At 74.2% G+C, this 56539-nt stretch carries 48 protein-coding genes and 3 pseudogenes (1 of these 51 cut by a window edge); 19 read left to right on the top strand and 32 right to left on the bottom strand.

The features are described 5' to 3' along the window. On the top strand, positions 1–155 hold the 3' end of the coding sequence (locus ACSLTV_RS30010; RefSeq protein ID WP_432158163.1) for an MMPL family transporter. Its footprint begins 2242 nt before the window's first position; the window shows 155 of its 2397 coding nt (coding positions 2243–2397); the start codon falls outside the window, past its left edge; the stop codon is at positions 153–155. A 492-nt stretch (positions 156–647) separates the two neighbouring features. On the opposite strand, the gene ACSLTV_RS30005 is transcribed toward ACSLTV_RS30010, so the two are convergent. After that, entirely contained in the window at positions 648–1625 is a 978-nt protein-coding gene (locus tag ACSLTV_RS30005; protein ID WP_435613224.1) for a LysR family transcriptional regulator, read from the bottom strand. A 70-nt stretch (positions 1626–1695) separates the two neighbouring features. On the opposite strand from ACSLTV_RS30005, the gene ACSLTV_RS30000 reads away from it, so the two are divergent. After that, the gene (locus ACSLTV_RS30000) at positions 1696–2619 is read left to right on the top strand and encodes a dihydrodipicolinate synthase family protein (RefSeq protein ID WP_432158161.1); all 924 of its coding nucleotides are present in this window, start codon (positions 1696–1698) and stop codon (positions 2617–2619) included. Between the two features lie 288 nt (positions 2620–2907). On the opposite strand, the gene ACSLTV_RS29995 is transcribed toward ACSLTV_RS30000, so the two are convergent. Further along, entirely contained in the window at positions 2908–3390 is a 483-nt protein-coding gene (locus ACSLTV_RS29995; protein ID WP_435613223.1) for an ATP-binding protein, read from the bottom strand. Positions 3391–3536: 146 nt separating this feature from the next. Here ACSLTV_RS29995 and ACSLTV_RS29990 point away from each other — a divergent pair, with 146 nt between their 5' ends. Together ACSLTV_RS29990 and glpK are read left to right on the top strand one after the other, a co-directional pair. Next, positions 3537–4304 (top strand): IclR family transcriptional regulator, encoded by a 768-nt coding sequence (locus tag ACSLTV_RS29990; RefSeq protein WP_432135245.1) that lies wholly within the window; start codon positions 3537–3539, stop codon positions 4302–4304. A 41-nt stretch (positions 4305–4345) separates the two neighbouring features. After that, complete coding sequence (gene glpK, locus ACSLTV_RS29985; RefSeq protein ID WP_432135246.1) at positions 4346–5860, top strand: glycerol kinase GlpK; 1515 nt, start codon at positions 4346–4348, stop codon at positions 5858–5860. Between the two features lie 256 nt (positions 5861–6116). Here glpK and ACSLTV_RS29980 read toward each other — a convergent pair whose 3' ends face one another. The 7 genes from ACSLTV_RS29980 to ACSLTV_RS29950 form a co-directional block, all read right to left on the bottom strand. Then, positions 6117–6566, bottom strand: coding sequence for a hypothetical protein (locus ACSLTV_RS29980; protein ID WP_435613222.1), 450 nt, complete (start codon positions 6564–6566; stop codon positions 6117–6119). 258 nt (positions 6567–6824) lie between these two features. Further along, positions 6825–7727 (bottom strand): NAD-dependent epimerase/dehydratase family protein, encoded by a 903-nt coding sequence (locus ACSLTV_RS29975; RefSeq protein WP_435613221.1) that lies wholly within the window; start codon positions 7725–7727, stop codon positions 6825–6827. Then, a complete protein-coding gene (locus ACSLTV_RS29970; RefSeq protein WP_432135249.1) occupies positions 7724–8869 on the bottom strand; it encodes a cytochrome P450 in 1146 nt (381 codons plus the stop codon). The genes ACSLTV_RS29975 and ACSLTV_RS29970 overlap by 4 nt, the downstream gene beginning before the upstream one ends. Beyond that, on the bottom strand, positions 8866–9642 hold the full coding sequence (locus tag ACSLTV_RS29965) for a glycosyltransferase family 2 protein (RefSeq protein ID WP_432135250.1): 777 nt from the start codon (positions 9640–9642) through the stop codon (positions 8866–8868). The genes ACSLTV_RS29970 and ACSLTV_RS29965 overlap by 4 nt, the downstream gene beginning before the upstream one ends. Further along, positions 9639–11117 carry a class I adenylate-forming enzyme family protein gene (locus ACSLTV_RS29960; protein ID WP_432158158.1) on the bottom strand — a complete coding sequence of 493 codons (1479 nt, stop codon included), beginning with the start codon at positions 11115–11117 and terminating at the stop codon, positions 9639–9641. The genes ACSLTV_RS29965 and ACSLTV_RS29960 overlap by 4 nt, the downstream gene beginning before the upstream one ends. Further along, the gene (locus ACSLTV_RS29955) at positions 11117–11857 is read right to left on the bottom strand and encodes a glycosyltransferase family 2 protein (RefSeq protein WP_432135252.1); all 741 of its coding nucleotides are present in this window, start codon (positions 11855–11857) and stop codon (positions 11117–11119) included. The genes ACSLTV_RS29960 and ACSLTV_RS29955 overlap by 1 nt, the downstream gene beginning before the upstream one ends. Beyond that, positions 11854–12885, bottom strand: a complete 1032-nt coding sequence (locus tag ACSLTV_RS29950) for a 3-oxoacyl-ACP synthase III family protein (RefSeq protein WP_432135253.1) — start codon at positions 12883–12885, stop codon at positions 11854–11856. Before ACSLTV_RS29950 ends, ACSLTV_RS29955 begins: the two co-directional genes overlap by 4 nt. Before the next feature lie 508 nt (positions 12886–13393). Here ACSLTV_RS29950 and ACSLTV_RS29945 point away from each other — a divergent pair. Next, positions 13394–16837: a phosphocholine-specific phospholipase C gene (locus ACSLTV_RS29945; protein WP_432135254.1), complete on the top strand. Its 3444-nt coding sequence runs from the start codon at positions 13394–13396 to the stop codon at positions 16835–16837. 156 nt (positions 16838–16993) lie between these two features. On the opposite strand, the gene ACSLTV_RS29940 is transcribed toward ACSLTV_RS29945, so the two are convergent. Further along, complete coding sequence (locus ACSLTV_RS29940) at positions 16994–17617, bottom strand: TetR/AcrR family transcriptional regulator (protein WP_432135255.1); 624 nt, start codon at positions 17615–17617, stop codon at positions 16994–16996. Between the two features lie 359 nt (positions 17618–17976). Here ACSLTV_RS29940 and ACSLTV_RS29935 point away from each other — a divergent pair, with 359 nt between their 5' ends. Then, the gene (locus ACSLTV_RS29935) at positions 17977–18813 is read left to right on the top strand and encodes an oxidoreductase (protein WP_432158154.1); all 837 of its coding nucleotides are present in this window, start codon (positions 17977–17979) and stop codon (positions 18811–18813) included. 70 nt (positions 18814–18883) lie between these two features. Here the strand turns inward: ACSLTV_RS29935 and ACSLTV_RS29930 are convergent, their stop codons facing one another. The 4 genes and pseudogenes from ACSLTV_RS29930 to ACSLTV_RS29915 all read right to left on the bottom strand — a co-directional run. Continuing rightward, complete coding sequence (locus ACSLTV_RS29930) at positions 18884–19492, bottom strand: hypothetical protein (protein WP_432158153.1); 609 nt, start codon at positions 19490–19492, stop codon at positions 18884–18886. Between the two features lie 369 nt (positions 19493–19861). After that, positions 19862–20908: a hypothetical protein gene (locus ACSLTV_RS29925; protein ID WP_435613227.1), complete on the bottom strand. Its 1047-nt coding sequence runs from the start codon at positions 20906–20908 to the stop codon at positions 19862–19864. 32 nt (positions 20909–20940) lie between these two features. Continuing rightward, the gene (locus ACSLTV_RS29920) at positions 20941–22470 is read right to left on the bottom strand and encodes a DNA/RNA non-specific endonuclease (RefSeq protein WP_435613220.1); all 1530 of its coding nucleotides are present in this window, start codon (positions 22468–22470) and stop codon (positions 20941–20943) included. A 106-nt stretch (positions 22471–22576) separates the two neighbouring features. Further along, positions 22577–22702 (bottom strand): annotated as a pseudogene (locus ACSLTV_RS29915) (3-oxoacyl-ACP synthase); the annotation flags it as partial. 817 nt (positions 22703–23519) lie between these two features. Here ACSLTV_RS29915 and ACSLTV_RS29910 point away from each other — a divergent pair. After that, positions 23520–23729: pseudogene (locus tag ACSLTV_RS29910) on the top strand (IS5/IS1182 family transposase); the annotation flags it as partial. A gap of 23 nt (positions 23730–23752) precedes the next feature. Here ACSLTV_RS29910 and ACSLTV_RS29905 read toward each other — a convergent pair. From ACSLTV_RS29905 to ACSLTV_RS29890, 4 genes are all read right to left on the bottom strand, one after another. Further along, on the bottom strand, positions 23753–24154 hold the full coding sequence (locus tag ACSLTV_RS29905; protein WP_432158149.1) for a DUF6896 domain-containing protein: 402 nt from the start codon (positions 24152–24154) through the stop codon (positions 23753–23755). A 65-nt stretch (positions 24155–24219) separates the two neighbouring features. Further along, positions 24220–24780, bottom strand: a complete 561-nt coding sequence (locus ACSLTV_RS29900) for a YrhB domain-containing protein (RefSeq protein ID WP_435613219.1) — start codon at positions 24778–24780, stop codon at positions 24220–24222. A gap of 195 nt (positions 24781–24975) precedes the next feature. Then, complete coding sequence (locus tag ACSLTV_RS29895; RefSeq protein ID WP_435613218.1) at positions 24976–26895, bottom strand: SMI1/KNR4 family protein; 1920 nt, start codon at positions 26893–26895, stop codon at positions 24976–24978. Between the two features lie 133 nt (positions 26896–27028). After that, entirely contained in the window at positions 27029–27823 is a 795-nt protein-coding gene (locus ACSLTV_RS29890) for a DUF2249 domain-containing protein (protein WP_435613217.1), read from the bottom strand. A 70-nt stretch (positions 27824–27893) separates the two neighbouring features. Between ACSLTV_RS29890 and ACSLTV_RS29885 the strand changes: the two genes are divergently transcribed. The 5 genes from ACSLTV_RS29885 (at position 27894) to ACSLTV_RS29865 (ending at position 34733) form a co-directional block, all read left to right on the top strand. Continuing rightward, the gene (locus ACSLTV_RS29885; RefSeq protein ID WP_432135264.1) at positions 27894–28634 is read left to right on the top strand and encodes a helix-turn-helix transcriptional regulator; all 741 of its coding nucleotides are present in this window, start codon (positions 27894–27896) and stop codon (positions 28632–28634) included. Continuing rightward, positions 28631–29941 (top strand): hypothetical protein, encoded by a 1311-nt coding sequence (locus ACSLTV_RS29880; protein WP_432135265.1) that lies wholly within the window; start codon positions 28631–28633, stop codon positions 29939–29941. The genes ACSLTV_RS29885 and ACSLTV_RS29880 overlap by 4 nt, the downstream gene beginning before the upstream one ends. Then, a complete protein-coding gene (locus ACSLTV_RS29875; protein ID WP_432158145.1) occupies positions 29938–32712 on the top strand; it encodes a multicopper oxidase domain-containing protein in 2775 nt (924 codons plus the stop codon). Before ACSLTV_RS29880 ends, ACSLTV_RS29875 begins: the two co-directional genes overlap by 4 nt. Positions 32713–32928: 216 nt before the next feature. Beyond that, positions 32929–34080, top strand: coding sequence for a sensor histidine kinase (locus ACSLTV_RS29870; RefSeq protein ID WP_432158144.1), 1152 nt, complete (start codon positions 32929–32931; stop codon positions 34078–34080). Next, the gene (locus tag ACSLTV_RS29865; RefSeq protein ID WP_432135268.1) at positions 34077–34733 is read left to right on the top strand and encodes a response regulator; all 657 of its coding nucleotides are present in this window, start codon (positions 34077–34079) and stop codon (positions 34731–34733) included. Before ACSLTV_RS29870 ends, ACSLTV_RS29865 begins: the two co-directional genes overlap by 4 nt. 51 nt (positions 34734–34784) lie before the next feature. Here the strand turns inward: ACSLTV_RS29865 and ACSLTV_RS29860 are convergent, their stop codons facing one another. Continuing rightward, positions 34785–35048 (bottom strand): hypothetical protein, encoded by a 264-nt coding sequence (locus ACSLTV_RS29860; RefSeq protein ID WP_432135269.1) that lies wholly within the window; start codon positions 35046–35048, stop codon positions 34785–34787. Here ACSLTV_RS29860 and ACSLTV_RS29855 point away from each other — a divergent pair. Further along, positions 35004–35684, top strand: a complete 681-nt coding sequence (locus ACSLTV_RS29855; RefSeq protein ID WP_432135270.1) for a helix-turn-helix domain-containing protein — start codon at positions 35004–35006, stop codon at positions 35682–35684. The two genes, ACSLTV_RS29860 and ACSLTV_RS29855, sit on opposite strands and share 45 nt — an antisense overlap. Before the next feature lie 374 nt (positions 35685–36058). After that, positions 36059–36757: pseudogene (locus ACSLTV_RS29850) on the top strand (LuxR C-terminal-related transcriptional regulator); the annotation flags it as partial. Here the strand turns inward: ACSLTV_RS29850 and ACSLTV_RS29845 are convergent. The 4 genes from ACSLTV_RS29845 to lanKC all read right to left on the bottom strand — a co-directional run bounded on the left by ACSLTV_RS29845 (position 36683) and on the right by lanKC (position 43606). Further along, on the bottom strand, positions 36683–38794 hold the full coding sequence (locus ACSLTV_RS29845) for an ATP-binding cassette domain-containing protein (protein ID WP_435613226.1): 2112 nt from the start codon (positions 38792–38794) through the stop codon (positions 36683–36685). The pseudogene ACSLTV_RS29850 and the gene ACSLTV_RS29845 sit on opposite strands and share 75 nt — an antisense overlap. A 44-nt stretch (positions 38795–38838) precedes the next feature. Then, on the bottom strand, positions 38839–40617 hold the full coding sequence (locus tag ACSLTV_RS29840; protein ID WP_432158143.1) for an ATP-binding cassette domain-containing protein: 1779 nt from the start codon (positions 40615–40617) through the stop codon (positions 38839–38841). Positions 40618–40802: 185 nt separating this feature from the next. Further along, a complete protein-coding gene (locus ACSLTV_RS29835; protein ID WP_432158142.1) occupies positions 40803–40919 on the bottom strand; it encodes a SapB/AmfS family lanthipeptide in 117 nt (38 codons plus the stop codon). Between the two features lie 62 nt (positions 40920–40981). After that, positions 40982–43606 carry a class III lanthionine synthetase LanKC gene (lanKC, locus tag ACSLTV_RS29830; RefSeq protein ID WP_435613216.1) on the bottom strand — a complete coding sequence of 875 codons (2625 nt, stop codon included), beginning with the start codon at positions 43604–43606 and terminating at the stop codon, positions 40982–40984. Positions 43607–43870: 264 nt separating this feature from the next. Between lanKC and ACSLTV_RS29825 the strand changes: the two genes are divergently transcribed. Continuing rightward, positions 43871–44350, top strand: a complete 480-nt coding sequence (locus ACSLTV_RS29825; protein ID WP_432135274.1) for a MarR family winged helix-turn-helix transcriptional regulator — start codon at positions 43871–43873, stop codon at positions 44348–44350. Positions 44351–44433: 83 nt separating this feature from the next. Here the strand turns inward: ACSLTV_RS29825 and ACSLTV_RS29820 are convergent, their stop codons facing one another. From ACSLTV_RS29820 to ACSLTV_RS29795, 6 genes are all read right to left on the bottom strand, one after another. Further along, positions 44434–46164 (bottom strand): PP2C family protein-serine/threonine phosphatase, encoded by a 1731-nt coding sequence (locus ACSLTV_RS29820; RefSeq protein WP_435613215.1) that lies wholly within the window; start codon positions 46162–46164, stop codon positions 44434–44436. Further along, the gene (locus tag ACSLTV_RS29815; RefSeq protein ID WP_432135276.1) at positions 46161–47234 is read right to left on the bottom strand and encodes a SpoIIE family protein phosphatase; all 1074 of its coding nucleotides are present in this window, start codon (positions 47232–47234) and stop codon (positions 46161–46163) included. Before ACSLTV_RS29815 ends, ACSLTV_RS29820 begins: the two co-directional genes overlap by 4 nt. Beyond that, the gene (locus ACSLTV_RS29810; RefSeq protein ID WP_432135277.1) at positions 47231–47677 is read right to left on the bottom strand and encodes an ATP-binding protein; all 447 of its coding nucleotides are present in this window, start codon (positions 47675–47677) and stop codon (positions 47231–47233) included. Before ACSLTV_RS29810 ends, ACSLTV_RS29815 begins: the two co-directional genes overlap by 4 nt. Continuing rightward, on the bottom strand, positions 47677–48087 hold the full coding sequence (locus ACSLTV_RS29805; protein ID WP_432135278.1) for an STAS domain-containing protein: 411 nt from the start codon (positions 48085–48087) through the stop codon (positions 47677–47679). Before ACSLTV_RS29805 ends, ACSLTV_RS29810 begins: the two co-directional genes overlap by 1 nt. Beyond that, positions 48084–48977, bottom strand: coding sequence for an STAS domain-containing protein (locus tag ACSLTV_RS29800; RefSeq protein ID WP_435613214.1), 894 nt, complete (start codon positions 48975–48977; stop codon positions 48084–48086). The genes ACSLTV_RS29805 and ACSLTV_RS29800 overlap by 4 nt, the downstream gene beginning before the upstream one ends. 140 nt (positions 48978–49117) lie before the next feature. Next, positions 49118–50287 (bottom strand): PP2C family protein-serine/threonine phosphatase, encoded by a 1170-nt coding sequence (locus tag ACSLTV_RS29795; protein ID WP_432135280.1) that lies wholly within the window; start codon positions 50285–50287, stop codon positions 49118–49120. Positions 50288–50479: 192 nt separating this feature from the next. Between ACSLTV_RS29795 and ACSLTV_RS29790 the strand changes: the two genes are divergently transcribed. Then, complete coding sequence (locus ACSLTV_RS29790) at positions 50480–50914, top strand: MarR family winged helix-turn-helix transcriptional regulator (RefSeq protein ID WP_432135281.1); 435 nt, start codon at positions 50480–50482, stop codon at positions 50912–50914. Positions 50915–51041: 127 nt separating this feature from the next. On the opposite strand, the gene ACSLTV_RS29785 is transcribed toward ACSLTV_RS29790, so the two are convergent. Continuing rightward, a complete protein-coding gene (locus ACSLTV_RS29785; RefSeq protein WP_432135282.1) occupies positions 51042–51269 on the bottom strand; it encodes a DUF5133 domain-containing protein in 228 nt (75 codons plus the stop codon). Between the two features lie 265 nt (positions 51270–51534). Between ACSLTV_RS29785 and ACSLTV_RS29780 the strand changes: the two genes are divergently transcribed. Further along, positions 51535–53271 (top strand): SpoIIE family protein phosphatase, encoded by a 1737-nt coding sequence (locus ACSLTV_RS29780; protein ID WP_432135283.1) that lies wholly within the window; start codon positions 51535–51537, stop codon positions 53269–53271. Between the two features lie 449 nt (positions 53272–53720). Here the strand turns inward: ACSLTV_RS29780 and ACSLTV_RS29775 are convergent, their stop codons facing one another. Beyond that, the gene (locus ACSLTV_RS29775; protein ID WP_432135284.1) at positions 53721–54983 is read right to left on the bottom strand and encodes a cation:proton antiporter; all 1263 of its coding nucleotides are present in this window, start codon (positions 54981–54983) and stop codon (positions 53721–53723) included. A gap of 7 nt (positions 54984–54990) precedes the next feature. After that, entirely contained in the window at positions 54991–55461 is a 471-nt protein-coding gene (locus ACSLTV_RS29770; protein ID WP_432135285.1) for a cation:proton antiporter regulatory subunit, read from the bottom strand. 266 nt (positions 55462–55727) lie between these two features. Here ACSLTV_RS29770 and trxA point away from each other — a divergent pair, with 266 nt between their 5' ends. Further along, positions 55728–56102, top strand: coding sequence for a thioredoxin (gene trxA / locus ACSLTV_RS29765; RefSeq protein WP_432135286.1), 375 nt, complete (start codon positions 55728–55730; stop codon positions 56100–56102). Between the two features lie 156 nt (positions 56103–56258). Next, positions 56259–56539, top strand: a 281-nt coding sequence (locus tag ACSLTV_RS29760; protein ID WP_435613213.1) for a metal-sensitive transcriptional regulator, incomplete at its 3' end; no start/stop codon positions are given.

Here is a 56539-nt window from a genome sequence, read left to right as displayed (position 1 = left end):
CCGGCGTCGAGGGCGGGGCCGGCACCGGGGCCTTCGACGACACCGAGACCGGGACCAAGGCCGGGACCGAGGCCGTGGGCGTGGCGGGTGCGCCCGGGTTCCGGCTCCGATCCGCCGGAGTGCCCTCGAACGGGAGATCCGCCGATCACGCCTGACCATGCGGAGGTGACGTGGTGACACCGCCGGCCGGTCCGACCCCTCGCCTGACTGACGTCCATCGCACGGCCCTCGCACGTCCCCACCCGGCTGTCGCTCGGCCGTCGTCGCCCGGCTGTCGCTCGGCTGCCGCAGGGCCCTCGCAGGGCGGAGCGTCCCGGCGGGAGAGCGTTCGCCGGGCACGTTCCTCGGCCTGGCGTCGTGGTCGCGGCGGCGGCGCACTCCCGACGCGTTCCGCTCCGCGGGCGCCTGGTCGGCGGGCCTCGCCGCCCGGCGGCGATCGGGCGGCCCCGGCTGCGCACGGGCTGCGCCGGGCACCGGTGTCCGGACGGGAGCCCGGTCCGGGACGCGTCGGCGGCGCCCGGGCCCGGCTGACGAACACCGACGCCGGCGGCCGCAAACGGCACCGCCGCGTCTGCCGGACACCGCGGCGGACGCCCACGGTCATCGGGTGCCGCACGGGTCCCGACGGAGCCTTGCCCTGGAGGCGGCTACTGCCGCGACCGCATGGGTTGCTCGGCTTGCGCCCTCCCCCGCCGGGAGGCGTCCTCGGCGGCGCCCACCGCTGTTCGTGCCGCGTCCACGAAAGCCGCGATCGCCGGGTGCGTGCCGCCGCCCGCGCGGAAGGCGACCTTCGAGCGGCGGAAGAGGGGCAACCGGGTCAGGACGACGTCCTGCGGGGCGTGCACGGTGGCCATCTCCGGTACGAATCCGGCTCCTTGCCCGATGGCGGCCAGTGCCAGGACCGTACGGAAGTCGTTGACCTGGTGGCGGATGCGCGGCTGGAAGCCGGCCGCCTGACAGGCGCGTACGGCCATCGCGTGACCGGTCGTGCCGTCCCGGGCCGTGATCCATGCGGACCCTGCCCACGGTCCGAGCAGTTCCGCCAGCGTCTCGCCGCGTGCGGCGGGACCGGGTGGCGAGGCGCTGTCGGCGGGGCCGGCGGTGGCCAGGTACATCGGCTCCTCCAGCAGGGGCACCTGGTCGACCGTGGTGTCCGGTGTCGCGGGCACGAAGTCGTAGTCGTGGACGAGCGCCACGTCGAGTTCGCCGGCGCGCAGGCCGTCGGAGACCCGCGCCGAGTCGATCTCCCGCACCATCGGTTCCAGAGCGGGATGCCGCTGGGCCAGCGCGGCCAGCGTGGTTGGCACGATCGCGGGCCCACCGGAGGGGAACGTCCCGATCCGCAGCGGCCCGCCGATGCCCTCGCGGACCCCGGCCAGCTCGGAGACCGCCAGTTCGAGTCGTTCGAGAACGGCGTCGGCGTGGGCGACGAGAGTGCGGCCCGCGGGTGTGAGGACCACCCGTCTGCCGCTCCTCTCCAGCAGGGGCACGCCCGCCTCGCGCTCAAGCACGCTCAGTTGCTGGGAGACGGCCGAGGCGGTGAAGGTCAGTGCCTCCGCCACCGCCGCGATGGTGCCGCGTCGGTCCAGTTCGCGCAGCAGGTGGAGACGTCGCACATCGAGCATAAGGTGAGCTTACGCATAAGCGAAGAAGCATGAACTGGATCTACTGGTTCGGGTCCGCCAGGCTGGGCTCATGAAGCCTGAAGCGACCCTGACCGGCCTGTTCGTCCCCTTGGTGACCCCCTTCACCGACGACCTGCGCCTCGCCCCGGACACGCTCGCCCGCCTCGCCGACGAGGCCCTGTCGGCCGGTGCTCGCGGACTCGTCGCCCTGGGCACCACCGCGGAGGCGGCCACGCTGACCGCCGAGGAGCGGCAGGCCGTGGTCCGCATCTGCTCGGCCGCCTGCCGGGCCCACGGAGCACCGCTGATCGTCGGCGTCGGCACCAACGACACCGCCGCCGCCGTCACGGCCCTGCGAGAGCTCGCTCGGAGCGGCGACGTCGCCGCCGCGCTGGTTCCCTCGCCGCCCTACACGCGGCCCGGTGAGGCGGGAACACTGGCGCACTTCACGGCACTTGCCGAACACGGGGGCCTGCCCCTGGTCGTCTACGACATCCCGTACCGCACCGGCCAGCCCCTCGGCACCGGCACGCTGAAAGCGCTCGCAGACCTTCCTCAGGTCATCGGGGTCAAGTACGCGACCGGTGCGATCGACGCCGCCGCGATGGAGCTGCTCGGCTCGTCGACGCCCGGCTTCGCGGTGCTCGGCGGCGACGACGCCGTCATCTCGCCGCTGCTCGCAGCGGGCGCCCGCGGCGGCATCCTGGCGTCGGCCAACGTCCGCACCGCTGACTTCGTCCAGCTGATCGACCTCTGGCGTGGCGGCGCAGCCGAACCGGCCCGCAGGCTGGGAGCCGAGCTGGCCCGGCTGTCCGCCGCGCTCTTCGCCGAGCCGAACCCGACGGTGATCAAGGGGGTGTTGCACGCCCAGGGCCGCATTCCCAGCCCGGCCGTCCGACTGCCGTTGCTGGCTGCCTCGGCCTCTTCGGTCCGACGGGCGGCGGACCTGGTCGTCGCCCGTCCCCACCGGCCCCTCCAGGAGAGTGCGGCCTGACACTCGCCCGAGGCCCGCGGAGAGGAGTCCGATGGACGACGGCACCTTCTCGTGCGCGACGCGTCGAGCTCGCTCACGGCTTCGGCGGCGGCGCAGGAGGGCCAGGACTCAGGCAGGGAGCCGATAGCTGGAGCAGGACCCGGTCGTCAGGATCGGCAGGACCGGAAGGACCGGAAGGATTCGTCCGCGAGTCGCCTCCTGAGTCGAGGAGGGCCGCTGAGCGGGGCGACGCACCGCGCGCTGCCGCCGGTCGCGGGAGCGCTCCGAGCGCCGTGCAGACACCCCGGGTCAGCTCACGACCACTTCCGCCCACCGGCTGGTGCCACCGAAGTGCTCCCGGACGCCGCACCGGTCCGACAGCGCCATGACGATGTCGATGCCGCGGCCCTGCTCGTCCGGGGCTCGCTCGGCTGCCGACTGTCCGGCCGCGGGCGCGGGCCCCCTGTCGGTCACCTCGACCCGCAGTACGGTGGCCCGTCCGTGCCCCATGAGCCGCGAGAGCCGAAGCGTGGCCGGGGGCTGCGCGTGGACGACCGCGTTGGTGAGGAGCTCCGAGGCAAGCAGGAGCACGTCGTCGACGACGTCCGCGCGCAGGTGCCAGCCGGTGAGGACCGCGCGTACGCGTCGCCGGACGGCCGGGACGGCCACGTGAACGTGGGGCAGCGGAAACACGTGTACGGCCTGCCGCTCGCCCACCTCGCACGGCGCCGCTTCTCCGCGAGGAGCCGCTTCCTCGTCGGGAAACACAGTGCCGACCTGCGTCACTGTCATGTGCCCTCCTCCGGGTCGCGCTGCCGGCCAGCAGAAGGCCGGGCGTGAGGGAACGCTACGGAGCACGCCGCGACCGGTCAACGAACAGGGGTCGGCATTACCGAACGACGGTCCCCGCACCGGCTCGCCGGTCGTACGATCGAGTCATGGTCGGCCCTGTGCAGTCCATAGAACGGGCAGCGGCGATCCTGCGTCTGCTCGCCGCCGGCCCGCGCCGACTGGCACTGGGCGAGGTGGCGTCGTCGCTCGGGCTGGCCAAGGGCACCGCTCACGGCATCCTGCGCACCCTGCAGCACGTGGACTTCGTCGAGCAGGACACGACGACCGGGAAGTACCAGCTCGGGGCCGCTCTGCTCCACCTGGGCACCAGTTACCTGGACGTCAACGAACTACGGTCGCGCTCCCTCAACTGGGCCGACGCCCTGGCCGCCCGCAGCGGGGAGGCCGTCCGCCTGGGCACGCCCCTGGAAGGCAAGGTGCTCATCGTGCACCACGTCTTCCGGCCGGACGACACCCTCCAGACGTTGGACGTGGGCGCGCTGCTGCCGTTGCACGCCTCCTCGCTCGGCAAGGTCCTGCTGGCCTTCGGGGCCGCGCCGATCGAGCCCCTGCTGACGGCCGGACTCCAGGCGTACACCCGGCACACCCTGGTCCTCCCGGAAGACCTGACCAGGGCACTCGGCGAGATCCGTGAGCTCGGATGGGGAGCCGAGACGCAGGAAATGAGCATGGGTGACGCAGGAGTAGCCGCGCCGATCCGCGCCCACGGCGGCCTCGTGGTGGGCGCGATCGGCGTGTCCGGGCCCGTCGAACGGATCTGTGACACCAAAGGCCGGCCCCAACCGGCCCTGATCACCCTGCTCCGGGAGGCCGCACGGGCGATCTCCAGAGACCTGGGCGCGGCCCGCTGGTAGGCCCCGGCGGCTTCGCCACGCATCGGAAGGCAGGTCCGATCATGGTTGCACGGTATGTGATGTCCATCGACCAGGGCACCACCTCCACCCGATGCATCCTGTTCGACCACCGCGGGCAGCTGGTGTCGGTCGCCCAGCGCGAGCACCGCCAGTACTTCCCCCGTCCGGGCTGGGTCGAGCACGACGCCGTCGAGATCTGGCGCAACCTTCAGCGCGTGGTGCCCGAGGCGCTGTCCGGTGTCGGCGTGGACGCCCGGCAGATCGCCGCCGTCGGGATCGCCAACCAGCGAGAGACGACCGTGCTCTGGGACCGGCGCACCGGCACTCCGCTGGGCAGGGCGATCGTCTGGCAGGACACCCGCACCGGCGCGCTGGTCGACGACCTCAGAAACCGGCCGGGAGACGACTTCTTCCTCGAACGCTGCTGCCTTCCGCCCTCGACCTACTTCTCCGCCCCTCGGATCCGCTGGCTGTTCGACCACGTCGACGGGCTGGAGCAGCGCGCCCGGGCGGGCGAGGTGCTGTTCGGCACGATGGAGAGCTGGCTGATCTGGAACCTCACCGGGGGAACCGACGGCGGCCTGCACATCACCGACGCGACCAACGCCAGCCGCACCATGCTGATCGACATGCGGACGCTGGCCTGGGACACCGAGCTGATGGAGTTCTTCGGGGTCCCGCGCCGGATGCTGCCGGAGATCCGGCCCTCCGCCGAGGACTACGGCGAGGCCCGCGCCCTGCTGCCCGGCGTGAGGATCACGGCCGCCCTCGGCGATCAGCAGGCAGCGCTGTTCGGCCAGACCTGCTTCTCGCCCGGCGCGGCGAAGTGCACCTACGGGACCGGCAGCTTCCTGCTGATGAACACCGGTACCGACGTCGTCCGGTCCCGGCACGGACTGCTCACCACCGTCGCCTACAAGATCGGGGATCAACCAGCCGTCTACGCCCTGGAGGGCCCGATCGCCGTCACCGGCTCACTGGTCCAGTGGTTCCGGGACCGTCTGGGCCTGATCAACAGTGCCCCCGAGATCGAGACCCTGGCGCGCACGGTGGAGGACAACGGCGGCTGCTACATCGTCCCGGCGTTCTCCGGTCTGTTCGCACCCCACTGGCGCAGTGACGCCCGCGGTGTCATCGTCGGCCTCACCTCGTACATCACCGCGGGCCACCTGGCCCGAGCGGTACTGGAGGCCACCGGCTGGCAGACGCGGGAAGTCGTCGACGCCATGAACGCCGATTCCGCTCTGGCCCTGAGCCAGCTCAAGGTCGATGGAGGCATGACATCCGACAACCTGCTCATGCAGTTCCTGGCCGACGTGCTCGACGTTCCCGTGGTGCGGCCCCTGGTGGCCGAGACGGTCTCGCTGGGCGCGGCCTACGCCGCCGGTCTGGCGGCCGCCTACTGGCCGGATCTGGAGGTCCTGCGCCGCAACTGGCACCGGGCCGCCCAGTGGCTGCCGGCCATGGACCCGCAACGGCGGGAACAGGAATACGACAACTGGAAGCGAGCCGTCGAGCGGTCCCTCGGGTGGATCCGGTCCCCCGGACCCTCGTGAAACCCTCCTGGCGCGCGTCGCCCGCGCTGTAGGCATCCTCTCAGAAGCCGTCGAGGAATGTGGGCGCGTGCCGTTTCCGCGAAGTCCTCCTGATGCCCCGTCAGCGGCGTTCCGAGTCGATCGGCAAGAGACTCCGCGTCCACGCTCAGCCGTGCCTCAGGGGGTGCCGCGAAGTCGACGTCGTCCGCTCGGCAGTCGGACCAGATCGTGCCCCGGTGCCTGCCACTGGTGGTCAGCCACCATCTCCGGGCGCCGGTCAGAGGTCTCGGCAGATCTGGCGAGCCTTGGCCAGGTCCTTCTTCACCGCCGGGTCGAAGTCGAAGACCCGCGCGTGGCGCTCCTGTGAACGGCGGACGGCCCGGGCGAGCTCCTCGTACTTCGGGTCGCCCGCCGCGGCTGACGCGGACAGTGTCCCGGCTGCCGCATAGCGGTTGAGGGCGATCTCGCCGGCTGGGCCCTTCTCGGCGTACTTCTCCGGGTCGAACCCGTCGAGTGCCGCACAAGCGGCACGCGCGTCCGCTGCCGGGGTCCCGTCGGCGGCGGTGGAGGCAGGGTCGGCGCTCAGTACCCACACGGCGCCCGTCCCCGCGGCTCCGAGAACCACCCCGGCCAGGAGGGACAGCATCACGGTCCTGGCGCGTCCGACGGGCCGTTGGGAGGCCGACGAGACGGGAGCGGGGGTGGTGTGAGACTGCTGTGGCTGCATCCGGCCAAAGGTATCGTGACCTGATCTCCGCTCAGCGGGCGGTCCGACGTACCACTCCAGCCGGCCACCGGCGGGCGCTCCCTGCGCCCGTCCGGCGAACCTGCCCTCGCCTGAGATTCGTTGGGTGGACATCCGGTCGGCCCGGCATGGTCCGCGGCGCCCGCCGCTCCGGTCGGTGAAGTCCCCGTGTGCCGCCGACGCGACGGCCTCGCTCACCCGGAGACACACAAGCAGGAGGGCATGCCGGCGTTCACCCGCTCAGAGGGCGGTTTCGTAGTCCTTGAGAGAGCGAGCAGCCGCCCAGCCTCGGGACAGGGCCTTGGACACGTCCAGGACCACGGAGTGTGCCAGCTGGTCCACGGCGTAGCGGGTGAGCGGCGGCTCCGCGTGCGGGCTCAGCCGGGCCAGCTTCTGAGTGGCTTCCGCCAGGGTGCGGGCCAGGCCCAGCGGGATGTGGCGGAGGCGGGCCCGTACGCCGTGGGCGCGTAGCACCGTGCGGATCGCCTCGTCGCGGTCGTAGGGCGCCGGGTCGGCGATGTTGTAAGCGCCCGGCGGCCAGTCGGCGGCCAGCAGGCAGGCGTCGGCGAGGTTCTCGACGGCGGTCAGGCTGAGGCGGACGCTGGGGCCGGGCAGCACGAGCAGTCCTCGTCGGACGCGGAACAGCAGCCGGGGCACCAGGTGGGGGTCCCCGGCCCCGTAGACCGCCCGCGGCCGCAGCACCACGGCGTCCGCGGCGAGCGCCAGCGCCTCACCGGCGGCCTTGGTGCGGCCGTAGGCGTTGAGGTGCCCGCGTACCGGATGGTCCTCGGTGATGCGGGAGCGCCGGGTGCCGGGTGCGTAGACGCTGGCGCTGCTCACCCACACCACGGGCCGGCCGGCGGCCGCTTCCAGGAGCCGCGCCGTCCCGTGGACGTTGACGGCGTGCATGGCGTCCTCGGCCGGTGAGCCGGGCACGGGGTCGCCGACGGACGCCGCGCAGTGCACGACGAGGTCGGCGCCGGACAGGTCGGGCACCTCGCGTGCCGCGTCCCAGGGAATGTGTCGGCCGACCGGGCCTGGTCGGCGTCCGACGCACAGGACGTCGGCGCCGCGGGCGGCGGCCGTGGTGGCGACGTGGGAGCCGCAGAAGCCGCTCGCGCCGGTGACGGCGATCGTGGTCATCGGTTCTCCGTGGTGGGACGGGCGCCGGCCGCCCGGACGGTGAGGGAGTGCCAGCCGGGCAGGGCCGCGTCCCGGTCCACGCGGGCGCCCCGGACCGTGGGCCGGTGGGGGGCGAGCGCGGCGAGGGTGTCGTCGAGCTGGGTGCGGGCCAGGCGCGCGCCGGGACAGGCGTGGGGGCCGGCGCCGAAGACGAGCTGGGCGACGGTGCGCGGTGCCGGGTGACGGGCGTCCGGCGGCCGGTCGTGCGAGCGGGCGGCGTGCCGTGCGACGAGGACGAGGCGGTCCCCGGCGCGTATCGGGCGGCCGGCCAGTTCCGCGTCGGCGGCCGCCACGCGGGGCAGCAGCGGGGAGGGGGCCGTCACCCGCAGCAGTTCGTCGACCAGGGTGGGGCGCAGCCGGTCGTCGGCCGCCTGCTCCCAGAGTCCCGCGTCGGCGCACCAGGCGGCGGCGCGTGGGAGGGCGGCGACGGTGGTGTTGACGGCGGCGACCGCGAGCATGGCCCGCAGGGCCGGCTCCGTGGCGTCGCCGGGCGCCGGGGTGAGCAGTGCCTCCAGCCGTGCGGTGGCCGCGGTGGCCGCGCGTGCGGTGCCTCGTGGCCGGGGGCCCGGCAGGTGGTCGCGTACGGCGGTGGATGCCGCCGCGGCGGCGGCAGCGGCGATGTCCTCCGGGTCGCCGGTCGTGCCGAGCAGCGCGCGGACGGTGGCTCCGGCCAGTTCGCGGGCCAGCGGTACGAGGTCGACGTCGCGGCCTTCGGCGAGCGGGGCGAGGCGGCGGTGCAGAACGTCCTGCCACACCGGTCGCAGCCGCTCCACCCCGGCCACGCCGAGATCGTCGGCGACGGCGCGTCGGGTGGCCCGGTGGCCGGTGCCCTCCTGGTCGAACAGTGTGCCGCCCGTGGACAGTTCGCGGGCCGCGCCGCCGGTGGTGCCGGTGGCGGTGCGGTCGAGCGGGATCCGGGTGAGGGCCTGGCGGTAGGGATCGGTGCCGTGCACCACTACCGTGCCGCCGATGCGGGCGACCGCGCGGCGGCGGACGGCGGCGAGGAGGGCGAACAGCACGGGGTGCGATCGAGTGTAGACGCGCCGGTCGCGGCGCCGGGCGGCGCGGGTGGCGCGGGTGGTGGTGTGGGGCGGCCGGGTCATCTGATGTGTACCTGTTTCGGGTCGGAGGGTCGGTAGCGGCGGTCCCAGCTCCACAGCAGGGTCCGGCGGGCGCCCCAGGCCCGTAGGCGGCGCAGGCTGGCGTGGACCACCATGCGCTCGGCCCGTGCGATCCGGTCGCTGTGCTCGCGGGCCCGGTTGAGGAGGACGACGTCCTCGGGCGGGCCTTCCAGCGGGGTGCGGGGCGTGCCGCCGCAGCGCAGGTAGAGCGCGGCCGTGATGGCGAGGTTGTGACCGTGGCACAGTACGTAGGGCGTGCGGTAGCGCGGGTGTCGGTGCTCCGCGCGGTAGCGCCCGTACAGCGCGGTGGCCCGGACGACCGCCGGGAGCAGGTACCGCTCGGCGAGCGTGGGCCGCTCGTCGCGGCGCGGGAGGCTGCGGCCGCAGGCCATCTCGGTGCCCTGTGCGAACTCCCGGCGCGCCGCGGCGATCCAGTCGGCGGCGGGCAGGCAGTCGGCGTCCGTGCGTACGAGCGTCGTGGCGCCGTGTGCGACGGCGTACCGGAATCCCGTGTCGGCGGCGGCCCCGGTGCCGCGTTCCTCCTCGTGGACGAGGCGCACCGGGAAGGGCGCGCCGACGGCGAAGCGGCGTACGACGCGGGAGGTCGCGTCGGTGGAGGCGTTGTCCACGACCACCAGGGTGAAGTCCGTGTCGGTCTGGGCGGCGAGTGCGGCGAGGGTGGCCCCGATGCCGGCTTCCTCGTTGTAGGCGGGAACCACGGCCCACAGTGACGGTGTGCCGCCGGGCGCGGTCATCCCCGGCCCCGTTCGGCCAGTCGCCGGGCGGCGAGGCGCGCGGTCGCGGCGCGGTCGGGCTTGAGGGAGCGGCCGGCCAACGGGATGTCGGTGAGCAGTACGGCGTCGGGCCGGGCGGAGCCCATGCGTCGCAGCGGCCCGGCCAAGGCCGCGCGTAGCGCGGCGCGGTCCGCTCCGGGCTCCGGCTGGACGACGGCGACCAGCCGTTCGTCCCCGTCGTCGGCCGGCACTCCGACGAGCAGGGCCAGTTCGACGCCGGGGACGTGCAACGCCGGCTCGTACAGCCCGGGGTAGATGTTCTCGGCGTGCCGCAGGACCATGTCCTTGCGGCGGCCCTCCAGCACGATGCGACCGCTGTCGAGGCGTGCCCGGTCGCCTGTGGCGACCCACGGGTCGGGCTCCTCGCCCAGGTAGCGATCGCGCGCGGCGGGACCGGACAGCAGCAGCTCCCCGGAGGCGTCGGTCTTGGCCGCCACTCCGGGCAAGGGGATGCCGACCAGGTCGCCCTCCGCGGTGAAGGCGGCCTTGTCGGCCTGTTCGACCGCCGCGGCGGGGAACAGCTCGGTCAGCGCGTAGACGCCCCACGCCTCGTCGGCGCCCGCGTGCTTGACGCGGCTGAGCAGCTCGGCGCTCGCGGGGGCCGAGCCGGTCCACACCCGCCCGCTGAACCGGCCGCCCACGGCGAGCAGCCGGCGCAGCTGCGGCGGGGTCAGATAGGTGGCCTGGGGTGCCAGGCGGCGCAGTTGGCGGGACAGGACCTGCGGGGAACGGGCGGGCAGTGCCACCGGTGCGCCGCCGGCGAGGGAGGGCACGAGGACGAAGAAGGTGCCGCCGAGTACGGGACGCCCGGCCCGGGGCCGTACCAGCCCGGCCACCGCGGCCATGCCGGCCGCGAGCGAGGAGCGGGTGTGCACCACCGCCCGGGGCCGGGAGGTGGTGCCCGAGGTGAACACGATGACCGCGTCGCCGTCCTCGTCCACCGGGCGCGGCAGCGGTGCGGCCCGCGGGCCGGTGTCCAGGGCGGGGGCGCAGCCGGGAAGCCGCGGCCCCACCGTGGTCACCGGTCCCAGCTCGGCGAGGTCCGGCAGGGCCAGGCGGGCGCGGCGGGCGAGCGGCCGGGCCCATCCGGCGGCCGCCTGAGCGGTGGCGTCGGCGAGGACGACGTCGGGCCGGGCCAGGGCGAGCCGGGTGCGCAGCACGTCCGGCCCCGCTCCCGGGTCGAGCACCGCGGCCCGCGCGCCGAGTCGGTGCACGGCCAGCATCACCGCCAGGGCCCGGGGCCCGGGGCGCACGGCGACGCCGACGGTGCCGCCGCGTGCGATGCCTCGCGTGTGGAGGGAGGCGGTGTAGCGGTCCGCGAGGTCGGCCAGCTCCCCGTTGGTGGCCCGGGTGCGAACGGCCCCGGTCCGGGTGGTGCCGAGGACGGCGGGCCGGCCGGGGTGGCGCCGCAGGGTGTGGGCGAGGGTGTCGAGCATCAGCGTGGGTCCTCCCCGTGACGGCCGGGCCCCTTGTCGAGGTACCAGCGGGCGGTGCCGACCAGGCCGTAGGCGCGCAGCCGGCGGGTGGAGTTCTCCACGACCATGTCGCGGGCGTGGACGACGGCGGTGGTGTGGCGGCGCACCCGGTTCAGGAAGAGCCGGTCGGTGGGCGAGGGCCGGCGGGGCATCCCGCCGACCGCCTCGTAGAGGGCCGCGGTGACGGCCATGTTGTTGCCGGCGTGCATCCGGTAGGGGGCGAGGTAGCCGTGACGGCGGTGGTGGGCCGGGCGTACCCGGCCGAAGAGGGCGGCGACGCGGACCAGCGTGCGGAAGGCCGCGCGCCCGACCGGCCCGTGCTCGTCACGGCGTGCCTCGATCCGTCCGCACGCCAGGCCCGCGCCGTGCCGCAGAGCGCTGCGGGCACCCGCCGTCCATCCGGGGTGGGGCAGGCAGTCGGCGTCGGTGCGGGCCAGCAGCGTCGCGCCGTGCTCGATCGCATACCGGAAGCCGGTGTCCACGGCGCAGCCCACGCCCTTCTCCGGCTCGCTGAGGACGTGGACGGGGAAGGGCGCCCAGCGGGCGAAGTCGTGGGCGACGGCCGCGGTGCCGTCGCTGGAGGCGTTGTCCACGACGACGAGGGTGAAGTCGCGGTCGCGCTGGGCCGCGAGCGCGTCCAGCGTGGCGCCGATCCGGGTCGCCTCCTGGTGTGCGGGCACCACCACCCACAGGGACCTCATGCCTTCTCCCACACCATCGTCATGATGCTCACGCCGCCGCCCAGGCCCACGAACAGGATCCGGTCGCCGGGACGGAGCCGGCCGTGGACGCGGTCGAGCTGCACGCCGAGCGTGGCGCTGGCCATGTTTCCGAGTTCTGGGACCGTGACGACGAGCCGGTCCCGGGGGACACCGGTGAGTTCCACGAACCGCTCCAGGTACGGCACGGTGACCTGGTGCACCAGGATGTGCCGGAAGTCGCTCCACGCCAGTCCGGTGCGCTGCCGCATCCGGTCGAGCACCGAGGTGCCGACCTTCTCGAACACCTCGCGCAGTTCGCCGCCGTCACCGTGGAAGTACGTGTGCTCGTCCCCTCGGGGATGGCGCGAACCGCCGCCGAGGATGCCGCCGACCGGCCAGTGCTCGGAGTGGGTCTCGGTGTCCACGTCGAGGATGCCGCCCCGGTCCACCGCTTCCAGGACGACCGCGGCCCCGGCGTCGCCGAAGGTGTAGCCCGCGAACCCGTCCCGGAGCTGGTCGGGGCCGCGCGGATCGTGCCGGACCGCGCGGCTGGGGGTCTCCCCGGTGACGACCAGGGCGTGCCGGGCGCGGCCGGCGAGGATCATCGCCCGTGCCGTGTCGATGCCGTTGACGAAGCTGTTGCACGCGTTGGTCACGTCCAGCGCGTGCGCACGGGACCCGAGTTCGGCCTGGACGATGTGCGCGGTCGCCGGTTCGGCCACGTCCCGCGTGGCGGAGGCGAACACCAGCAGGTCCACGTCGTAGGGGGCGAGCCCGGCCCGCGCCAGCGCCGTACGCGCCGCCCTCACCGCGAGTGTCGAGGCGTACTCGGACTCCGCGGCCGTGCGGCGCGAGGTGATGCCGGTGACCCGTTCGAGCATGCGCGCCGGCAGGGACAGCCCGGAAGCCGCGGCGAGCCGTTCCTGCATCTGCCGGGACGTCACTTCGTGCTCCGGCAGGCTGGACGCCACTGCGGTGATGCCCACCCGGTGGCGCGCCGGCTCGTGGGCAGCGTGATCTATGTGCATGGGCTGGACGCTACGAGCGCATCAGGGCCACCGCCTGAGCGCTGGTACTCAACTGCCCTAGGTGATCGGCTCGGCCACCGGCTCTCTGCTCGCCCCCGTCGCACAGGCGGCCACCGGGAGATCGGCCGGCGCTGCCACCGGTCAACGCCTCGGCCACGGCGGGTGCGGAGAGCACGCGGCCGTCCGCCGGGCAGGCTGTCTGGTTCTGCGGCGGGAGTTTCCGGGCGAGTCCGGCGGTGGCTTCGGCGAACACCTCGCTTCCCTTGGCCGTGACCCTCATCCGGACGATCCGGCCCGCGCCGCGCCACCCGACGCCGGCGCCCGGTGGCTGGGCCGTGGAACCACCGGAAGCCCTATACCCGTGGCCAACCAGGTCAAGTCCGGCCGCGCAGGGACGCGACGGGCCCGCACCGGGACTTGAAACGACCGATGCCGCAGGGTGAAGGGTCGGCGAACACCGTCCGCACGGGGTTCTGTCATGCGGTTGCCCCGCCGTAGCGTCGCCGGTATGTCTGACGTTTCCCGTCGTGGGGTTCTCGGCGCTCTCGCCGGTGGAACCGCTCTGTCCTTCCTGCCGGCGTCCTTGCACCGGGCGATGGCTCTGCCGATGCCGCGCGGCGGCCTGCGTGCCGTCGAGCACGTGATCGTCCTCATGCAGGAGAACCGCTCCTTCGACCACTACTTCGGGACACTGCGAGGGGTCCGCGGATTCGGCGACCGTACGCCGTTGAGGCTGCCCTCCGGGGCGGGTGTCTTCGAGCAACCGCGTCCCGGAGGCGGAAGGGTCCTGCCGTTCTCGGCCCGCCGGGCAGCGGTCGAAGCGGGTCGCCCGGAGAGTGACATCCAGTTTCTGGGCGCGCTCGCGCACGGCTTCCGCGACGCCAACCAGGCCCGGGGCGAGGGCTGGTGGAACGACTGGGTCGCTGCCAAGACACAGAGCACCATGGCCTTCTACGACCGGCGGGACATCCCCCTCCAGTACGAACTGGCCGACCGCTTCACCGTCTGCGACTCCTACTTCTGCTCGGTCTACGGCTCGACCAACCCCAACCGCAACTACCTGTGGACCGGCACGACCGGCCACGAGCCCGACAGCGCCGCACGCGCCGTCACCAACGCCGCCTACGATCACGACCACGCGGGCTACACCTGGACCACCTACCCCGAGCGGCTGGAAGCCGCCGGGATCTCCTGGCAGATCTACCAGGAGTGGGACAACTTCACCGACAACGCGGTGGAGTACTTCCGCACCTGGAAGGAGATCGGCCGCAAGATCCTCTCCAAGGTCAGCGGCCGCTACGCCACCACCGAGCACTTCTACGAGAGCCTGCTGACCAGGAGCCCCGAGCAGCGCCAGGCCGAGCTGGCCGAGTTCCAGCAGGGTGTCGACACGCTGACCGAGGCGGAGCGCCGGCTGTTCCTGCGCGGCGCCTACCGCTCCGAGCCGGACACGCTCGTCCAGCGGATCAGGTCCGACATCCACCAGGGCACCCTGCCGAAGGTCAGCTGGATCGTGCCGACGGCAGCCCTGTCCGAGCACCCCAGCAGCTCCACCCCGGTCGGCAGCGCCAACCTCGTCCACGACCTCCTCGACGCCATCGCGAGCGACCCGAAGACCTGGTCCAGGACGGTTCTCTTCCTCAACTTCGACGAGAACGACGGCTACTTCGACCACGTGCCGGCCCCGGTCGCGCCCCGGCCGCCCTCGGGCGACGACGCCGACTGGTTCGACGGCAGCCCGGTGGGCCCCGGCCCGCGGGTGCCGATGACGATCGTGTCGCCCTGGACCGTGGGCGGATTCGTCAGTTCCCAGGCGTTCGACCACACCTCGGTGATCCGGTTCCTGGAACGCTGGACCGGGGTGCACGAGCCCAACATCAGCGCCTGGCGCCGCAGCGTGTTCGGCGATCTGACGTCGGCGTTCGACTTCCACAGCGGCCAACGCCCGCCCGAGGTCGAGCAGCCCGGCCCCGTGCCGGCACCGGTCGGCCGCTGGCATGCCGTTCCGCCCGCGGACCAGTCGCTGCCCGAGCAGGAGCCCGGTACCAGGCGGACCCGCCCGTTGCCCTACCGGTTGTCCCTGCGGACCGAGGTCACCGGCGACCGTGTCCGCCTCAGGCTCGGCAACGACGGCTCCACCGGCGCCTGGTTCAGCGCCCACCCCGGTGACGGCACCGCGCCGCGGACGTGGACCGTGCCCGCGACCGGAACAGCCGACCACGAACTCCCGTACGGCGACGACGGCTACGACCTCCAGGTGCACGGTCCCGGCTGGTCCGTCTGGGAGGTGCGCGGCACCGGTGTGGGCGCCGAGGCGTACCTCGCCCCGCATCCGGTCGACGGCCACCTGAGGATCGTGTGCTCCAACCCGTCCTCCACCACCCGCACCCTTCTCGTCGGTGAATCGGTCCACCCCCACGGGCACCGCGACCGCGTGCACACCGTCACCCTGAGGCCGGGCGCGTCCCGAACGGTGCGGCTGCGCCCTGCCGGCCACGGCTGGTACGACGTCGTGGCCGTCGACCGCGACGACCCGTCCTTCCTGCGCCGCATGACCGGCCGCCTGGCCCACGACGGGCCGGGGGTCACCGATCCGGCGACCGGCACCCCCCACGCGCTGACGGCGGTCATCGGCCTGCCCGAGCCCCCGCCGTCGCTGGACACACCGTTCACGCAGGGCAGTCCCACCGATGTCGTCGTCACCCTGCGCAATCAGAGCCGCCAGCGGCTCGACGGCCTCTCCACCGCGCTGGTCGTTCCGTCCGGCTGGACGGTCGAACGAACCGCCACGGCTCCGAGAACTCTCGCGGCCGGTGGCTTCGCGGACGTACGCTTCACGGTCACCCCCCGCAGCGACGCCTCCGCGGGCCGACTGGCCGTCGCCGCGCACGCCCAGGGTGGCGGACTGCTCCGGCTCGCCGACACCCGGGTGCGCACCGGAGTCGCCCCCGCTCTCACCGTCGCGCTCAGCGGCCCGGCGCACTCCCCCGGCACCGACGGCGCCGTTCTGTCCCCGGGCAGACCCGCCACCGTGCGGGCCGTCGTCACCAACGCGGGCAGCACGCCGCTCACGGCCCTGGCCGCCACGCCCGCCCTTCCGGAGGGCTGGAAGGCCACCGCCCGTGGCACCGTGCCGGCATCCGTCCCGGCACGGTCGAACGTGACCCTGTCCTGGGACGTCGTCCCACCGGTCTCGGCGGCACGCGTCCGCGTCACCCTCAGGACCACCGTCACGGCTGAGCGGAGCGACGGCGGGAGCGCCCTGGAAGCGTCCGCGGCCCTGCCCGTCGTGACCGGTCCGGTCATGACCGGCCACCTCCTCGCGGAGGACTTCGAGTCCGCCGCCCCCGCACTCGCCCCGGCCGCCGATCTCCCCCGCCCCGGCCTGCTCGGCTGGACCCGGACCACCCCCGTCGGCTGGACGGTCACCAACGCGCCGGACATGCCGCAAGGCAGCCGGGAACTACAGGGCTGGACGCTCATGTCCAAGCAGTTCTGGTTCCCCGCCGGGCAGAATCGCCCCCACTTCACCCGCGGGCTCGGCGTCGTGGCCGTGGCCGACCCCGACGACTGGGACGACACGGGCGGCCCGTCGGGCCGGGGCCGCTTCGACTCGACGCTGAGCAGCCCGTCGGTGGACATCCCGCCCGGCACGTCCACCCTGCACCTGTCCTTCGACTCCCACTACCGGCAGGAGAGCCCGCAGGAGGCCGAGGTCACGGTGGACTTCGACTCCGGCGACACGGTGCGGTTGCTGCATTACTCCAGCGCCGCGTCCGGCAACAGCAACCACGGCCGGGACCAGGAGAACCTGCTGGTCCGGCTCTCCTGCCCGGTCCCGGCCGGGGCCACCTCGGCCAGGGTGAACTTCCGCCTCTTCAACGCGGGCAACAACTGGTACTGGGCCATCGACCACATCCGTCTGGGCACCGCACCCATCGCCGACTCCTGATCGGAATGCCGAGCGGCCGGCGTGACGGGTGGTGCGAGTCGGCAGCACCGCCCGTCGCGCAGGAGGCCGGGGCCGGGGGACGCCCGGCTGCCGCGGTCGTACGTACCCGTCTCCTCGGACGCGTCGCACGCGGGCCCGGGGCGGCGGGTGCCGCTCCTACAATCGGACCTGCGGAGCCACGGCGGCCATGGCCCGGTCGAGGGCGTCGGCGAAGGTGCCGCCGGAGCCGCTCTCCAGCCATGCCCGCTGGGCTGCGACGAGGCAGCCGAAGGCGGCCGCGGTGATCGCCCGCAGGGTCGGGTCGGCCGCGGGACAGGGCGTGCCGGCCTCGGCGGCACGCCGGCTCAGCTCGTCGACGACGACCTCCTGCATCTGCTGCTGCTTCTCCAGGTAGCTGCCGAGCAGGTTCGGCGTGCTGAAAATGACCCGCTGGATCGGTGCGGCGACGGAGTCCTTGTCGAGGTCGTCGACGTGCGGCACCAGTAGATCGAACAGCGCCCGCAGCGACTCCCAGACCGGCTCGCCGGCCGGGCGGGCGCGCAGTCCCTGGAGCATTTCGTCGGCGAGGTAGTCGACCTTGCCGATGACCAGGTCTTCTTTGGTGGGGAAGTAGCGAAAGACACTCCGCTTCGACATGCCGACCGCGGCGGCGATGTCGTCGATGGTCGTCGCCTCGTAGCCGCGCTCGATGAAGAGGGCGTTGGCGGCCTCCGTGATCTCGCGCCGCACCGCCTGTCGCGTGCGCTCCCGCAGCCCGGACCTCGTCTTCTCCGTCGTCACCGGCCCAGGGTATCACTCACGGCCAAGATTGACACTCGATGACATGTTTGTCATTGTGTGCTGGGCGCTGTGTATCACCCCTGCCACGGAGAAGGGCGGACCGGCATGACTACGACCCGGCTCACGTCGGCGCCGCGATCCTCCCGGTCGCGGACGCCGCCGAGCCGCCGCTGCGGGTCTTCTCCGGCACCGCGCCTCGCGATCTCCGGCCCGGGCCGCGCCGCGCACCCTCAGGTCCGGCGCGCCCACGCGGCCGTCGCAGGGCCGGCCGAGGGCCACTGATCCGGGCCTCGGAACGCCCACGGCACCTGCCGAAGACACCAGAGACACGCAAGAACGAGCGAAAGACAGGCAACGACATGTCCAGCAACACCAAGGTCGCACTCGTCACCGGTGCCTCCTCCGGCATCGGCGCCGACACGGCGCTCCGGCTCAGGGAAGCGGGCTACACCGTCTACGGCGCCGCACGGCGCGTCGAGCGGATGACCGCGCTGCGCGACGCGGGCGTGCGCATCCTCGGCCTCGACGTCACCGACGAGGACTCCGTCCGCCAGGCGGTCGACAGCATCATCCGCGAGTCGGGGCGCGTCGACGTCCTGGTCAACAACGCCGGCTATGGCTCCTACGGCTCCCTCGAAGACGTTCCCCTGGCCGAGGCGCGCGCCCAGATCGAGGTCAACGTCTTCGGACTGGCCCTCCTGACCCAGCTCGTGCTGCCCCACATGCGCGCCCGGCGCAGCGGCACGGTCATCAACGTCAGCTCCATGGGCGGCAAGCTGGTCACGCCGCTCGGCGGCTGGTACCACGCCAGCAAGTACGCCGTCGAGGCGCTCAGCGACGCGCTGCGCATGGAGACGAGGCAGTTCGGGATCAACGTCGTGGTCGTCGAGCCGGGCTCGATCCGCACCGAATGGGGTGCCATCGCCGCCGAGACACTCAAGCAGACATCCGGCAAGGGTGCCTACGCGGCCATGGCCGAAGCCGTCGCCACCACCCTCGCCCAGAGTTCACGGCCCGACGCGAAGATGACCTCCGACCCGTCGGTCATCGGCAAGGCCATCGTCAAGGCTGCCGACGCGCGCCGCCCCCGCACCCGCTACCGGGTGGGTTTCGGAGCCGGCCCGGCCCTGTTCCTGCGCCGGCTGCTCCCGGACCGCGCGTTCGACTTCGCCATCCGCCGCGCCTTCGGCATCTGACCCGGGTGAGGCCCGGTACGACCGGTCACCCGGCCGGCGCCGCTCCCCGCCGCCCGATTCGCACTCCTGCTCAAGCCGCGGGGAACTCGTGTCTCATGCGGTCACACAGTTCCTCGAACTCGACCGTGCCGACGAACACCGCGCGCTCGACCGCCTCGGCACCGCCGTAGAAGGACGCCGGCCACCCGGTGCGCAGGGATGCCACGCCGTCGACCTGGTATCCGCCGCCCGCGGCCGCCACGGCCCACCCACCGCGGGTGACGTCCTCGGCTCCGTAGACGTCACCGTCGGAGTCGGCGTCGCCGACCACGGCCTTCTTCGGCACGATCTCCACCACGAACTCGGCATGTGTGCCGGCGGTCGGTCCGCGGCGCAGCACCAGGTGCTCGCCGCTGCCCTTGGGACCGCGCACGGCATCGAACGCGGTGGGTGAGACGTCGCCTCCGCATGCCTCGCCACCGGCGACGGAGTCCACTTCGACGTACAGGTCCTCCGCGATGTCCGCGGTGCCCACGAGCCGTCTCCAGTTGCCGTCGGCCGCCGACTCGGAGGTGATCTTCACGTCGGTGAGCCGTGGATTCGCCATGGCCACCAGTTCCGCCCAGTCGTCGTCGCTCGGCCCGTCGTCGGTCGCACCGCATCCGCCGAGGAATGCGGCAGCGAGGACGGTCGCTGCCAACCTGCCCCGGTGGCCGGGTCTTTCACGCATCACCGCACCAGATCGTAGCCCCCGGCCCTGAGCGGTTGCCGGCCGCCCGCGCGACGATACGGCCGGACGGCACGTGACGATGGCCGGAGAGGCCGGTCAGCACGGTGCCGGTGGGGTGGCCGCGCGCTCAGGCCGTCCCTGATCCGGTCGGCCGACGCCCTCGCTCATGCTCTCGTCCCGCTCCCGCACGGCCCGGTGCCGGGGGTACGGCCCGCCTCCCGGGCAGCGGCCAGGTCGCTGAGGTCACAGGTGCGCAGCCTCATTCCCGGTGTACGGCATCCGCTTCCCCCTGTTTCCGCCTCCGGGAAGGCGGCTCATCACTGCGACAGCGGTGGCGGTCTACTGGATCAGCTCCAGGTGCGGATGGTCCGACGACGCCGGGCAGACGTGGAGTTGGAGGTCGTAGCCCTGGGCGAGGACGATGAAGGTGTAGTTGGCCGGAGGGGTGCCGGGCGGCAGCGGGTCGCGGGCCTGGTCGCCTTCGGGGGCCCAGCTTCCGGTGCCGGCGTTCCATTCGGTCGTGGCGATGGTCAGCAGCGGGTCCATGGCGCTGTCGCACACGCGGCAGGTCCGGGGCAGGGGGTCGGTCAGGCCCCAGCGGGACCACCCGCCGACCTTCCAGCCGGGGGAAACGGACAGGTTGTTCCGGTAGAACTCCTCCGGGGCGGCTGCGTAGGAGCTGTCCACCACGGCCCCGGCGGCCTGCCACCTGTGCCACTCCCCCAGTTGCTGCCGCAGTTCCTTGCTCAGTTCCAGGAAGTGGGGGTATTCCGTGACCTGTTCCGGCGCGAGCAGGCACGGCTGTGGCAGATAGCCGGGGAACTGAACGCCGAACGGCTCGGGGGGCGAGTCGAGGACGTCGGTGACCGCGGCGGCGGACCGCCACAGCAGCGCGGTCCTGGGGTGGTCCGGGTGGTCGAAGGGGCACCACAGCACTTGGAGCAGGTCGGCCTCGGCCTGCCCGGGGGGCGGGCGCAACCGGGAGATGTCGCGCACGTACAGCTGGGCCACGGGCAGCATGGCGATCGGGCCCCCGGGCCACGGGCTGCAGGGGTCGGGCTCGTCGTCGATCGTCCCCTCCTCGGCCTCGTGCCGGACGGGGTGGGGGTCCTGCCGCGGTCGGCTTCCCGCTTCGGTGCGGATGCCCCGGCGCTCCCGCTCCTGCTCCAGGGAGAAGGCCGTGTCGACCTGCTCCCACGTGTGCGGGCCGTCGCAGTGCGGCCACGGCTCGCCGGCGGGCCACAGCAGCGGCCCGCCGACCGAACTGTCGTGCCGTGACGGCGACCCGGCGCGGGGGTGCAGCCGGGTCGCCGTGCGGGCCAGCGGGGCCAGTTGAGGGAAGAGCGCGGTGACGTCGAACGGCCGCGGGGGTGTGGTTCGGCTCATTCCGGCTCCCGGTGGCGCGAGTTCGGCTGGGGTCAGTTTCCGAGGTTGTACAGCCCCGTGTTGCGCTGGGTGTTGGAGATGTAGACATCGGGGAACAGCGGTTGCGAGGTTCCGTCGGCCCGCTCGACCGTAGCGCTCATCGTGACGCCCCGGGGAATGGTGCTGGTGTCGTCCCGGTAGTCGGGAGTGACCTGGTAGAAGATCGCGTCGTTCGGTCCGAACGCGGTGTCCGCCACCGCTGTCTGGGCCGCGAACTCGTACGTCCGCATGCTGGGGGTTCCGGTGTTCATGCCCGCCTGCCAGCAGGGGACGAGATTGTCCTGTCCGCCGTCGCGCACCTGGCCCTTTCCGCCGAGGATGTTGGCTATCAGGTGGCAGCGGGCGAGTCCGGTCCCGGGCGAGTGGTCGCCGGCGAACTTCTGCGCGTCCCGCCAGCCGGTGATGTCTCCCGTGGCCTCGCTGCCGGCGCCGAGGGTCTTCCCGAGGCACGCCTGCGCCGTGGCCGCGCGCGTGCCCGCCGGTCCGGGCGGGTCGGTGCTCTTGTTGGTGTGCGGTACCGGTTCGGTGGTGTTCCGGATCCAGCCGTTGCCGGCCGGAAGTCTCCCGGGCCGCGTGCTCTTGAGGCAGGCGGCCTGTGGCACGGGGGTCGAGCTGGTGATGGCAAGCTTGAACTCCTCGGCCTCCACCACGCGCTGGTTCACGAATCCCTCGGAGAGCTGTGCCTCGGCGGACCGGTTGTCGGCGAGGGGGGCGTGGACGCGCGCGCAGCCTCCGCCGGAGTCGCCCGCGAGCTGGTAGATGTCCCACCCTCCGCTGCTGTAGTTGGGGACGATCTCGGCGCACAGAGCGCCGTCGGTGCCGCCTTCGTGGGTGGCCGCGAAGGGGAACGCGCCGCAGCTGTCGGTCGCCACGAGGTCCGTCCGCGCCTGGAAGGGCTTGGAACTCCCGTTTCCGCAGGTGCGGCTGGTGCGGTCGGCGATGCCGCTCTTGGCCCGGGTCAGGGGCTTGTCCCGCCCCCAGCCGTCGGCGAGGTTCTCCTGTGCCCACAGGTAGCCGGCCGCCGCGGCGCCCGAGCCGGACGGCAGCGCGCTCATCTTGACGACGGGCATGACGGCGGGCACGACGCAGCCGGGGCCGGGCGTGCCGGTGGAGCTGGTCGTGTCGCGGACGTCGTCGTCGCAGCGGATCCGCTCCGGGTTGCTCCAGGAGGCGTTCGGGTCGGTGATCTGGGCGCCGGGAGAGGTGACCGCGTCGCGCTCCAGGTGGGCCATGTGGTCGGCTTCCCTGATGAGGGCGAAGGTGGAGCCGGCGATGGTGCGGGCGACCTCCTGGTTGCGGCGCGGGGACGTGGTGATGTCGTACTCCCCGGTGAAGACCAGCGCGGGCACACCGCTGATCCCGCCCTCGGGGATCAGGCCGGGATCCAGCAGGCGCCGGTGGCAGGCCGCGTGCCGCTTCACCTGCCTCCAGGTGGAGCGCAGCGCCTGCCGGCGCAACAGCCGCTGGACCGCGGCCGATTCCTGGACGCGGTGGTGCTCGCTCGTGTTGACCAGGCACCGCACCAGGTGGTCGGCGTAAGTGCCGTCCGTGGTGCAGACTGGCGTGGGCGGGCCCGGCCTCCAGTACGACGGCGCCGGCCCCGTCGCCGAAGATCGGCGCGGTCGCCCGGTCGCCGGGATCGATGATGGAGGACATCGTCTCCGCGCCCACCACGAGCACCCGGCGGGCCGTGCCCGAGCCGATCAGGCTGGCGGCGACCGTGCACGCGTACACGAAACCCGAGCAGCCCGCCATGACGTCGAACGCCGGGATGCCCGGCAGGCCCAGACGGTGGGCGACCCACGGTGCCGTCGCCGGACAGGGGTGGTCCGGCGTGTTCGAGGCCAGGACGAGCGCGTCCACACTGCCCGCCCCGGCCGAGGCCATGGCGCGGGCGCCGGCCTCCGCCGCCATGTCGCCGGTCGCCGTCCGCGGCCCGGCCATGCGGCGCTCGGCGATGCCGATGCGCTCACGGATCCACGCGTCGGAGGTGTCCATGCGGGTGCAGAGCTCGCTGTTGAGGACGCGACGCGGCGGCAGCCAGGCTCCGAGTCCGGTCAGGACGGCCGCGCCGCGACCACGGTCCGTGTCACCGGCGGTGTCGATCACGCATGCTCCCCTGCTCGTGCACGGCGCGCCGGTGCGGCGACAACTGCCCCGCCACCGTGCCGACCGGACTCGTCGGTCCATTCATGGAAGCGCTCCTCGCGGGGGTCCGGCAGCCACACCGCAAGGGAGCCAGGGCCCCCGAAAGGGCGAACCCGCAGCATCCGGAGCCACCGCGCACCGCCCCGGCCGTCACACACGCCGACGGCGCCCCGGGCCGGCCGCCGCGGCCCGTTCGGGCGGCCGCCGCCGCGCTGAAGCGGGGCCGACGCGCCGCGTGCCGGCGCCCCCGACGGTCGCCCGAGCCGCGCCCCTCGGTGGTGGCCGAGGGCAGGGCCCGCGCCGAGGGTGGCTGGTACGTCCATTCCGTGCCCGGGGACGACGGTCGGGTGGCCCGCCTCGGCGACACCTGCGCCCGGCCGCCGCGGAGGGGCGCGGCAGGGCCGCAAAACCCGGTGCCCCCGTTCGCCGCCCGCTGTGGAAGCGGGGCATCAAGCCGTTGATCACCCGACGCGGCGTCGTCCACGGGTCCGGACCGGGCAAGGTGCGCTGGGTCGTCCAGCGCGTCTTCGCCTGGCTGCACCGGTTCAAGCGGCTCCGCATCCGCCACGAGCGACGCGCCGACCTCCATCAAGGCCTGCTCCAACTGGCCTGCAGCCTCATATCCCTGCGCTGACTGCGGACATCATCCTGAAGCGATCAGCCGGCTACGCCGAACCACCCCGGCCGCACCTCGGCCAGAAGCGGTTGCAGCGACCGCACTGCGGTCCGCAAGTCCTCATCCGTGACGTCAACAGCGTCCGGCAGGCTCAGCCCATACCAGCGCAGCCGCCAGAGGTCGAAGACTTCGCTCCCGTCGGCTTCGAAGTCCACATCGACCTCAGTGCCGTTGTCACTGACGAATCGGCATCCCGCCCCATGAACCGTGTAGGAGTAGGTGCCGACGTGCCCACTCCGGCTGATCCGGCGCGAACGGGCCAGGCCAAGGACGTCTGCCAGCCGCTCAAGCGAGGGGATCGCCACCTTCATGGCCTCGTCAATCGCGTTCAGAGCACGGACGTAACCGAGCACGAGGTCTCTTGCAGCCCCGACCCGTTCCATACTGCGTCACCCCCTGAGCCCGTGGCAGAAGGGAGACCTCAAGAACGCTGCCAGGCCGGCGTGACTCAGCGCTCTGCAGGCCCGCGAACGGTCTTCACCGACAGAACCGGATCGACAGGTGGTACCAACTCTCTGCGAGCGACTTCAACAAGATGTAGCGGAGGATCGCCGTCCCTCAGAGCGGTCGCGTACTCGATGACCTGGGCATGCGTCAGCACCGGGAGTCTTTGGCGCAAGGTATGCATGGCATGCATCCGTCCGCGAGCAGCCGCGACAGCCCGAACCTCATCGTGCAGATCGTCGACTGCGGTGCGTACGGCCTGGCCTCGTATGCGAACTCGGTAGTCAACAACCCAGGCTTCGGATACCGCAGAGACGACCCCGATCCGGTGAAGGCTGCCGTCGAGGCGATCAACCAAGTACGGCCCGTTTCCGGCGAGCATGAAGTCGGAATTCCTGGTCCGCAGGTACTCCTCGGACGTCCAGCAAACCACCCAGGCCAGCTCGTGCTGCTCTACATGCGACACAGCCATGCGCATCGGCTCCGGTCTCGCCGCCAGTTCGCGCTGATACTCGCGTTCCAGCTCCTCTTCAACGATACGAACTGCCGCATCGCGCTCAATCACGTGTGCAGCATCCCGTACAGACTCCACCAGTGACCACCAGATTTCTCGGTCGCCAGAGCGCCGACCGCTGTCCGTACCGGAATACCGCACCCGCAGAACAAGTGCACTCCGCCAATACGGTGGTGGCGTGTCCTCGGCCGACGGGAGCCGTACCGGATGCCCCCGTCGCGCGGGCGGCAACGGCGGCCCACCGCGTCAGAGGCGGTGGCGTACGAAACTCATCCAGGCGAAGCTCTCGCCGTCGCGGGGCGGCCGGGTCCAGGAGCGGGTGGTGAAGGTGTGGAGACTGCCCTGCGTCAGCGCGAAGCGGGGCAGGGACAGGCCCAGTTCGCCGTGCAGGGCGTGCAGGAGGCGCAGTTCGCGGTCCGGGTCGGTGTCCTGCGGGCGGAACAGTCGTGCCGGGTCCAGGGGCGGGGGTATCGAGCCGCTGCGCTGGATGTCGGTGCCCCGCGCGCTGAACGCGTACAGCTCTTCGCCCCGCTCGGCCACCGACAGGTGGAAGACGCCGTGGCGCCCGGGCGCCGAAGGCCCCGGGTCGCACCACACCACCACCGCGCGTCCGTCGGCGGAGGCGGCCGCCGCAGGTGACCGGAACAGCTTGTTCAGGTGGCGGTGGGACCAGCCGTCGAAGGCGAAGGCCCAGCCCCGGGCCGTGCGGCCGACGGCGACCGTGGCCCGGTCCGCCCAGGGCTCGGCGTCCTCCCGCCTGTGGGGATCGGTGCCTCGCCAGAACGCCCGGCGCAGATCGGTGGGCCCGCTCAGCCGGGCGTCCTCCTCGCCGAGCAGGTCGGGCAGACGCGTGGGGTCGGTCGCCTCGGTCCAGACACAGCGGTATCCGTCGAACGGCCGTCTGCCCGCGATGGGTTCCGTGAGCCAGGCCAGGCCCGGCGGGTCGAGGTCGGGCACCTGCTCCGGGGCGGGGCCGCGCTGCCCGGACCGCGGTGTCGCGAGGATCTCCCGGCCGCGCTCCGGGGTGATCAGCGGACCCAGGACCGGGTCGGCGAGCAGACCGACGGGGGCGATCACATCGGGTCCCGGCGCCTCCCACAGCGCAAGCGCCGCCCGCAGCACCCGCCACGCGGCGTCGCAGTCGCCCCAGCGGGCCGTCTCCCGGGCCTCGGCGACGGCCCGGCCCCACGTACCGGCGGGCGCGTAGCGGTGGGTGGAGTCGCGGACCGCGTCCAGCGCCGCCCGCGCGGTCTCGCGGGCCACCCCGCGGGCGGCCATCATCCCCAGCCAGTGGTCGTCCCCGCCACGCCGCCCTCCGCCGTGCGCGAGAGTCAGGACCTGCAGGGGCAGCAGCTCGGTCAGGTAACGCGGGTCGCCCACCAGGAAGCCCTGGTCCCTGGGGCTGTGCGGAGCCATCAGCTGCCGCAGCTGGTTCAGCAGCGCGGCGCTGCCCGGCCGGCCGAAGGCCCGCGCCTCCTCCAGCAGCGGCCGGGCCTCCTCGTACCGTCCGCGCAGGACCAGCAGGCGGGCCTGCGCCACCCGCGCGTCCTGGGCACGGGTGGTCGCGTTGACGAAGTCCGGTCGGTGCGCCCGGTCGGCGTGGAAGGCGCGGTACCTGGCTTCCATATAGGCGCGGAACGACGGGTAGCGGTCGGGCAGTTCGCCGCTCCAGCCCTTGTAGACGTAGAGCGCCCACTCGCCGTCCGGGTCGCGGTCGCCGGGGTCCAGCAACGCGTACGACATGTCGGAGTCGGTCTCCAGGCGGAGCGCCCGCTGCCACATCCCGGCCAGCAGGACCTCCTCCGCGGACGGGTTGTCGCCCAGATCCCCCTGGTACAGCGGGGTCAGGCCGTGCGGATCGTGGAACCAGTCGATGTCCGCCACGCCGCCGAGCCGGTAGACGCCTGCCGTCTCGTCCACCTGCCATCCGTCGCTCACGGCGAGGAACTCCCGGTACGAGGGCGGCAGTCGCCGCCCAAGCCGCTCCTCGGAGGCGGCGATCGCCGCCTCCGGCGCGCCGGGACTGCCCAGGGGGCGGGGGTTCGGACCGCCGGGTGCGCTTGTGTACGTCTTTTCGGGCGCTTCTCCTTCCTGGTGGTCGCGCGGGACCCACTCCCGCTGCCAACGTCCCAGGAACTCGTGCCAGTCGAATGCCTCGCCGCTCATGACCGGATGGTGTCATCCGGCACTGACAGCAAGAGGAGCATCATCGCCTCGTGAGCCGGTCGGACCGTGGCGGCAGCCCGTCGCTCCGGTGGCGGCTCGGCGGTCCGCAACTCGGCGCTCCCGGCGGGGCTCCTCAGCGGTGGGTCATGAGCAGCCGCCATGCCTCGGGGCCGCGCTGCAGGTACTCCACGGCGAACGCGCCGGGGTGGCGGTCCTCGATCTGGGCCAGCAGGGGCAGCGGGTCGTGCGGGGCCACGAGGACCATGGCGCGCCCGGCGGGCACGGCGGCGATCGCGCCGAACACCGTGGCGTGCCGCAGGGAGTGCGGGATGTCGCGTACGTCGAGTTCGGGGACGTCGGCGTCGTCGGATCCGCCGCACCCGCAGCTTCCGCCGCACCCGCCGCGGGCGCCGGCCTCGGCCTCGTCGTCCTCGCGCGCGTGGCCGTGCCCGAGCAGGTCGTGCATGCCGGACAGCAGTCCGGCCAGGGAGATGTCCGGGGCGCCGGCGAGCAGCGGCAGGACGAGGGTGTTCTCCTTCGCCAGGTGCTCCTCGAAGAGCACCTGGAGCGCCCGGCCGTCGGCAGCCGCCCGCACGGCGGAGCGCGCCTCGCGCAGCGCGTCGACGAGGGCCACGATCCCCCGGTGTTCGGCCAGCATGCCGTCGACGAGGAGCCGGGCCGCAGGCAGGTCGCGGGCAGCGGGGTAGAGGGTCCGCTCCTCGGCCACCGCGTGCGGAACGAGGTCGTGGTCGCAGAAGTCGACCAGGGCGCGACGGGTTTCGTCCGCGTGCGCCGGGTCGCGCTCCGCGTCCGCGATCAGCAGGGCGACCCGCCCGGCCAGTTCTCCCGCCAGGTGCGTGTGGTGCGCCTCGACGGCCTCGGCGGCCGCCGCGTCCTGGGGATCCGATGCGAGGGTCAGGGTGCTCATCAGGGTCGTCCTTCCGGCCGGCGGCCCCTCCCGGTCGGTGCGGGGCCGATGCGGGCAATATACTACGGACATGTCCGTGGAAAATAATGGACCGCTCCCCGGTAGCGGATCGAGCCGCCTGCCGCTGTCCCGGCAGCGCCGCGGTGTCCTGCAGTACCTGCGCGGCCAGTCCGGCCCCGTGACCGCCGGCGCGCTCGCCCAGGTGTGCGCGCTGCACGTCAACACCGTCCGCGAGCACCTGGACGCCCTCGTGGACGACAATCTCGCCGTACGCGAGCGGTCGGCGCCCGCGGGGCGCGGCCGGCCCGCCTGGCGCTACCGGTCGCGGCCCCCTCAGGAGTCGCCCGCCCGGGAGTACGCGGGGCTCGCCGCCGTGCTCGCCGCCCGGATCGCCCGCTCCAGCGCCGATCCGCGGGCGGACGCCCTCGCGGCGGGCGAGGACTGGGGCCGCGTGCTGACCGCCGGTCAGGCACCGGCGGCGGACCCCGAGGAGGCGCGGCGACGGCTGCTGGACCTGCTCGCCGAGATCGGATTCGCGCCGGAGGCGGACACTCGGGCGCGGCGTGTTCGGCTCCCGCGCTGCCCCTTCGTCGAGGCGGCCCGCGAGCATCCCGGGGTCGTCTGCGGCGTCCACGAGGGGCTGGCCCGAGCGGCTCTCGGCGCCCTGGGCGAGACCCCTCAGGACGTCGAACTGCTTCCGTTCGCCGAGCCCGACGCGTGCCGGCTGCACCTGGGGACGGCCACGGCGCCCGAGGGACCGGGCGGGCCGGGGGGCGCGCCCCGGCCCGCCACGCCCGGGGACGACCGGTGACCGCCGCCGACCGGCGCGCGGGCGCCCGCCGGGTGCCTGTGCTGTCGGCCGCCGGTCTCTGTCTGCTGGCCGGCCTGGACGCCGCCCTCGGCCTGCTCGGACTGCCCGCCCCCGTCAACGGCGACCGTCTGCCGCAGGTCCACGGGATGGTGATGGTGCTCGGCTTCGCCGGCACGCTGGTGGCACTGGAACGCGCGGTCGCCCTCGGCGGCCGTCCGCCGTACCTCGCCCCCGCCTTCCTGGGCGCGGGAGGGGTGCTCCTGCTGACGCCGGTGGACCTGGCCGTCGCGCGACTGCTCCTCGTCGCCGGGTGCGCCGCCCTGGTCGTCCTGTACGTGCGCTTCTGGCACCGTGCGCCGAGTGCCGCCCTGGTCGCGCAGGCCGCGGGCGCCGTCTCGGCACTCGGCGCCGCTCTGCTGTGGCTGGGCGGCCTCGACATCCCCCGGCTGCTGCCCTGGCTGGTCGCGTTCCTCGTCCTGACCATCGCGGGGGAACGACTGGAACTCGCACGGGTCGGGTCCCTGGCGCCGACCGCGGAACACGCCTTCCTGGGCTGTGTCGGGGCCGTCGTCGCCGGGGTCGTCACCACCCTCGCCTGGCCCGCCACGGGCACCCTGCTGCTGGGCGCCGCCCTGCTCGCGCTCGTCGCCTGGCTCCTCGTGCACGACGTCGCCCGCCGGCTGCTGGGCTCCACCGGACTGCCCCGTTTCACCGCGGCGTGCCTGCTGGCCGGTTATGCCTGGCTGGGGCTCGCGGGGGCGCTGTGGCTGCTGCTCGGGCCGATCACGCAGGGCAGCCGCTACGACGCGGTGGTGCACGCCGTCTTCCTGGGCTTCGTCATGTCGATGATCATGGCGCACGCCCCGGTGATCCTTCCGGCCGTGCTGCGCCGCCCCCTGCCGTACCACCCGGTGCTCGCGGCGGCGGCCTGGCTGCTGCACCTCTCCCTGGCGCTGCGCGTGGTGGTGGGTGACCTCCGCGATGTCAGAGGGGCCTGGCAGCTCGGCGGAGTCCTCGACATCGCCGCCGTCCTGCTGTTCGTCCTCTCCGCCGCGGCCTCGTCCGTTCGGGCCGGGCGCCGGGCGCCGGTGACGGCATCCGGTCACGCCCGCCCGGGCACCGCGGCAGCGCCGTACACCGGCCTGCCCGCCTCCGCAACGGTGCGGGGCGCCGCCCGCCGCGGCCCCGCCGACACCTCAGCGGCGACCGGCCGACACGGCCCGGCCCTCCCCCGTCCCGTGAGCCCCGCCCCAGACCCCGCCGACACCCCGGCGACCGCGTCCGACTCCTCGAGGAACCCCCGGTGACCACAGACCTGACGCCCGCCGCGGCCGGCGGACCGGCCCCGAAGCCACCGCTGCGATCCGCCCGGGCTCACTGGCACCTCGGGGTGAACGCGATCGTGGTCGTCTGGCTCGCGCTGTTCGCCGCGGCCGCGACCGGCCACCACTTCCTGCCGCGCTCCTTCTGGCTGCTCGTCCACCTCCTGCTGCTGGGCGCGGTCACCAACGCCGTCGTGATCTGGTCGGGGCACTTCGCCGCGTCCGTGCTGCGGCTGCCCGAGGCCGACCGCGGCACCCCGGCGGCGCTGCGGCTGGCGTGCCTAAACGCCGGGGCCGTCACCGTGATCGGCGGCATGCTCGTGGAGCGTTGGCCCGTCGTCCTCGTGGGCGCCTGCCTGGTCGCGGCCGCGGCCACCGCCCACGCCGTCTGGCTGGTCCGGCTGCTGCGCCGGGCGCTGCCCGGCCGGTTCTCCATGACCGTGCGCTATTACACGGCCGCCTCCGCCCTGTTGCCCGCGGGTGCCGCGCTCGGGGTCCTGATGGCCCGTGGCGGTCTCGCCGGAGACCTCTCCGACCGGATGCTGGTCGCGCACGAGATGATCAACCTGCTGGGCTGGGTCGGCCTCACGGTGGCCGGCACGCTCGTCACCCTGTGGCCGACGATGCTGCGCACCCGGGTGGCGGACGGCGCGGAACGGGCGGCGCGCACCGCGCTTCCCGTCCTGCTCGCCGGCCTCTCCGCCGCCGTAGCCGGCGCGTTGCTCGCCCCGCCTGCCCTGGCCGCCCCCGGCGTGGCCGGCTACGCCGCCGGGCTCGTGATCGCGGGCGGGCCCTGGCTGCGCGAGGCCCGCGCCAAGACGCCGAACTCGTTCGCCGCCTGGTCGGTCGCGGCGGGCTGCCTCTGGCTCGCCGGCTCCCTGGCGGCCCTGACGGGCCTTCTGGTCTCCACGACGTCCTGGCCGGCGGTGGCGGAGCGCATGCACCAGCTGACGGCGCCGCTGGCCGCCGGCTGGATCGCCCAGGTGCTGCTCGGCGCGCTCAGCTTCCTCGTGCCGGTGGTCCTGGGCGGCGGCCCCACGGCCGTACGCGCCGCCACCGCCGGGCTCGCACGCGCCTGGCCGGCCCGGCTGGCCGTCACCAACGCCGCGCTGCTGCTCTGCGTGCTCCCGGTGCCGTCCGCGGTCCGGGTGGCGTGCTCACTGCTGCTGCTGGTGGTGCTGCTGCACTTCCTCGTCCTCCTGGTGCTCACCGTCGTCAGCGGTGTGCGCCGACGCCGCGCAGCGGCGCGGGGGGACGCGGGCGCGCCGCCCGCACCCGCGCACGCCGAGGGGCGGCCGGGCCCGCACAGGGTGCTCGGCGGCGTGGCGTCCGGGCTCGCGGCCGTGGTGCTGGCCGTCGCGGGGGGCGGGGCGCTGGACGTGCGTTCGCTGCCCGTCGCGGAGCGGTCCGCCGCCACCCGCGCGGACGGCGGCGGGGTGACCCCGACGGGCCGCACCACCACGGTCGACGTGACGATCCGCGCCATGCGGTTCTCCCCCGCCACCGTCGACGTGCCGGCGGGGAACCGTCTGGTGGTCCGGCTGCGCAACGGCGGCACCGACACGCACGACCTGGTGCTGGAGACCGGTGCCCGCACCGGCCGGCTCGGACCCGGCGAGCAGGACACGCTGGACGCGGGGGTCGTCGGCCGGCACCTCTCGGGCTGGTGCTCGGTGATCGGGCACCGCCGGTCGGGCATGGTCTTCTCGGTCCGGGTCACGCACGCCGAGGGATCCGGCACGGCGCGGGACGGGACGGGTTCGGGCACGACCGGCCCCGGCACGGCGCGGGACGGGACGGGTTCGGGCACGACCGGCGCGGCCCCGCACGAGCACACTGCGGGAACGCCCGCGGCGGGCGACTCGGCCGCGGAGGCGTTCGACCCGATGGCCGAACCGGCCGACGGCTTCACCGCCCGCGACGCCGCACTGCCGCCCGCCGCGGAAGGTCCCGGCCCCCGGCTGCACCGGCGGACCCTCACCGTCGAGGAAGTGCGGGCCGAGGTCGCTCCGGGCGTGCGGCAGACCTTGTGGACCTTCGGCGGGACGGCTCCGGGACCCGTTCTGCGCGGCCGCGTCGGCGACACCTTCGAGATCACCCTCGTCAACGACGGGACGATCGGCCACTCGATCGACTTCCACGCCGGGGCACTGGCGCCGGACGGGCCGATGCGCACCGTCCAGCCCGGCCAGTCGCTGACGTACCGCTTCCGGGCCACCCGCAGCGGCGTGTGGATGTACCACTGCGCGACCATGCCGATGTCCCTGCACATCGCCAACGGCATGTTCGGCGCGGTGATCATCGACCCGCCCGGTCTGCCGCGCGTGGACCGGGAATTCGTCCTCGTCCAGTCGGAGTTCTACCTCGGCGCGCAGAACGGCACGGCGGACGCCGGCAAGGTGAGCACCAAGCAGCCGGACATCGTGGCCTTCAACGGGTACGCCAACCAGTACGACCACGCTCCGCTGACGGCGCGGGCAGGTGAGCGGGTACGCGTCTGGGTCCTGGCGGCGGGGCCCAACCTGTCCAGCGTCTTCCACGTGGTGGGCGGTCAGTTCGACACCGTCTTCCGCGAAGGCGCCTATGCCCTGCGTCCGTCGGGCGCCGAGCGCGGTGGCGCGCAGGTCCTCGATCTCGCGCCCGCGTCGGGCGGATTCGTCGAACTGTCCTTCCCGGAGGCGGGTTCCTACCCCTTCGTCACCCACGTCATGACGGACGCGGAACGCGGCGCCCACGGGGTCTTCCGTGTCCGCTGACGGTCTCGTCCCGTCAGCATGCGACACAGGCGACGACACGGGGTGAAGGGCGGCCCTCGGCACGCCTGCCGGGCCGGCGCGGTCGGGGCCGCCGCCGCGGTCCGGGGCATGCGGGCTTCGGCCCGTCCCGCTCGGTGCCGTCCGCGCCTGCGACCCTCCACCCGCCCGGCACCGCCGGGTCTGACGCTTCCGCGACGCCCGCTCTACGCTGCTGCGATGCGGATGCGCCCCCTCGCCGTGGACACGCTCATCGCGGCAGCCCTCACCGGTGTGGCCCTGCTGCTGGGGCCCGAGGCGGCACGCCAGGGTCACGTCCCGCTCGACACCACCGGCTACGTGCTGGTGGTCCTGGTCCATCTACCGCTCGTCCTGCGTGACCGCGGCCCGGTGGTGGTCTGCTGCCTGGTGCACGCGAGTTGGCTGGTGTACATCGCCCTCGGCTACTGGCCCGTGGTGTGCAGCTTCGGCCCGATGCTCGCCGTGTACACCGTGGCCGCCCTGCGTCCGCCGCGCCTGGCCGTGCCCTGTGCCGCGCTGATGACCGCGACCTGGATCTGTGCCGGTGCGGTCAGCCACACCGACGGCTGGCCCTCCGTGGTCGGCCAGGCGGTCGTCTACCCCGCGGTGCTGTGGCGTTTCGGCGTCGTGGCCCGCCGCTCGGCCGAGCTGACCCGGCGGCTGCGGCGCGAACAGGCCCGGCGCGCCCGGCGCGAGGTCGCCGAGGAGCGCGGCCGGATCGCCCGCGAACTGCACGACGTGGTCGCGCATCACATGTCCGTCATCTCCGTGCAGACGGGCCTGGCCCGCTTCGTCTTCGACACCGACCGGGACACCGCCCGCGCCGCCCTGGAGACCATCGACGCCACCGGGAGGGAAGCGTTGGACGAACTGCGCCGGATGCTCTTGCTGCTGCGCGCCGACGACGACGGCGCGCCCGCCGCCCCCATGCCCGGCATCGCCCGCCTGGAGGAGATGACGGAACGCGTCCGCGGCGGCGGTGTCCCCGTCGCCCTCACCGTGCAGGGCACTCCCCGCCCGCTCGCCCCCGGGGTCGAGCTGTGCGTGTACCGGGTGGTGCAGGAGGCCCTGACCAACGTGCTGAAGCACGCGCGCGGCGCGCGGGCCGAGGTACGGCTGAGCTACGAGCCGCGGCACGTGACCGTTTCGGTCACCGACGACGGAGAGGGGGTGGTTCCGGTCAGAATGCGCAGCGGCGGCGGGCACGGCTTGATTGGCATGCGCGAGCGGGCCAAGCTCTACGGTGGACAGATCAGCATCGGCCCGCGGGACCAGGGCGGCTTCGCCGTACGGTTGACCCTGCCGACCTCAGCGCGGGCCGCAGTGCAGGGGGACGACGCCACCGCATGACCACAGTGCTCGTCGTCGACGACCAGTTCCTCATCCGGGCCGGACTCGTGGGGCTGCTGCGAGCCGCGCCCGGCATCTCCGTCGTGGGTGAGGCGGAGGACGGAGCCGAGGCCGTGGCGCTGGCCGCCCGGACCGCGCCCGAGGTGGTCCTGATGGACATCCGGATGCCCGGCATGGACGGCATCGAGGCCACCGAGCGCATCCTGGCCCAGGCATCGGGCGCCCCGCCGAGGGTCCTCGTGCTCACCACCTTCGATCTCGACGAGTACGTGTACGGGGCGCTGCGGGCGGGGGCCTGCGGCTTCCTGCTCAAGGACTCGGGACCCGACCGGCTGCTCGCGGCGGTGGCAGCGGTGCGCGGCGGCGACGCGCTCTTCGCCCCCAGCGTCACGCGCCGTCTGGTCGAGGCCTACGCCCGCCGGGCCGTCGGTGGACGCCCCGTGGACCTCGCGGAGCTGACCGCCCGTGAGCTGGAGGTGCTGAAGCTGATCGCACGCGGACTGTCCAACCCGGAGATCGCCGACCTGCTCTTCATCAGTGAGGCGACCGTCAAGACCCACCTCAACCGCACGATGACCAAGCTGGACCTCAACAGCAGGGCCCAGGCGGTGGTGGTCGCGTACGAGTCGGGGCTGGTGACGCCGGGCGGATAGCGGCTGCTGCGGAGGCCCCGTCCCGGTCCGGGACCCGGCACGGCAGGCGGGCTACGCCCGGGGGGCGGCGTTCGGCGGTGGGCCGAGGATCTCGAGGTGGTGGCGTGCGGCGGCGTGTCCGAGCGCGGCCGGGTCGAAGGGGGCCGGGTCGGGAAGCCGGTGCTCGGTGGCCGGGGCGCCGACGTCGGCGGCGAAGTCCTCGAAGCCGGACGGTGTGGTGATCTGCAGGCAGCGCAGGGGTTCGTCGGAGCCGACGACGAAGGTGTGCCGGTGCAGCGGCGGGGCGAAGCCGGCCGGGTTCAGGAACTCGGCCACGGTGAGCCGGCCCCGGGTCTGGGCACCGGCGCGGCGGCGAACCGGCTCTTCGTCGCCCGCGGGTACGCGGCCACCTCCCTCGCCGACATCGCCGCGGACGCCGCGGTGGCCCGGCCCACGGTCTTCGCGGCCTTCGGCTCCAAGGCCGCCCTGCTCCGCGAGGTGGTGGACCAGGCGCCGGCGGGCGACGACGAGCCGGTGCCCGTGGCGGAGCGGCCCTGGTTCCGGCCGGTGCGGGAGGCGCGGACCCCGCGGGCGGTGGTGCACGCCTACGCGGAGGTCTGCACGCTCATCGGCGGCCGCGCTGCGGAGATCTTCGAGGTGGTGCGCCGGGCGGCGGACGAGGGCCCGGAGCCGGCCGGCCTCTGGGAGACGATGCAGCGCAACCGGCGCGCCGGGGCCGGCATGGTGGTCGATCTCGTCGAGGCGCGGGGCGCCGGGCGGCGCGGGCTCGATCACGAGCGTGCCGTGGACACGGTGTGGATGTTCAACGACCCGTGCCACTACCGGGCCCTGGTGCGGGAGCGGGGCTGGAGCGAGCGGGAGTACGCCGACTGGATCGCCGGCCAGATGTGCCACGGCCTCGGACTCGACGCCCCCGGGTCCGGAGGCGACGGACCGACCGGCGGCGAGTAGCGGGCACGTTCGCGGCCCTGGGCGGCCGGTGACGCGGGGCGGCCGGAGCGGGGGCGGGACAGCGCGATGAGCGCGACCCGGCGTCGCGGGCCGGCCCCGCAGCGTGGCGCCGACGGCCCGCGCGCTCACCAGCAGTGCGGCGGCGCGCGGCCCTGCGGTGGCGGCCGGCCACGACGGCCCGGGCGCGGGCCGCGGCGACGGTTTCCGGACGGCCGCCGTTCGTCGCCGGGCCCCACCGGGCCGTCGTCGCGGGGGCGGAGGCGCGGGAAGACCGTGCCCCGGGTACGGTGCGACGCCTCCTCTCGCCCCGTCCGGGCGGCCCGGCGCCGGCGCGTGACGGTACGAGCCCGGCCCTACCCCGAGGGGCCCCTGTCATGCCCCCGCAGTCGAAGCGTGGTGCGGTGCACGGGCGCCGTACGTGCGCCCCCGCGCACCCTGATGGCCGGATCCTCGCGCCCGTGGAAGGTGACGGGAGTCAACAATGGGCAGGCGGTGAACACCATGTAGGCCGGACACCAGGGACACCGGCGAAGCGAGCTGAAGGGGCGGCAGTGATCCGGGTACTTCTGGTGCATGACGCGACGTTGGTGCGATCCGTCCTCGCCGACTGGCTGCGCAGAGAGCCCGACCTGCGCGTGGACGAGACGTCCTGGTACGGCGCGCCGGGCCACGCCACCTCCTTACGGCCGGACGTGTGCGCCGTCGACCTGGAGCGGTCCGGCGCCCGTGGCGTCCCGCCGCTGGGCGACCTGCGGGCGCGGTGCCTGGGCGACCGGGCGCGTCTGCTGGTGCTCGCCACCGCCAGCCGGCCGGGCCTGCTCAGACACGCCGCGGAGGCGGGGGCGGCCGGCTTCGTCGACAAGGAGGGCGCGCCGGAGAAGCTGGTACTCGGCATCCGGCGCGTCGCCTCGGGGGAACGCTTCGTCGACGACTCGCTGGGCTTCGGCTTCCTCAAGGCCGCCGAGATGCCGCTCACCCGCAGGGAGTTGAGCGTGCTGTCACTCGCCGCCCAGGGTGCCTCCGTCGCGGAGATCGCGGGAAGCCTGCACCTGTCCCACGGGACCGTGCGCAACTACATGGCGGCCATCACCCGCAAGACCGGAGCCCGCAACCGCATCGACGCCATCCGTATCTCCCAGGGACAGGGCTGGCTGTGAGGCCGGCGCCCACCGGCCCACGAGCGCACGGTAGCCGGCCGAGCGGGCCAGCAGCTCCTCGTGGGTGCCGTACGCGGTCCGCGGCCCGTCCATGAGCAGGACGCGCTCGGCGCGGCGGGCGGAGGTGATGCGGTGGGCGACGACCACGAGGGTGCTCTCGGGCCGCCCGGCGAAGGCGCGTTCGGCGCGCTCCTCCGACTCCGGGTCGAGGTGGCAGGTCGCCTCGTCGAGCAGGACGAGCGGGGCGTGCGACAGATAGGCGCGGGTGAGTGCGATCAGCTGCCGCTCGCCGGCCGACAGCGCCGCCGGGTCCACGGCCGCCCCCGGGCCGCCCAGCCGCTCCAGCAGCGGGCCGAGCCCCACCGTGTCTGTCGCGACGAGCAGTTCCCGCTCGGGCACCGGGTCCGGGCGCAACAGGGCGAGGTTCTCGGCGAGTGTGCCGGTGTGGACGTACGCCTCCTGCGGGATCAGCACCCGGCGCGCGGCCGCCGGCCGGGAGGTGGCGGGCTCGCCGTACAGCAGCACCGTGCCGCGCGACGGACGCAGCAGTCCCGCCGCCAGCAGGGTGAGCGTGGACTTCCCGATCCCGCTGGGGCCGACCACCGCCAGGTGGGCACCGGGCCGCACGTCCAGGTCGAGGCCCTCCATGATCGGGGCGGCGTCCGGCCCGTGGGCGAAGGTGACGCGGCAGAGCCGGAGGGCGGGCGTCGGAGGGCGGGGCGGGAGTGCGGTGGGTTCGGAAGGGCCGCCGACGGGGTGCCCGGCTCCGGCCGGGTCGGCGCCCGGTCCCCCCGGGTCCGGCCGGTCGCCGGCGGACCGGTGCGGGCGGGACCGGGTGCCCGGGACGTCGGCGCGGGGTACGGGCTCCGGCGCCGGCCCGCCGGGCGGTTCCGTCGGGCGGATCAGACGCCGGGCCACCACGGCCAGCCGGGAGCCGCCCGTGCCGAGGCCGTGGACGAGGTTGTTCAGGGCGGGCAGCAGTGACTGGGTGACGTAGGCCAGGGCGCCGACCAGGGCACCGGGGGTCACCCCGCGGGCCAGCAGCCAGGGTGCCGTCGCCAGCAGCAGGACCACGGGGAGCTGGCCGCCGAGCGCCAGCGCGGCCACCCGGGCCACCGACCAGCGGGCCAGCGACCGCGCGGCACCCGCCTCGCGCTCCACGTACTCGGCGAGGCCTGCGGCGACAGGCTCCTCCGCCCCGGCCGCCGTGACGTCCCGCAACCCGGGACAGACGGTGGCCAGTTGCCCGGCCAGCGCCTCGTCGGCCACCAGGAACTCCTCCTGACGGCGCGCCAGCGGGCGCAGGGTCGCCGCGAACAGGCCGACTCCGGCGGCCAGCGGCGGGACGACGACCAGGAGCAGCGGCGGAGCGAGCGAGAAGAGCCCGAGGATCGCTCCGGCGGCGGTGAACACGAACGACCGCGACACCATGACCAGACCGGCGAACGTGTCCCGGGCGATCTCCACCTGCTGGGTCAGCGCGGACAGCGCGCCGTCGTCCGCCTCCCGCACCCCCCGTGCGACGACCCGCTCCACGAGCCGGTCCCGCAACGGTTCCACCAGCGCGGCCACCGCCGCGTACGCCCGGCCGGTGCCGTAGGCGCCGGCGAGAACGCCCACGCCCGCCAGAGCCAGCCAGGCCGTTCCCGTGCCGGGCCGCCCGGCGAGGAACCCCGCGTCCAGGGCGCGCGCCAGGGCGTAGCCCAGCAGGAAGGTCTGTCCGGTCTCCAGCACCGACCAGCCGGCCAGCCGCAGCAGCACCCGCCACCGCCGGCGCAGGAAGGACAGTCCGCGCCGGTACACCTCGCCGCCGGCGGGGCCGTCGCCCACGCCGCGGCGGCGCGGCCTCGCCGCCGCTCCCCCGCTCCGCCGCGCGTGTCCGTCGTCCGCTGTCCGGCGCCGGGCGCGCACCGGCCCGTCCTTCCCGGTCGTCCCGGGCTCGCCGACCGGCATCCGGGTGTCCGTCTGCCCGCCGTGGCGGGCGCGTCGCCGCTCGGTCACCGCGCACCGCCGTTCGCCGCCTTCGTCGTGCTCCCCCGCCCGTCGCTCGCCTCCGGCGGGTCCGCGGCGCCGAAGACCGCCCGGTACTCGGGCTGCGCCCACAGCGCGTCGTGCCGTCCCACGGCGCGGACCAGGCCCCCGTCCAGCCAGGCCACGGCGTCGGCGCGGGCGGCCGTGGCGGCGCGGTGGGCGACGAGGAGGCGGGTGCCGGGTGTGCCGGGCGCGGTGAGCGCCTGGGTGACGCGGTGCTCGGTGACCGTGTCGAGGCTGGACAGGGCGTCGTCCAGGACCAGCAGGCGCGCGTGCCGGGCGAACGCCCGTGCCAGGCCCAGACGTTGGGTCTCGCCGCCCGAGCGGGGGGCGTCGGCGCAGACGGTGGCGTAGCCGTGGGGCAGCCGGCGGACGAAGTCGTCGGCGTGGGCGGTGCGGGCGGCCTGCCGGAGCGCGGCCGGGCGGGGGTGCGGCAGGCCGAGTCCGATCGCGTCCTCGACGGTCCGGCCCAGCAGGACGGGCCGGTCGAAGGCGCACGCGACGGCGCGCCGCAGTTCCTCGCGCGTCAGCTCGCGCAACGGCACCCCGTCGAGCACGACCTCTCCGGCGTCCGGGTCGGCCAGCCGGGCCGCGAGCGCGGCCAGCAGCGACTTGCCGGTGCCCGAGCGGCCGACGACGGCGAGGGTCGTGCCGCCGGGCACGACGAGGTCCACTCCGGTGAGGACGGCGCGGTCGCCGCGCCGGACCGTCACGCCGTGGAACTCCAGGCGGCCCGGCCCGTCGGGCGGCAGCCCGCGCTCCCCGTGGGCGGGGGCCGGTTCGGCGTGCAGTTCGCCGAGGCGGCGGGCCGCGGCGCGGGCGCGCACCAGGCCGGAGATCTGTCCGACGAGCACCCCCACCCCGGTGGCCAGCACCGCGTACCGGGAGGCCGCGAGCACGTCGCCGGCCGACAGCCGGTGGCGGGCCAGCAGCAGTCCGGCCACGGCCACCACCCCGAGTTGCAGCAGCGGGGCGACGGCGACCGCCTGGGCGGCGGCTCGTCCCTGCACCCGCCACATGCGCCGGCCGGCGCGCGAGAGGTCGGGCAGCGGCCGCAGGACGCGGGCCGTCTCCTGTTCCTCCAGGCCGGCCGCGCGGATGGTGCGGCGGCCTGCGACGGCCTCCGCGAGCGCCCCGGCGATACGGCCCTGGACGCGCTGGTACTCACTCACGCAGGCGGAGGTGTCCCGGGCGAGGACCCGCAGCAGCAGGGCGAGGAGCGGCGCTCCGGCGAGGAACACGGCGGCCAGCCACGGGTCGATCAGACAGAGGGCCACGACGCCGCCGACGGGGCCGGCGAGCGCGGCCGGCAGCACGGCCCGCGCGGCGGGGGCGGTACCCGCCTGGGCGGCGTTGCCGACCAGGCGGGCGATGAGGTCCCCGGCACCGAAGCGGGTGCCGGCCCGGGCGCCCGCCGCGAGCAGGTGTCCGGTGGCCCCGCGGCGCAGCCGGGCGGTGGTCCGGGCGTCGACCGTGCCGTGCAGGACGGTCTCCACGGCGTCCAGGACGGCGACGCCCAGCACCAGCACCGCGCAGTACAGCACCCAGCGGGTGGCCGGCGCGTGGGCCAGCAGCAGATCCAGGGCCCGGCCGAGGGCGGCGGGCAGCAGCAGCCCGGCGCCCGCCCCGGCCGTGCTCACCAGGCACAGGGCCGCGCGCCGGGCTGCGCTGTGCCGGCCGGCCGTGCGCAGCAGCGCACGGGTTACGTCGGTGACCGGGTCGTCCTGCCGCGGCCGAGCTCGCATCCGCCTGCTCCCGAAAGTGTGAGGGCTCCGGGCGGCCGCGTCCCCGGTGCGGGGGCGAGCCGGCCGGAGCCGTGGGTCGCGCGGTGCCCGTCCCCGGCGGCACTCGGTGCCGGCCGGGGACGGGCACGGTCTCCGTCAGTGCGGCACGCGGAGGCCGCCCGTGACGGGAGCGGAGTCCGCCTCCGTCAGAGGCAGAGCAGCACGCTCGCCGCGCTGATGCAGGACAGCAGGCTGACCGTGCTGGCGCCGCCGCCGCCGGTGTTCTCGTCGGACTCCAGGGTCTGCAGGTCGAGCAGTGCCATTTTCTGATCCTTCCTGTAGTGGGACGGGGATGCGTCACGACCGCGCGGAGTGCGCGACCGCGTCATGAGGGCCGCATGAGCGGCGGCAGGAACGGCAGGTGCGCGGAGCCGGGCCCGTCGAGGGCCGCGGCGAGGGCCAGCAGGCAGCCAGCCGTTCCGGTGGCGAGGTCCATGGAGAGGCGCATCATCTGGTGTCCGGGGAAGGCGAGTTGGCCTTGATAGTCCATCGCGTACCAGCCGAGTCCGGCGATCTGGCCGGCGAGCCGGTCGTCCGGGTCGCCGGTGCGGCCGAGGTGGAGGATCATTCCGGCGCGGCCCTGGAAGAGTCCGGGCTGGGCGTAGAAGCGGGCGGAGGCGGCGGTCAGGATGGCGTCCCGGGCCCGCCGCAGGTCCTCTCCGGACCCGTACTCGCTCCCGCTCCCGTACTCGCCCCTGTCGCCGTCGCCGTCGGCCGGCCGGTCGTGGAGCGCGAGGTGGTCGTCGAGCACCATCCCGATGCCCGCGCTGCCGTCGCCGAGGTACGGCAGCGTCCGCCAGCCCTCGTCGACCTCCAGGGAACCGCCCCGCTGGGTCACGCACTTGTCCAGGTCGCGGCGGAGTGCGGCGCCCGCGGCGTCGAGCAGGGCGCGTTCGCCGGTGCGCCGGTACTGGCGCAGCAGGAACAGTGCCGGACCGCTCGCTCCGCGCAGCAGGCCGGCCCGCCGCTTCGGCTCGGGGGGCTGGGACAGGCGGCTCAGCAGGATCCGGGTGATGTCGTCGGCGTGGCCGCGCAGTTCGCTCTCGCCGGTGGAGTCCGCGAGGCCGGCGAGGACCAGGCCGAGGCCGGCCAGGCCGCCGTGGAGATCCGAGGGCAGGTTCTGCCAGCGCTCCCGCAGGACGGTGTCGGCCAGGTCCAGCGCCCGCTGCCGGTGGCCCAGGAGGTCGAGGACGTGGGCGACGCCGGCGAGCCCGTCGTACAGGCCGAGCGGGGTGCCCGGCGGGGGTGGGTCCGTGTGGTCCAGCAGCCAGCGCTCGCCCTCCTCGTAGCGGGTGGAGCCCGCCGTGGCGAGGGCGTACAGCACGCCGGCCGCGCCGTGGGCGAGCCCGAGTCCTCCGCCGTCGGAGAACTGGGCGATGTCGCCGGGGAAGAGCCGGTCGTCGCGGTCCGGAGTGGCCGAGGCGAGGACGGCCTTGACCATCGAGTCCCTGCTGTGCGGCCAGTCGGCGGGTTCGACGAGCGCGGCGGGGCCGGGGCGGGGCCCGGAGGCCTCCCGGGTGATCTCGGCGACCGCCTCGGCGAGGAATCCGTCCGGCAGGCCAGGGAACTGGGCGGCGATCACCTCGGCCAGGTGGGCCGCCTTGCCGCGGTCGACCACGAACAGCGTGGTGACCGGCAGGAACAGCGCGAGGCGCAGACACGCGAGCGCGTAGCGGTCCACGTCGGTGCCGCGGCGGTCGGGCGGCGCGAAGAAGCCCGGGTGCGCGACGACCTGGCGGCCCCGCTCCTGCGCGGGCGCGGCCGCCTCGAAGTCCAGCAGCACCACCGACTCCTCGTCGGGGGCGACCATGATGTTGAAGACGTGCAGGTCGTTGAAGACGATCCCCCGCGCGTGCACCTGTTCCACCGCGCGCTCGACCGCCGCGTGGACACGTACCGCCCACCGTGTGTAGGCGGCGACCTCGGCCGGGTCCGGGTCCGCGGTGAGCAGCGGGTGCCGTTCGGCGAAGTAGGAGTTCAGCGGCCGTCCCTCGACGAAGTCCGTCACCAGGAAGCGGTGGTCGCCGAGGGTGAACCAGTCGCGGACCTCGGGCACCACGCCGGTGCCCGCCAGCCGTTCGAGGGCTTGCCGCTCGCGTTCCAGGCCGGCGACCGCGTCGGCCCCGTCCGCGGCGAGGCCGGCGTGCGGGCGCGCCTCCTTCAGCACCACCTTGGCGCCGGTGCGGGTGTCGGTGCCCGCGTACACGCCGCCGCCGTTGGAGAAGTGCAGTGCCTTCTCCACGCGGTAGGGCAGGTCGCCGACGGTCGTGGTGTTGCGGGCCGCCAGGTGCGGCGCCAGGAAGTCGGGCAGCGTCACCCACTCCGGGACCTGGAAGGAGGGGGTGCGGCGGTCCGGGACCAGCCGGCCCTCGGCGTCACGCACCGCCGGGACCAGGGCGCCGCGCTCGTCGACGACGAAGGAGCGGGCGAAGGCGCCGTACCGCACGTGCAGCGGGCCCTCGCCCCACCGCAGGTCGGTGAGGATGTAGGGGCCCTGGAAGCCGGCCAGCAGGTCGCCCAGTTCGTTCAGTACGGTGTGCAGTTGCTCCTCGCCGTCGGGGTAGACGGTGACGAACTTGCCGCTGCCGTCGCGCGGGGCGTACTTGGCGTTGCGCAGGTGGACCAGGTGCGCGGCCGGCACGAACTTGAACGGTATGCGGCGCGGCACGCAGTAGTCCCAGACGATCGCGGCGATCCGGTCGGCATCGGCGGGCGTCGCCGAGGAGTGGATCTTCCAGCCCTGTGCCGGGCCGGGCTGCGGGCGCCCGTCCGGGCCGAGCGGCGTCAGCGTCAGCCAGTCCCCGGTGCGCGCCGCCTCCCAGCCCTCGGGCACCGTACGGCGCGCCGTGTCGAGCAGGGGCGCCCGCGCGCCGTCGGCCGGCGCCGTCCGGTCCGGCGTGTCGTAGAAGTGCCGGTCGGCGAGCGCGTACACCTCGTACCGCTTGTCCATGGATTCCCCTCCGTGGTCCGGCCACGACACTTCCAGTACGCGGGGGGTCGCCGACAGTCACGGCTGTCACGACATCGGTGTGCGGTACGCATGCGTCAAGACCTGTTCGACGCGTTTCGATCCGCCGGTCCGGGCGGCGCCCCGGACCGGCGGGAACGGTGGCCGCGGCCGGAACGGTCTTGCCCGCGGTCCGGTTCATCAGGTAGAGCGGTTGTACGAGGCAGAGGCTGGTATGACCCCGAGGGTGCTGAGAGTGATGTGTTCGTGACGGGTCCGGGTTCCGAGGGCGGCCGGACGCAGGGACGCGGGGACGGTCCCGAGGCTGTCGCGCATGTGGTCGCCGACGCGGTGGACAGCCTGGTCAACCTGTGGGGCCTCGCGGTGGAGGACTCGACGCTGCGTCTGTCGCAGCATCAACTGCGGGCGCTGCGGACACTGCAGTCCGCCCCCGGGCTCAATCTGACCGGTCTGGCGGAGGAGTTGGACATAGGGCTGCCCACGGCCAGTCGGCTGTGCGACCGGCTGCAGGCCGCGGGTCTGCTGGAGCGCTCCCTGCACCCGGAGAAGCGGCGGGAGGTCCGGCTGGCGCTGACCGCTCAGGGACAGCGCACGCTCGGGGACGTCGCCGCGCGGCGGGAGCAGGCGCTGGCGGCGGTCCTCGCGGACATGAGCGCGGCGCAGCGGGCGGCGCTGAGCGAGGGTCTTGTGGCGTTCCTCACCGCCCGCTCGAACGGGGAGCCGTAGGCGGCGGAGCCGTCGCCCGGCCGGCGGTGTCCGGGGCCGGGCGGGCCAGGGACCGGTGGCCGGGCCGGGCGCCCGGCGGAGCCTCACTCCGTGGACGGCTCGTCGGACCGGCCGGGGCCGAGGGTACGGCACAGCAGCAGGCACACGTCGTCGTCGCGCTCGGAGTCGTGCAGCATCGGCTTGAGCAGGGACTCGGCGCTGGCGTCCAGGTCCTCGAGGTCTGCCGGGGACAGTCCCGCCAGCGCGTGCGCCAGCCGTTCGATGCCCCGGTCGATGCCGTCCGCCCGACGCTCGACCAGGCCGTCGGTGTACAGGGCGAGCGTCGATCCCGGGAGCAGGTCGAGGGCATGGTCCTCGTACTCGTACGGGATCGGTACGCCCAGCATCACCCCGGGTTTGGCGTCGAGGACGGTCACTGCGCCGTCGGGGGCGCGCAGGACGGCCGGCGGGTGGCCGGCGGCGGCCCATTCGGCGCGGGGGTGCCCCGGCCGGAAGCGCGCGACGAGCGCGGTGGCGTAGAGCTCGGGCTGCTGGTGGCGGAGCATGCGGTGCAGCCGGGTCAGGATGCCGGCGGGGCTGTCCCCGTCGACGGCGTAGGCCCTCAGCGCGGTGCGCAGTTGGCCCATGACGACGGCGGCGTGCAGACCGTGCCCGGTGACGTCCCCTATGACGGCGAGGATGGCGCCGTCGGGCTGGCGGAAGGCGTCGTACCAGTCGCCGCCGATGTTCAGGCCGCGGGTGGCCGGAAGGTAGCGGGCGGCCAGCCGCAGGCCGTCGACGGCGGGCAGTTCGGTGAGCTGGGCGCGCTGGAGCGCCTCGGCGGTCTCCCGGTGCTGCTCGTAGCGGCGGGCGTTGTCCAGGGCGACGGCCGCCCGCCGGACCAGCTCGACCAGCATGACGCAGGTGTCGGGGTGGAACCGGGGGCCGGGAGCGGTCAGCGTCAGCACGCCGAACACGGTGCGGGCCATGAGCGGGACGGCGAGCAGGGGCCGGTCGACGGAGAGCACGGAGGGCGGTAGGTCGTCGACGCCGGGCACGCCCACGGGGTGCCCGGCGGCGTGCTTGGGCCGGCCGGTGCGCGCGGCGGCCACCGCCGCGGCCGCGTGCTGGGCACCCCGGGCGGGCTGTTCGTCGTCGAAGAGCCAGACGTCGACGTGCGAGGCGTACTCCGGGACGAGGAAACCGATCAGGCGGTGCAGGACGGCCTCGTGCTCCAACGAGGAGGTCACGGCGGCGCTGGCGTCGGCGAGGAGGCTGAGCAGGCGGCGCGCACGCTCGGCCTCGGAGCGGGCGACGCGTTCGGCCTCCAGCAGTTCGCGCTGCGCCAGGACGGCGGCGTCGAGTTCCGCGTGCAGCGCCAGCACGCCGTGGTTGGTCTGCTGCAGTTCCTCGCGGTGGAAGCGGACCATGTCCTCCTGTTCCGCGAGGAGCGTCAGGAGTCCGGCCGCGTCGTCGTCGGCCGCCAGCAGCGCCTCGGGGAGCGGGTCCGGCTCCGGGGCCGGCGCCAGGTCCGGCCGGGGAGTCCGGGGGCAGGGGACCGTGAGCCGCCACCGGGGTTCGCGCCCGTCCGCCGGGGAGGCGGTGACCCGAAGCTCCGTTCGCCCGTCGCCCTCGGCGGGGTCCAGTCCCACCGACAGCTCCCACGCCCCGCCGTCGGCCAGGCACTCCCGCAGGTGCGCGGTCAGCGCGGTGAGGAAGCGCGCCCGCTCGGGCAGCGGGACGTCGGCCGCCGTGGTCAGCCGGGCCACCAGGGCTCGGGCGCGGGCCGCGTCCCGGAGGGTGGCGACCGGCCAGACGGCACAGGGGGAGTTCATCGTGGTTCGTTCCCGCGGTCGGGGGCCAGTACGGCCACGCTGGTGTCGTCGCGCACGGTGCGGGCGGCGCTGCCGGCGTCCCGCAGGACGGCCGCGGCCACCACGGCGGGGTCGTGGGCGAAGAGCTCGGGGTCACAGGGCGGCGTCCAGCGGCTGGGCAGGCCGTCGCTGTGCAGGATCAGCAGGCTGTCCGGCGTCCACGGCAGCCGGTTGAGGGGGACTCTGGCCGGGAAGTGGGCGCCGACTATGCCGGGGTGCGATATGAGGGACCGCCAGCCGTCGTCCCGCGTGTGCAGCCGGGCGCCGACGTTGCCGACGCCGGCGAAGTGCAGTTCCCCGGCCTCGGTGTCCAGGCGGGCGACGGCGACGGCGGCGCCCCGGGTCGGCCGCAGCGCCCGGTGCATCTGGCGCAGTACCTCGTCCAGGGGCAGGTGTGCGGTGCGGCGCAGCGCCGTGACGGCCGCGTCGGAGGCCCACGCCGCCTTGGCCCCGTGTCCCAGGCCGTCGGCGAGCAGCAGGGTCAGGTGTCCCGCGGCGCGCACCCAGCCGATCGCGTCGCCGGAGTGCTCGGCGTGCGGCAGCGGGATGTTGACCCCGCCGACCCGGGGGCCGGGGGGCGCCGAGCGGGTCCGTGCGCGGGTGGTCGGCGCGGTGGGGCCGACGCGCGCCACCGCGACCGTACCCCGGTCGCGGTGGCTGTGGAGGTCGAAGCGGTCGGCCGTGCGCACGCAGGTGCCCAGGCCGGCGCCGAGGGAGGACGGGGCGGTGCTGTAGCCGTCCCGCAGCGCGGCCGCCACGTCGGCGATGCCCGGCCCGTGATCGAGGGAGGCGATCTGCACGTGGCGCTCCGGGTCCTGCGAGACCGCGTCCGGATCGGGCACGAGGTTGACGACGACGCGTCCCCCTCCGGCGTGCTTCAGCAGGTTGGTCGCCAGCTCCGTGGCCACCAGGGCGGCGGCCGCGGCGCGGGGCGACTCCAGCCCGGCGGCGGCGCAGGCGGCCTCGGCGGCCACTCGTACGTCCCTGACCCGGGTGGAGTCGTGTACCGGAACATCCCATACCCGGCTCATTCGGCACCTGTTCGTGGCGTGGGCAGACCGTAGGCCCACATCCGGATGGTGACGGTGGTGCCGCGGCCCGGCCCGGTGTCGATGGCGAAGTCGTGCACCAGGCGCCGGGCGCCGCTCAGGCCGAGACCCAGACCGCCGCCGGTGGTGTAGCCGTCGGTCATCGCCTGCTCCACGTCGTGGATGCCGGGGCCCTTGTCGGCGAACGACACCTCCAGCCCGCGGCTCTGCGGGTGGTCCAGGACGGTGAGCACGGCCTGTCCGCCGCCGCCGTGCACGAGGGTGTTGCGGGCGAGTTCGCTGGCCGCGGTGACCACCTTGGTCTGCTGCACCAGGCCGAACCCGAGTTCGGCGGCGGTCTGGCGCACCCGTTGCCGCACGAGCGCCAGATCCGCCTCGCAGCCGATCGGCAGGGTCACCGGCCCGGCGAGAGGAGAGGCCTGCATCAAGGGCCCTCCTCCCGAACCCGTGGCACCGGCTGGGAGAGCTGTCCCAGCAGGTCCACCGCCCTCTCCACGTCGAGGGCGGTGAGCAGCCCGGGAAGGGTCAGCCCCAGCTCGACCAGGGTGATCGCCACAGCCGGCCGCATCCCGGCCAGCACGGTGTGGGCCGCCATGAGCCGTGCGCCCGCCGCGATCTCGGCGAGTACCCGGCCCAGGAAGGAATCCACCATGTCCACGCCGGAGATGTCGATGACCACACCACGCACGAGGGTCTCGGCGCCGACGATGCGCTCGGTGATGTCGTGCTGGAGCTGCTCGGCCAGTGAGTCGTGCAGTTCGCCCTGCAGGGTGACGAGCAGGATGTCGCCCAGTGCCAGGACCGGCACGGAGGGAGTCGCGGAGAAGTGGTTCACCGTCGCTTCGTCTCCCCGGCCGGGCGCGAGGAGATGACGACGCCCTGCTGCCCGAGCGCGTAGGCGAGGGCGTCGGCCAGACCCGCGCGGGTGATGATGCTGCTCAGGTCGATGCCGAGGTGCACGATGGTCTGCGCGATGGCCGGGCGGATCCCGGAGACGACGCATTCGGCGCCCATCAGGCGGGCGGCGGCGACCGTCTTCATCAGGTGCTGCGCGACGAGGGAGTCGACCGTGGGCACGCCGGTGATGTCGAGGATGGCGTACCGGGCGCGCTGGTCGACGATCGCCTCCAGGAGGCTTTCCATCACGATCTGGCTGCGGGCGCTGTCCAGCGTCCCGATCAGCGGGACGGCGACCACGCCGTCCCACAGCTTGATGACGGGGGTGGCCACCTCCATCAGTTGCTGGCGCTGACGGGCGATCAGTTCCTCGCCGGCGCTGAGCGCCGTCTCCATCACCACCACCCGCAGGGTGCACAGCAGGAGCGTCAGCGGCAGCATGCACTCCTGGGCCCGGGTGTCGGAGGTCTCCGCGAACTCCAGGCGCAGCAGTTCGGCGACGGGTTCGCGCAGCGCGGCGACCTCGTCGGAGATCTGCGCCGGGGTGGAACCGCCGCGGGTCCGGGAGGCCACCATCTGCCCCAACTGCTCGCGCACCGCGGTGAACCCGGGCGCCGAGAGGTCCTCCAGCCTGCCGCTGGAGGCCACTTCGGCCAGGGCGTCCACCACCGTCTTGCACGCGTCGACCGCCTCGTCACGCGAGACCGTGAAGACGGTCCGGAACAGCGCGGCGTCGGCCCAGCGCTGGGCGATCTGCTCACGGCGGCGCGCGAGGAAGGCGCCTACCTCGTGTGCGGCCGCCCGCTCGGTCAGGTCCTGCTCCGCCACTGCGTCGTCTCCTCCGTGTTGCCTGCTCCCGCTTCCGACAGAGCCCGCCGGAAACGATTGTTGCCGTGCGGCAAACGTTAGCGGTCACCGCCTGACACGAACAACACGCCCCGGAACAGCCCGGATACGGCCGCCCCGGTTCAGGACGGGTGCCCGTACCAGTCCAGGCAGACCACCAGGGCGTCGTCGTCCGGCACCGGGCGGCCGCGGTGCCCGGTCAGCTCGCGCAGGACGGCGTGCGGGACCTCGGCGGCCGGCAGCAGCCGGGTGGCCTGGATCGCGCGCGCCAGCGCCGCGGTGCCGTACGCCTCGCCACGGGGGGAGGCGACGTCGTGCACCCCGTCGGTCACGAGGACCAGCCGGTCGCCGGGCCGGACCTCGAAGTCCTCGGCGACGTAGTCGGTCTCCTCGAACATGCCGAGCGGCAGCTGGGCGTCGAAGGCGATCCACTCGACGGCCCCGTCGCGCAGTCGCAGCATCCGCGGCGAGCCGGCGTCCACGACCTGAACCCGGCCGGTGGCGAGGTCGAAGTCGAGCATGATGGCGGAGAGGTAGCGGTCGCCCTGGTGGTGGGCGTAGACCGCCTGGTCGGCCAGGGCCGCCTGGTCGGCGATCGACAGGCCTGCCCGGCGGGCGTTGCGCAGCGCGCTGACGGCGAGGCTCGTCAGGAGGGCGGCCTCCACGCCCTGCCCCATGCCGTTGGTGACGTACAGCGAGAGGCGGTCCGCGGCGGCGGACCAGTCGTAGTTGTCGCCGTGGACGGCGTACGCCGGTTCGAGCTGGGCGCCCAGCGCGTACTCGGGCCGGGTGCAGGAGCGAGTCGGCAGCAGCTGCCACTGCATCTCGGCGGCCAGCGTCATGCGCTCCTTGCGGCGGGCCCGCAGGTAGACGTCGGTGTGCCGCTCGGCCACCGTCACCTCGCGCGCCAGCACCCCGGCCACTTCCGCGAGGTCGGCGACGGTGCCGGGCAGGTCGTCCTCGTCGCGCAGCGCGACCGAGAGCACGCCCAACCGGTCGCCGTGCACGGTGACCGGGAGGTGGACGCGCGTCAGGCCCTCGCCCGCGGATTCCACGAACGGCTCCTGAGCGCCGAAGGCCCGGCCCTCGGGGCTGCTGTGCACCGGCACGGCCGGTCCGCCGTGCGGCGGCGGCGCGGACAGCGGCTGCAGCACCGTCAGGCCGTGGTCGACGAGGAACACCTCGACGGACTCGGCGGCGTGGCCCTCCGTGAGAGCCAGTTCGAGCACGTCGAACAGCTCGTGCGGAGCCGCCGCGCGCAGCGCGCGCTCGACGGCCGGATATCTGTTCACGATGACGTCATCACCCTCCTCGACGGCGCCTCGGGACGGCGCGGCGACCGTCGGATCGCTGGGCCGTACCGGTTTGCCCCGGTCCTTCCTGGCTCTCTCGCCTGCTAGTACCCTGGCTGCCGTCCCAGTGCCTGCGAGAGTGTGACAGTGAGAGCTTTCCCGCCCCGTCCTCAGCCCGACGAGGTGGCCCGGATGACCTCGACGGCCGCGGAGCTGCTGGAAGTGCTCTGGGGCCGGGCCTCCACCGCGCCGGCGTCGGTCTCCCAACTGCGCGTGCTGCTCGTCCTCGAACACCACGACGGCATCAATCTGGGTACCCTCGCCGATGCCCTCGCCTCCACCGCGCCGTCGACCAGCCGCCTGTGCGACCGGCTCCAGGCCGCCGGCTTCGTCGAACGCGCGGTGGGCTCCAACGACCGGCGCGAGGTGCGCCTGCACCTGAGCAACCGGGGCCGCGCGTTCCTCGACGACCTGCGGGCCCGCCGGGGAAGCCAGCTCCAGGAGATCCTGGCGCTGATGTCCCCGGGGCAGCGGGCGGCCCTGCTGGAGGGCCTGGAGGCGTTCTGCGCCGCGGCGGCGGCGCAGATACACGACGCCGGCGAAGGCTCCGGAAGCCGGACCGCCTGACACACGGTCCGCCGTCCGCGGGACGGGATCCTGTCGGCCGTTCGGCGGCCTGTCACCGGGCCCGGTGGGCCGGTGACAGGCCGCCGAACGGCCGGGCGGCGCTGGTCCGCCCCCGGCCGCCGGGCGATCAGCCCGCGAGCAGGGAGTCGTCCTTGGTGCGGGCGCCGGGCAGGCGATGGCGAGCGGCGATCAGTGCCGCGTCGACGTCACGGGTGCCGGTCGACACGCACAGGGTGTAGGCGATGTCGTCCATGCGCTGCCGTACCGCCGGTCCGCTGTCCTGGGCGCGCAGGATCCGCAGGGTCTCGTACTGCTCGACGAGGTTCTTCAGTACCGCCGGATGGGCCATCAGCATGGGGAACCTCCCTGTCCACACTCACTTGTACTGGGCACAGACGCATATGCCCCGCTTCGGCGGCACCATGCCTGTCCGCTTCGCCGGGACGCCGCGTCGGGTCGCTGGGGGGACCGGCCGGACGCGCGCCTCGGTGGCGACCGAGGCGCCGACGGGCGAGAATGCTCCGGCCTGACGGGGCATACGAGCCTTCGGGCCCCAGGGGCACCACCGGTCACCCGTGGGCAGCGGCGACCGGGCGCGGCACATCGAAGGAGGCCAGGGCATGGCAGGGGCGAGAGACACGGAGGAACAGCGGTCCGCGGTGGTGTCCGGGGCCCGGCTCGCCGACGCGCTGCGGGTCATCGGCACCGGAGCGTACGTCGTGGACGAGCAGGGCCACATCCTCGCCGTGAACGCCCGCGCCCAGGCATTGCTCGGCCGCCCCGCCGAAGCACTCGTCGGCCAGGACGCCCACGAACTGCTGCACCGCGGCCCGCAGGGCGAGCCACTGCCCGCCACACGGTGCGGCATGCGTCAGGCGTTCCACGCCAGGCGCACGGCGCAGTCCGACGAGGACCACTTCCTCCACGGCGACGGCTCGCTGCTGTCCATCGGTTGGCTGATCAGCCCGTTCGCCCTGGACGACCGCGACACGCTCACACTGGTGCTCTTCCACGTCCACGAAGAGGCGCCCGGCTGCGGGCCGCGTCCGGAGCAGATCGCGCAACCACTGGGCGAACTGGAACGCCTGGCCCTGCTGGCCGAGACCACCGCCCGGCTGACCTCGACCCTCAACGTCGAGGAGGCGTTGCGCCGCCTGGTGGCCCTGGTCGTGCCCCGGCTGGCGGACTGGGTCGTCGTCGACCTGATCACCGAGCACGACGAGGTGTGGCGGACCTCGGTGGTCCATGCGGAGGAGGGCGGCCTGGTGTCCCGCGAGGACCTCCAGGGGCCGATGCCGCCCGTCCCCGAGCACTCGCCGATGCCGTTGTCCCGGGCGCTGCGCGGCGTCGCCTCCGCCCTGGCCGGCCCGCGTACCTACGAGGGCGCCCCGGACTCCGGCATCGCCGTGGAACAGCGGCACCTGTTCGACGCCACCGGCATCCGTTCCGCGGCCATCACCCCCATCCGCGGAACCCGGGAGGTGCTGGGGGCCCTCACCCTGGGCCGCGCCACGAAGCCCGGGGACTTCACCACCGACGACCTGCCGCTCATCGAGGACATCGCCCGCCGCGCGGGCATCGCGTTGGACAACGCGCGCCTCTATCAGCGTCAGCGCGCGGTCGCCGAGACCATGCAGCACCACCTGCTGCCCCAGATGCCGCGCGTTCCGGGGCTGCAGATGACGGTCCGCTACCTGCCGGCGCCGGACGCCTCACAGGTCGGCGGGGACTGGTACGACGCGTTCACGCTGTCCGACGGCACGACCGCGCTGGCCGTCGGGGACGTCGTCGGCCACGATCTGGAGGCGGCGGCCGGCATGGCCCAGCTGCGGAACGTGCTGCGCGCCTACGCCTGGGCGCAGCAGGAGCCGCCCAGCCGGATCGTGGAGCGGCTCGACGAGGCGATGATGCACATCACCGACGTGAGCATGGCCACGCTGCTCTTCGCCCGCGTCGCGCGGTCCGCGAAGGGGAACTGGCGACTGTCCTGGACCAACGCGGGCCATCCGCCGCCGCTGCTGGTCAGCCGCGACGGTCTGACCGAGTACCTCACCGACGGGCACAGCCTGCTGCTCGGCACCGGGGCCGGCGTGTCCCGTCCCGACGCGACGGTTCTGCTGCCCGCGGGCTCCACTCTCCTGCTGTACACCGACGGGCTGATCGAAGCGCCGGGGCGCACTCTCGACGAAGGGCTCGACCGGCTGCGCCAGCACGCCGCCGCCCTCGCTCACCGGCCTCTGCCGGCCTTCACCGACGAGTTGTTGCGCCGTGTCAAGCCGCCCGGCCTGGACGACGTCGCCCTTCTGGCCCTGCGCCCGCCGGTGGGGGCGGAGACGGAGGGCGGGTTCCTGGAGTGACCGGTACGCGGCGGCGGGCGGTGCGACGGCGGGCGGGGGCGGCCGGACCGGGAGGCGTCGGCGTGTACGGCCGAGCCCGGGCATCGGCCCTGGGGCGGTGTGGTGTACCGGGATGGCCGGGCGGCACCGGGGTGTCGCGGCCGGCGTGTCGGGTGCTGTGGCCGGGGAAGCCGAGTGCTGGGGAGCCGGAGGCGGGGACTCGGGAGCAGGGGGGCGTGACACGGGAGGCGAGTGCGGTGACCGCGCCGGAGGCGACGCCGTCGTGCCACGGCCGCGCGGGAGCCCGTCCCATGCCGCGCCGGGCGACGGGCGGACCGGACCGAGCCAGGCCGAGGGGCCGGGCCCAGCCGGACCGAGCCGAGCCGAGCCGGGCCGGGCCCAGGCGCCGGGCCGGGCCGAGCCGGGCAGTGGCCGGATCACTCTCCGTCCGGGCGGGCGCCGGGGAGCCGTCACCGGGAGCGGTCGACGACATCCCGGCCGTTCGTCGTGCCGTTCCGTTCGCCGGGCGGTGTGCCCGGCGGCACGGCGGCGTCGGCCGCCGCCCCGGACACCGGGGCCCGGCCCCTCAGCCGTAGGGCGAGAGGCTCGGTGTAGCGGGCGGTGAGCGGCCCGAGGATGACGAGGATCAGTACGTAGGCGGTGGCCAGCGGGCCGAGGGCGGGCTCAATGCCGGCGGTGACCGCGAGACCGGCGATCACGATGGAGAACTCGCCACGCGCCACCAGGGCCCCACCCGCACGCCACCGGCCCTTGTGCGAGACACCGGCGCGGCGTGCCGCCCAGTAGCCGGTGGCGATCTTCGTCAGGGCTGTGCAGGCCGCCAGGGCGAGGGCGGGCAGCAGCACCGGGGGGATGCTCCTCGGATCGGTGTTCAACCCGAAGAAGACGAAGAAGACGGCGGCGAAGAGATCGCGCAGGGGGGCGAGCAGGTTGTGCGCGCCCTCCGCGACCTCGCCGGAGAGCGCGATGCCGACGAGGAAGGCTCCCACCGCCGCCGAGACCTGCAGTTCCTGCGCGAGGCCGGCGATCAGCAGGGTCAGGCCGAGCACCACCAGGAGCAGTTTCTCGGGGTCGTCACTGGAGACGAAGCGCGAGATGTGCCGGCCGAACCGTACCGCCAGCAGCAGCACGAGTCCGGCGGCGGCGAGCGCGACGGCGAGGGTGGCGGCGCCGGCAGCCAGACCGGTCCCGGCCAGCAGGGCGGTGACGATCGGCAGGTACACGGCCATGGACAGGTCTTCCAGGACCAGGATGCTGAGGATCACCGGGGTCTCCCGGTTGCCCAGGCGTCCCAGGTCGCCGAGCACTTTGGCGATCACTCCGGACGAGGAGATCCAGGTCACTCCGGCCAGGACCACCGCTGCCACCGGGCTCCAGCCCAGCAACAACGCGACGGCGGCCCCGGGCACGGCGTTCAGGGCTGCGTCGAGGAGGCCGGCGGGGTACTGGGTCCTGAGGTTGGTGACCAGGTCGCTGGCCGTGTACTCCAGGCCGAGCATGAGCAGCAGCAGGACCACGCCGATCTCGGCGCCGACGGCCACGAACTCCTTGCTCGCCCCCAGGGGCAGCAGACCGCCCTCCCCGAACGCCAGCCCCGCCAGCAGGTAGAGCGGGATCGGTGAGATCCGGAAGCGTCCGGCGAACCGGCCCAGCAGTCCCAGACCGAGGACGATCGCGCCGAACTCGATCAGGAAGACCGCGGACGAGTGCACCGCCGGATCACCTCCGGCCGAGCATCGCCGCGGCGGCCTCGACGCCCTCTCGAGTGCCGATCACGATCAGCGTGTCCCCGCCGGCGAGCCGGAAGTCCGGTCCCGGGGAGGGGATCGCCTCGGCCCGCCGCAGGACCGCCACGATCGACACACCCGTCTGCGTGCGCATCCGGGTGTCGCCCAGGAGCCGCCCGTTCCAGTGGGAGGTGCCCGGCAGTTCGATCCGCTCCGCGACGAGTCCGAGGACCGTCGTCGACAGCAGGTTCGGACTGTGGTGCGCGGGCATCAGGGCGTCGATGAGCGTCGCCGCCTCTCCCGCGCTCAGCCGCACGGACAGCGCGCAGGCGTCGGGGTCGTCCTCGCGGTACGCGTTCAGCGTCCGGGAACCGTCCCGGTGGGCCACCACCGACAACCGGCGCTGCTCCCGTGTGGTCAGGTCGTACCGCACGCCGATCCCCGGCAGCGGCGTACTGCTCATGCGCGCAGCGCCCACGACTGTCCCCCTGTCTCGTGCTGTCTCGTGCTGGTGCCTCTTCGGCCGGCTGCTCGACCGATTCCTCGACCAGCTCCTTGACCGTTCCTTTAACGACACCCTATCGATCGCGCGGGATTCGGCCTCCCGGCCGGCGCCGCTCGGCCCTCACCGGCCCGCCCGGCTCGTCCGTGCGCCCGCCCGGAACAAATCCCGGCCGGACCGTGTTGGACCTGATACCCCGCTGGGTATACGAGAGGAGCGCGGAACCCATGCCGACCGTCGAACTGACCAAGGACAACTTCGAGGAAACCGTCATCGGCTCGGAGATCGTGCTGATCGATTTCTGGGCGGCCTGGTGCGGGCCGTGCCGGGTGTTCGGCCCCGTCTTCGAGAAGGCGGCCGAACGCCACCCGGACATCGTCTTCGGCAAGGTCGACACCGAGGCCCAGCCCGAACTCGCCGGCGCCTTCCAGATCTCCTCGATCCCCACGCTGATGGCCGTCCGCGACCGCACCGTGCTCTACGCCCAGCCGGGCGCCCTGCCCCCGCAGGCCCTGGAGGACCTCATCGACCGGATCCGCTCGATCGACATGGAGGACGTACGCCGCCAGGCCGCGGCCGCGAAGTCGGCGTCCAGGGGTTGACGACCCCACGAGCCCGCGACCTCCGGGGCGCCGCACACCGGCGCCCCGGAGCCGTGGGCGGGCGATCCGATCGGAGCCGGCCGGATCCCTGGCGGTCGACGGCATCCCGAACCGGGACGTACAGTACCCCGAGGGGTATTTCATCGAGGAGTGGTCGTGGAACTGGAGCTTGAGGGTGCGGATCTGAAGGCCGTACTGAACCGGCTGCGCCGTGCGCAGGGCCAGATCTCCGGGGTGATCCGGATGATCGAGGAGGGACGCGACTGCGAGGACGTCGTCACGCAGCTCGCCGCCGCCTCCCGCGCCCTCGACCGGGCCGGGTTCGCGATCATCGCCACCGGTCTGCAGCAGTGCGTGGCGGACCTCGACTCCGGCCGTGTGAACGGCGAGGACCCGGTCGCCATGCGCGCCCGGCTGGAGAAACTCTTCCTCTCCCT

Origin of the sequence: Streptomyces sp. bgisy159, assembly GCF_965341775.1 — a bacterium.
Lineage (GTDB): Bacteria > Actinomycetota > Actinomycetes > Streptomycetales > Streptomycetaceae > Streptomyces.
This window is presented reverse-complemented; position numbering and strand designations above follow the sequence as displayed.

Coding starts and splice junctions, on each gene's coding strand:
- ACSLTV_RS30005 (WP_435613224.1), bottom strand. CDS start 1,625: ATGCTCGATGTGCGACGTCTCCACCTGCTGCGCGAACTGGACCGACGC.
- ACSLTV_RS30000 (WP_432158161.1), top strand. CDS start 1,696: ATGAAGCCTGAAGCGACCCTGACCGGCCTGTTCGTCCCCTTGGTGACC.
- ACSLTV_RS29995 (WP_435613223.1), bottom strand. CDS start 3,390: ATGACAGTGACGCAGGTCGGCACTGTGTTTCCCGACGAGGAAGCGGCT.
- ACSLTV_RS29990 (WP_432135245.1), top strand. CDS start 3,537: ATGGTCGGCCCTGTGCAGTCCATAGAACGGGCAGCGGCGATCCTGCGT.
- glpK (WP_432135246.1), top strand. CDS start 4,346: ATGGTTGCACGGTATGTGATGTCCATCGACCAGGGCACCACCTCCACC.
- ACSLTV_RS29980 (WP_435613222.1), bottom strand. CDS start 6,566: ATGCAGCCACAGCAGTCTCACACCACCCCCGCTCCCGTCTCGTCGGCC.
- ACSLTV_RS29975 (WP_435613221.1), bottom strand. CDS start 7,727: ATGACCACGATCGCCGTCACCGGCGCGAGCGGCTTCTGCGGCTCCCAC.
- ACSLTV_RS29970 (WP_432135249.1), bottom strand. CDS start 8,869: ATGACCCGGCCGCCCCACACCACCACCCGCGCCACCCGCGCCGCCCGG.
- ACSLTV_RS29965 (WP_432135250.1), bottom strand. CDS start 9,642: ATGACCGCGCCCGGCGGCACACCGTCACTGTGGGCCGTGGTTCCCGCC.
- ACSLTV_RS29960 (WP_432158158.1), bottom strand. CDS start 11,117: ATGCTCGACACCCTCGCCCACACCCTGCGGCGCCACCCCGGCCGGCCC.
- ACSLTV_RS29955 (WP_432135252.1), bottom strand. CDS start 11,857: ATGAGGTCCCTGTGGGTGGTGGTGCCCGCACACCAGGAGGCGACCCGG.
- ACSLTV_RS29950 (WP_432135253.1), bottom strand. CDS start 12,885: ATGCACATAGATCACGCTGCCCACGAGCCGGCGCGCCACCGGGTGGGC.
- ACSLTV_RS29945 (WP_432135254.1), top strand. CDS start 13,394: ATGTCTGACGTTTCCCGTCGTGGGGTTCTCGGCGCTCTCGCCGGTGGA.
- ACSLTV_RS29935 (WP_432158154.1), top strand. CDS start 17,977: ATGTCCAGCAACACCAAGGTCGCACTCGTCACCGGTGCCTCCTCCGGC.
- ACSLTV_RS29925 (WP_435613227.1), bottom strand. CDS start 20,908: ATGAGCCGAACCACACCCCCGCGGCCGTTCGACGTCACCGCGCTCTTC.
- ACSLTV_RS29905 (WP_432158149.1), bottom strand. CDS start 24,154: ATGGAACGGGTCGGGGCTGCAAGAGACCTCGTGCTCGGTTACGTCCGT.
- ACSLTV_RS29895 (WP_435613218.1), bottom strand. CDS start 26,895: ATGAGCGGCGAGGCATTCGACTGGCACGAGTTCCTGGGACGTTGGCAG.
- ACSLTV_RS29890 (WP_435613217.1), bottom strand. CDS start 27,823: ATGAGCACCCTGACCCTCGCATCGGATCCCCAGGACGCGGCGGCCGCC.
- ACSLTV_RS29885 (WP_432135264.1), top strand. CDS start 27,894: ATGTCCGTGGAAAATAATGGACCGCTCCCCGGTAGCGGATCGAGCCGC.
- ACSLTV_RS29870 (WP_432158144.1), top strand. CDS start 32,929: ATGCGGATGCGCCCCCTCGCCGTGGACACGCTCATCGCGGCAGCCCTC.
- ACSLTV_RS29865 (WP_432135268.1), top strand. CDS start 34,077: ATGACCACAGTGCTCGTCGTCGACGACCAGTTCCTCATCCGGGCCGGA.
- ACSLTV_RS29845 (WP_435613226.1), bottom strand. CDS start 38,794: ATGCCGGTCGGCGAGCCCGGGACGACCGGGAAGGACGGGCCGGTGCGC.
- ACSLTV_RS29840 (WP_432158143.1), bottom strand. CDS start 40,617: ATGCGAGCTCGGCCGCGGCAGGACGACCCGGTCACCGACGTAACCCGT.
- ACSLTV_RS29835 (WP_432158142.1), bottom strand. CDS start 40,919: ATGGCACTGCTCGACCTGCAGACCCTGGAGTCCGACGAGAACACCGGC.
- lanKC (WP_435613216.1), bottom strand. CDS start 43,606: ATGGACAAGCGGTACGAGGTGTACGCGCTCGCCGACCGGCACTTCTAC.
- ACSLTV_RS29820 (WP_435613215.1), bottom strand. CDS start 46,164: ATGAACTCCCCCTGTGCCGTCTGGCCGGTCGCCACCCTCCGGGACGCG.
- ACSLTV_RS29815 (WP_432135276.1), bottom strand. CDS start 47,234: ATGAGCCGGGTATGGGATGTTCCGGTACACGACTCCACCCGGGTCAGG.
- ACSLTV_RS29810 (WP_432135277.1), bottom strand. CDS start 47,677: ATGCAGGCCTCTCCTCTCGCCGGGCCGGTGACCCTGCCGATCGGCTGC.
- ACSLTV_RS29790 (WP_432135281.1), top strand. CDS start 50,480: ATGACCTCGACGGCCGCGGAGCTGCTGGAAGTGCTCTGGGGCCGGGCC.
- ACSLTV_RS29785 (WP_432135282.1), bottom strand. CDS start 51,269: ATGCTGATGGCCCATCCGGCGGTACTGAAGAACCTCGTCGAGCAGTAC.
- ACSLTV_RS29780 (WP_432135283.1), top strand. CDS start 51,535: ATGGCAGGGGCGAGAGACACGGAGGAACAGCGGTCCGCGGTGGTGTCC.
- ACSLTV_RS29770 (WP_432135285.1), bottom strand. CDS start 55,461: ATGAGCAGTACGCCGCTGCCGGGGATCGGCGTGCGGTACGACCTGACC.
- trxA (WP_432135286.1), top strand. CDS start 55,728: ATGCCGACCGTCGAACTGACCAAGGACAACTTCGAGGAAACCGTCATC.